At 67.0% G+C, this 55,745-nt stretch carries 57 protein-coding genes and 2 tRNA genes (1 of these 59 only partly in view); 16 read left to right on the top strand and 43 right to left on the bottom strand.

Going from position 1 to position 55,745, the window contains the following annotated elements:
- Window positions 1-104 precede the first annotated feature (104 nt).
- Window positions 105-1,400, bottom strand: a complete 1,296-nt coding sequence (gene purB / locus EJ913_RS04295; protein WP_126995113.1) for an adenylosuccinate lyase — start codon at window positions 1,398-1,400, stop codon at window positions 105-107.
- Window positions 1,401-1,819: 419 nt separating this feature from the next.
- On the opposite strand from purB, the gene EJ913_RS04290 reads away from it, so the two are divergent.
- Window positions 1,820-5,080: a bifunctional diguanylate cyclase/phosphodiesterase gene (locus EJ913_RS04290; protein ID WP_126995111.1), complete on the top strand. Its 3,261-nt coding sequence runs from the start codon at window positions 1,820-1,822 to the stop codon at window positions 5,078-5,080.
- 1,175 nt (window positions 5,081-6,255) lie between these two features.
- On the opposite strand, the gene radC is transcribed toward EJ913_RS04290, so the two are convergent.
- From radC to sfsA, 3 genes are all read right to left on the bottom strand, one after another.
- Complete coding sequence (radC, locus tag EJ913_RS04280) at window positions 6,256-7,140, bottom strand: RadC family protein (protein ID WP_244939250.1); 885 nt, start codon at window positions 7,138-7,140, stop codon at window positions 6,256-6,258.
- Between the two features lie 94 nt (window positions 7,141-7,234).
- On the bottom strand, window positions 7,235-8,050 hold the full coding sequence (gene map, locus EJ913_RS04275) for a type I methionyl aminopeptidase (protein ID WP_126995109.1): 816 nt from the start codon (window positions 8,048-8,050) through the stop codon (window positions 7,235-7,237).
- Window positions 8,051-8,100: 50 nt separating this feature from the next.
- Window positions 8,101-8,823: a DNA/RNA nuclease SfsA gene (sfsA, locus tag EJ913_RS04270; protein ID WP_126995462.1), complete on the bottom strand. Its 723-nt coding sequence runs from the start codon at window positions 8,821-8,823 to the stop codon at window positions 8,101-8,103.
- Between the two features lie 89 nt (window positions 8,824-8,912).
- On the opposite strand from sfsA, the gene EJ913_RS04265 reads away from it, so the two are divergent.
- Together EJ913_RS04265 and EJ913_RS04260 are read left to right on the top strand one after the other, a co-directional pair.
- Window positions 8,913-9,665 carry a competence/damage-inducible protein A gene (locus tag EJ913_RS04265; RefSeq protein WP_126995107.1) on the top strand — a complete coding sequence of 251 codons (753 nt, stop codon included), beginning with the start codon at window positions 8,913-8,915 and terminating at the stop codon, window positions 9,663-9,665.
- A gap of 80 nt (window positions 9,666-9,745) precedes the next feature.
- The gene (locus EJ913_RS04260) at window positions 9,746-9,991 is read left to right on the top strand and encodes a hypothetical protein (RefSeq protein ID WP_126995105.1); all 246 of its coding nucleotides are present in this window, start codon (window positions 9,746-9,748) and stop codon (window positions 9,989-9,991) included.
- A 19-nt stretch (window positions 9,992-10,010) separates the two neighbouring features.
- On the opposite strand, the gene EJ913_RS31525 is transcribed toward EJ913_RS04260, so the two are convergent.
- Window positions 10,011-10,178 (bottom strand): hypothetical protein, encoded by a 168-nt coding sequence (locus tag EJ913_RS31525; protein WP_185909681.1) that lies wholly within the window; start codon window positions 10,176-10,178, stop codon window positions 10,011-10,013.
- 185 nt (window positions 10,179-10,363) lie between these two features.
- On the opposite strand from EJ913_RS31525, the gene EJ913_RS04255 reads away from it, so the two are divergent.
- Window positions 10,364-10,448 (top strand) — tRNA-Leu (locus EJ913_RS04255).
- Between the two features lie 113 nt (window positions 10,449-10,561).
- Here the strand turns inward: EJ913_RS04255 and EJ913_RS04250 are convergent.
- The 14 genes from EJ913_RS04250 to EJ913_RS04185 form a co-directional block, all read right to left on the bottom strand.
- Window positions 10,562-12,154, bottom strand: a complete 1,593-nt coding sequence (locus EJ913_RS04250; RefSeq protein WP_126995103.1) for a terminase large subunit — start codon at window positions 12,152-12,154, stop codon at window positions 10,562-10,564.
- On the bottom strand, window positions 12,126-12,527 hold the full coding sequence (locus EJ913_RS04245; protein ID WP_126995101.1) for a phage terminase small subunit P27 family: 402 nt from the start codon (window positions 12,525-12,527) through the stop codon (window positions 12,126-12,128). The genes EJ913_RS04250 and EJ913_RS04245 overlap by 29 nt, the downstream gene beginning before the upstream one ends.
- Window positions 12,528-12,639: 112 nt before the next feature.
- Complete coding sequence (locus EJ913_RS04240; protein ID WP_126995099.1) at window positions 12,640-12,960, bottom strand: HNH endonuclease signature motif containing protein; 321 nt, start codon at window positions 12,958-12,960, stop codon at window positions 12,640-12,642.
- A 125-nt stretch (window positions 12,961-13,085) separates the two neighbouring features.
- Window positions 13,086-13,511 (bottom strand): hypothetical protein, encoded by a 426-nt coding sequence (locus tag EJ913_RS04235; protein WP_126995097.1) that lies wholly within the window; start codon window positions 13,509-13,511, stop codon window positions 13,086-13,088.
- A gap of 13 nt (window positions 13,512-13,524) precedes the next feature.
- Window positions 13,525-15,102, bottom strand: coding sequence for a phage major capsid protein (locus tag EJ913_RS04230; protein ID WP_185909680.1), 1,578 nt, complete (start codon window positions 15,100-15,102; stop codon window positions 13,525-13,527).
- The gene (locus tag EJ913_RS04225) at window positions 15,095-16,303 is read right to left on the bottom strand and encodes a phage portal protein (RefSeq protein ID WP_126995093.1); all 1,209 of its coding nucleotides are present in this window, start codon (window positions 16,301-16,303) and stop codon (window positions 15,095-15,097) included. Before EJ913_RS04225 ends, EJ913_RS04230 begins: the two co-directional genes overlap by 8 nt.
- A gap of 147 nt (window positions 16,304-16,450) precedes the next feature.
- Entirely contained in the window at window positions 16,451-17,056 is a 606-nt protein-coding gene (locus EJ913_RS04220; RefSeq protein WP_244939236.1) for a hypothetical protein, read from the bottom strand.
- Complete coding sequence (locus tag EJ913_RS04215; protein WP_126995091.1) at window positions 17,019-17,963, bottom strand: helix-turn-helix domain-containing protein; 945 nt, start codon at window positions 17,961-17,963, stop codon at window positions 17,019-17,021. The genes EJ913_RS04220 and EJ913_RS04215 overlap by 38 nt, the downstream gene beginning before the upstream one ends.
- Window positions 17,964-18,084: 121 nt before the next feature.
- Complete coding sequence (locus EJ913_RS04210) at window positions 18,085-18,294, bottom strand: hypothetical protein (RefSeq protein WP_126995089.1); 210 nt, start codon at window positions 18,292-18,294, stop codon at window positions 18,085-18,087.
- A gap of 2 nt (window positions 18,295-18,296) precedes the next feature.
- A complete protein-coding gene (locus EJ913_RS04205) occupies window positions 18,297-18,593 on the bottom strand; it encodes a hypothetical protein (protein WP_211098870.1) in 297 nt (98 codons plus the stop codon).
- A gap of 18 nt (window positions 18,594-18,611) precedes the next feature.
- Complete coding sequence (locus tag EJ913_RS04200; protein ID WP_126995087.1) at window positions 18,612-19,331, bottom strand: MerR family transcriptional regulator; 720 nt, start codon at window positions 19,329-19,331, stop codon at window positions 18,612-18,614.
- A 63-nt stretch (window positions 19,332-19,394) separates the two neighbouring features.
- Window positions 19,395-19,931, bottom strand: a complete 537-nt coding sequence (locus EJ913_RS04195; RefSeq protein ID WP_126995085.1) for a MerR family transcriptional regulator — start codon at window positions 19,929-19,931, stop codon at window positions 19,395-19,397.
- Window positions 19,932-20,131: 200 nt separating this feature from the next.
- Window positions 20,132-21,526, bottom strand: coding sequence for a hypothetical protein (locus tag EJ913_RS04190; RefSeq protein WP_126995083.1), 1,395 nt, complete (start codon window positions 21,524-21,526; stop codon window positions 20,132-20,134).
- A 136-nt stretch (window positions 21,527-21,662) separates the two neighbouring features.
- Complete coding sequence (locus EJ913_RS04185) at window positions 21,663-21,881, bottom strand: hypothetical protein (protein ID WP_126995081.1); 219 nt, start codon at window positions 21,879-21,881, stop codon at window positions 21,663-21,665.
- Window positions 21,882-21,923: 42 nt separating this feature from the next.
- Between EJ913_RS04185 and EJ913_RS04180 the strand changes: the two genes are divergently transcribed.
- Complete coding sequence (locus EJ913_RS04180) at window positions 21,924-22,247, top strand: helix-turn-helix domain-containing protein (protein WP_342353704.1); 324 nt, start codon at window positions 21,924-21,926, stop codon at window positions 22,245-22,247.
- A 303-nt stretch (window positions 22,248-22,550) separates the two neighbouring features.
- Here the strand turns inward: EJ913_RS04180 and EJ913_RS04175 are convergent, their stop codons facing one another.
- The 3 genes from EJ913_RS04175 to EJ913_RS04165 form a co-directional block, all read right to left on the bottom strand.
- Complete coding sequence (locus EJ913_RS04175) at window positions 22,551-23,102, bottom strand: hypothetical protein (RefSeq protein ID WP_126995079.1); 552 nt, start codon at window positions 23,100-23,102, stop codon at window positions 22,551-22,553.
- Between the two features lie 15 nt (window positions 23,103-23,117).
- Window positions 23,118-23,408 (bottom strand): DUF4258 domain-containing protein, encoded by a 291-nt coding sequence (locus EJ913_RS04170; protein ID WP_126995077.1) that lies wholly within the window; start codon window positions 23,406-23,408, stop codon window positions 23,118-23,120.
- 470 nt (window positions 23,409-23,878) lie between these two features.
- Window positions 23,879-25,075, bottom strand: coding sequence for a site-specific integrase (locus EJ913_RS04165; RefSeq protein ID WP_244939235.1), 1,197 nt, complete (start codon window positions 25,073-25,075; stop codon window positions 23,879-23,881).
- Window positions 25,076-25,560: 485 nt separating this feature from the next.
- Between EJ913_RS04165 and EJ913_RS04160 the strand changes: the two genes are divergently transcribed.
- Window positions 25,561-25,848: a ribbon-helix-helix domain-containing protein gene (locus tag EJ913_RS04160; RefSeq protein ID WP_126995073.1), complete on the top strand. Its 288-nt coding sequence runs from the start codon at window positions 25,561-25,563 to the stop codon at window positions 25,846-25,848.
- Window positions 25,849-25,878: 30 nt separating this feature from the next.
- Here the strand turns inward: EJ913_RS04160 and EJ913_RS04155 are convergent, their stop codons facing one another.
- From EJ913_RS04155 to EJ913_RS04080, 16 genes are all read right to left on the bottom strand, one after another.
- Window positions 25,879-26,121: a response regulator transcription factor gene (locus EJ913_RS04155; protein ID WP_244939234.1), complete on the bottom strand. Its 243-nt coding sequence runs from the start codon at window positions 26,119-26,121 to the stop codon at window positions 25,879-25,881.
- Window positions 26,122-26,233: 112 nt separating this feature from the next.
- Entirely contained in the window at window positions 26,234-26,689 is a 456-nt protein-coding gene (locus EJ913_RS04150) for a hypothetical protein (RefSeq protein WP_126995069.1), read from the bottom strand.
- A 78-nt stretch (window positions 26,690-26,767) separates the two neighbouring features.
- Entirely contained in the window at window positions 26,768-27,268 is a 501-nt protein-coding gene (locus EJ913_RS04145; protein ID WP_126995067.1) for a hypothetical protein, read from the bottom strand.
- A 151-nt stretch (window positions 27,269-27,419) separates the two neighbouring features.
- Complete coding sequence (locus tag EJ913_RS04140; RefSeq protein ID WP_126995065.1) at window positions 27,420-27,899, bottom strand: glycine-rich domain-containing protein; 480 nt, start codon at window positions 27,897-27,899, stop codon at window positions 27,420-27,422.
- Complete coding sequence (locus tag EJ913_RS04135) at window positions 27,896-29,068, bottom strand: helix-turn-helix transcriptional regulator (RefSeq protein ID WP_126995063.1); 1,173 nt, start codon at window positions 29,066-29,068, stop codon at window positions 27,896-27,898. The genes EJ913_RS04140 and EJ913_RS04135 overlap by 4 nt, the downstream gene beginning before the upstream one ends.
- A 42-nt stretch (window positions 29,069-29,110) precedes the next feature.
- Window positions 29,111-29,995, bottom strand: a complete 885-nt coding sequence (locus EJ913_RS04130) for a DMT family transporter (protein WP_126995061.1) — start codon at window positions 29,993-29,995, stop codon at window positions 29,111-29,113.
- Window positions 29,996-30,062: 67 nt separating this feature from the next.
- A complete protein-coding gene (locus EJ913_RS04125) occupies window positions 30,063-30,458 on the bottom strand; it encodes a response regulator (protein WP_126995059.1) in 396 nt (131 codons plus the stop codon).
- Complete coding sequence (locus EJ913_RS04120; RefSeq protein WP_126995057.1) at window positions 30,455-32,182, bottom strand: PAS domain-containing sensor histidine kinase; 1,728 nt, start codon at window positions 32,180-32,182, stop codon at window positions 30,455-30,457. Before EJ913_RS04120 ends, EJ913_RS04125 begins: the two co-directional genes overlap by 4 nt.
- Window positions 32,183-32,322: 140 nt before the next feature.
- Window positions 32,323-33,939, bottom strand: a complete 1,617-nt coding sequence (locus tag EJ913_RS04115) for a hybrid sensor histidine kinase/response regulator (protein WP_126995055.1) — start codon at window positions 33,937-33,939, stop codon at window positions 32,323-32,325.
- 230 nt (window positions 33,940-34,169) lie between these two features.
- Window positions 34,170-36,899: a sensor histidine kinase gene (locus EJ913_RS04110; RefSeq protein ID WP_244939233.1), complete on the bottom strand. Its 2,730-nt coding sequence runs from the start codon at window positions 36,897-36,899 to the stop codon at window positions 34,170-34,172.
- Between the two features lie 5 nt (window positions 36,900-36,904).
- The gene (locus tag EJ913_RS04105) at window positions 36,905-37,123 is read right to left on the bottom strand and encodes a hypothetical protein (RefSeq protein ID WP_126995053.1); all 219 of its coding nucleotides are present in this window, start codon (window positions 37,121-37,123) and stop codon (window positions 36,905-36,907) included.
- Window positions 37,120-39,336, bottom strand: coding sequence for a 3'-5' exonuclease (locus EJ913_RS04100; protein WP_126995051.1), 2,217 nt, complete (start codon window positions 39,334-39,336; stop codon window positions 37,120-37,122). The genes EJ913_RS04105 and EJ913_RS04100 overlap by 4 nt, the downstream gene beginning before the upstream one ends.
- Window positions 39,333-39,755 carry a response regulator transcription factor gene (locus EJ913_RS04095; RefSeq protein ID WP_126995049.1) on the bottom strand — a complete coding sequence of 141 codons (423 nt, stop codon included), beginning with the start codon at window positions 39,753-39,755 and terminating at the stop codon, window positions 39,333-39,335. The genes EJ913_RS04100 and EJ913_RS04095 overlap by 4 nt, the downstream gene beginning before the upstream one ends.
- A gap of 225 nt (window positions 39,756-39,980) precedes the next feature.
- Window positions 39,981-41,027 carry an SPOR domain-containing protein gene (locus EJ913_RS32935; RefSeq protein WP_126995047.1) on the bottom strand — a complete coding sequence of 349 codons (1,047 nt, stop codon included), beginning with the start codon at window positions 41,025-41,027 and terminating at the stop codon, window positions 39,981-39,983.
- Between the two features lie 177 nt (window positions 41,028-41,204).
- On the bottom strand, window positions 41,205-41,510 hold the full coding sequence (locus EJ913_RS04085; RefSeq protein WP_126995045.1) for a twin-arginine translocase TatA/TatE family subunit: 306 nt from the start codon (window positions 41,508-41,510) through the stop codon (window positions 41,205-41,207).
- Window positions 41,511-41,619: 109 nt separating this feature from the next.
- Entirely contained in the window at window positions 41,620-42,186 is a 567-nt protein-coding gene (locus EJ913_RS04080; protein WP_126995043.1) for a septation protein A, read from the bottom strand.
- A 150-nt stretch (window positions 42,187-42,336) separates the two neighbouring features.
- On the opposite strand from EJ913_RS04080, the gene EJ913_RS04075 reads away from it, so the two are divergent.
- Entirely contained in the window at window positions 42,337-42,966 is a 630-nt protein-coding gene (locus tag EJ913_RS04075; protein WP_126995041.1) for a DUF4337 domain-containing protein, read from the top strand.
- A gap of 45 nt (window positions 42,967-43,011) precedes the next feature.
- Here the strand turns inward: EJ913_RS04075 and EJ913_RS04070 are convergent, their stop codons facing one another.
- Complete coding sequence (locus EJ913_RS04070; protein WP_126995039.1) at window positions 43,012-44,529, bottom strand: AMP nucleosidase; 1,518 nt, start codon at window positions 44,527-44,529, stop codon at window positions 43,012-43,014.
- Window positions 44,530-44,752: 223 nt separating this feature from the next.
- Complete coding sequence (locus EJ913_RS04065; RefSeq protein ID WP_211098869.1) at window positions 44,753-45,442, bottom strand: TetR/AcrR family transcriptional regulator; 690 nt, start codon at window positions 45,440-45,442, stop codon at window positions 44,753-44,755.
- An 80-nt stretch (window positions 45,443-45,522) separates the two neighbouring features.
- On the opposite strand from EJ913_RS04065, the gene EJ913_RS04060 reads away from it, so the two are divergent.
- Together EJ913_RS04060 and pncA are read left to right on the top strand one after the other, a co-directional pair.
- A complete protein-coding gene (locus tag EJ913_RS04060) occupies window positions 45,523-46,263 on the top strand; it encodes a 3-oxoacyl-ACP reductase family protein (RefSeq protein ID WP_126995035.1) in 741 nt (246 codons plus the stop codon).
- A 246-nt stretch (window positions 46,264-46,509) separates the two neighbouring features.
- Window positions 46,510-47,139 (top strand): bifunctional nicotinamidase/pyrazinamidase, encoded by a 630-nt coding sequence (pncA, locus tag EJ913_RS04055; RefSeq protein WP_126995033.1) that lies wholly within the window; start codon window positions 46,510-46,512, stop codon window positions 47,137-47,139.
- A gap of 244 nt (window positions 47,140-47,383) precedes the next feature.
- Here pncA and EJ913_RS04050 read toward each other — a convergent pair.
- Window positions 47,384-47,468: transfer RNA gene (locus EJ913_RS04050), tRNA-Leu, on the bottom strand.
- 193 nt (window positions 47,469-47,661) lie between these two features.
- Between EJ913_RS04050 and EJ913_RS04045 the strand changes: the two genes are divergently transcribed.
- Entirely contained in the window at window positions 47,662-48,189 is a 528-nt protein-coding gene (locus EJ913_RS04045) for a disulfide bond formation protein B (RefSeq protein WP_126995452.1), read from the top strand.
- The gene (locus tag EJ913_RS04040) at window positions 48,186-48,767 is read left to right on the top strand and encodes a demethoxyubiquinone hydroxylase family protein (RefSeq protein WP_185909678.1); all 582 of its coding nucleotides are present in this window, start codon (window positions 48,186-48,188) and stop codon (window positions 48,765-48,767) included. Before EJ913_RS04045 ends, EJ913_RS04040 begins: the two co-directional genes overlap by 4 nt.
- Before the next feature lie 7 nt (window positions 48,768-48,774).
- On the opposite strand, the gene EJ913_RS04035 is transcribed toward EJ913_RS04040, so the two are convergent.
- Window positions 48,775-49,338 carry an HNH endonuclease gene (locus EJ913_RS04035; protein WP_126995031.1) on the bottom strand — a complete coding sequence of 188 codons (564 nt, stop codon included), beginning with the start codon at window positions 49,336-49,338 and terminating at the stop codon, window positions 48,775-48,777.
- Between the two features lie 302 nt (window positions 49,339-49,640).
- On the opposite strand from EJ913_RS04035, the gene EJ913_RS31520 reads away from it, so the two are divergent.
- Both EJ913_RS31520 and gluQRS read left to right on the top strand, forming a co-directional pair.
- Window positions 49,641-49,808, top strand: a complete 168-nt coding sequence (locus EJ913_RS31520) for a hypothetical protein (RefSeq protein ID WP_185909677.1) — start codon at window positions 49,641-49,643, stop codon at window positions 49,806-49,808.
- A 62-nt stretch (window positions 49,809-49,870) separates the two neighbouring features.
- Window positions 49,871-50,716, top strand: a complete 846-nt coding sequence (gene gluQRS, locus EJ913_RS04030; protein WP_126995029.1) for a tRNA glutamyl-Q(34) synthetase GluQRS — start codon at window positions 49,871-49,873, stop codon at window positions 50,714-50,716.
- 18 nt (window positions 50,717-50,734) lie between these two features.
- Here the strand turns inward: gluQRS and EJ913_RS04025 are convergent, their stop codons facing one another.
- On the bottom strand, window positions 50,735-51,586 hold the full coding sequence (locus tag EJ913_RS04025; protein WP_126995027.1) for a DUF4743 domain-containing protein: 852 nt from the start codon (window positions 51,584-51,586) through the stop codon (window positions 50,735-50,737).
- Between the two features lie 146 nt (window positions 51,587-51,732).
- Between EJ913_RS04025 and EJ913_RS04020 the strand changes: the two genes are divergently transcribed.
- The 3 genes from EJ913_RS04020 to EJ913_RS04010 form a co-directional block, all read left to right on the top strand.
- A complete protein-coding gene (locus tag EJ913_RS04020; protein WP_244939232.1) occupies window positions 51,733-52,143 on the top strand; it encodes a response regulator in 411 nt (136 codons plus the stop codon).
- An 840-nt stretch (window positions 52,144-52,983) separates the two neighbouring features.
- Window positions 52,984-54,930, top strand: coding sequence for a PrkA family serine protein kinase (locus tag EJ913_RS04015; RefSeq protein WP_126995023.1), 1,947 nt, complete (start codon window positions 52,984-52,986; stop codon window positions 54,928-54,930).
- 94 nt (window positions 54,931-55,024) lie between these two features.
- On the top strand, window positions 55,025-55,745 hold the 5' portion of the coding sequence (locus EJ913_RS04010) for a YeaH/YhbH family protein (RefSeq protein ID WP_126995021.1). The gene runs 572 nt beyond the window's last position; only the first 721 of its 1,293 coding nucleotides appear in the window; the start codon lies at window positions 55,025-55,027; its stop codon lies beyond the right edge, outside the window.

The following is a 55,745-nucleotide window of genomic DNA, read 5'->3' as shown; positions in this document are numbered from 1 at the left end:
GGCTGAAGCCGGCGCCCCCTCCCCCCAACCCCTCTCCCGCGAGGGGAGAGGGGCAAGTCTGCGGCTATGCGGTAAGGGGCGCGACCGGTCCCGGTCGGGGGCCTTTACCCTCCGAAGACGCGCTTGAACACCGTGTCGACGTGCTTGGTGTGGTAGGTCATGTCGAACATCGGGGCCAGCGTCGCGCGGTCGATGTGCTTGGCGACGTCGGCGTCGTTCGACAGCAGCTCCAGGAAGTCGCCGCCCTTCTCCCACACCTGCATGGCGTTGCGCTGCACCGCCTTGTAGCTGTCCTCGCGGCTCATCCCCGCCTGGGTCAGCGCCAGCAGCACCCGCTGCGAGAAGACCAGACCGCCCAGGTCGTCCAGGTTCTTCTGCATGCGCTCGGGGTAGACCACCAGCTTTTCCATCATGCCGGTCAGGCGGGCCAGCGCGAAGTCCAGCGTCACCGTGGCGTCGGGGCCGAACATGCGCTCGACCGAGCTGTGCGAGATGTCGCGCTCGTGCCACAGCGCCACGTTCTCCAGCGCCGGGACCACGGCGGCGCGCACGATGCGGGCCAGCCCCGTCAGGTTCTCCGACAGGACCGGGTTGCGCTTGTGCGGCATCGCCGACGAGCCCTTCTGGCCGGGGTGGAAATACTCCTCGGCCTCGCGCACCTCGGTGCGCTGGAGGTGGCGGATCTCGACCGCCAGATTCTCGATGCTCGACGCGATCACGCCCAGCACCGAGAAGTAGAAGGCGTGGCGGTCGCGCGGGATCACCTGGGTGGAGACGGGCTCCACCGCGAGGCCCAGCTTGGCGGCGACGTGCTCCTCGACGCGCGGGTCGATGTTGGCGAAGGTGCCGACCGCGCCCGAGATGGCGCAGGTGGCGATGTCCTTGCGGGCCTGGACCAGACGCTCGCGGCCGCGCGCGAAGGCGGCGTAATGGCCGGCCAGCTTCAGGCCGAAGGTCGTCGGCTCGGCGTGGATGCCGTGGCTGCGACCGATGGTGACGGTGTTCTTGTGCTCATGGGCGCGGCGCTTGAGGGCGTCCAGCAGCTTGTCCATGCCGTCGAGCAGCAGGTCGGCGGCCTGCGTCATCTGCACCGCCAGACAGGTGTCCAGCACGTCCGACGAGGTCATGCCCTGGTGGACGAAGCGCGCCTCCGGCCCGACGTATTCGGCGAGGTTGGTCAGGAAGGCGATGACGTCGTGCCGGGTCTCGCGCTCGATCTCGTCGATGCGGTCGATCTCCCACTTGCCGCGCTCCCAGACGGCGGCGGCCGCCTCCTTGGGGATGACGCCCAGCTCGGCCTGCGCGTCGCAGGCGTGCGCCTCGATCTCGAACCAGATGCGGAAGCGGTTCTCGGGCTCCCAGATGCGGGCCATTTCGGGGCGGGTGTAGCGGGGGATCATCGGCACTCTCCGGAAGATACGGACCTGGAACGGCAGGTTCGGGAACGACAAGGCGGCGGGCGGACGCGCGGAACCCCGCGCGCGCGGACCATAACCGTGGAGCGGCCCCGTTGCAAAGCCGTTGCAAGGCCCTTGGCCGCCGTCCTGCCCCTCGTCGGACCGCTTTGGTTAAACCCCGCACACGAACCCTTGGAAAACGAAGGGAATGGCCACCTATCAGCAATTTGACTCAAATAAACATCGATAGCCTGCAATCCCGCGCTTTCTCGCGGTATCCGGGAAAGCAATCGAGGATTTCAGTCAAAGGGTCGCGCCCCGCGCGATCCCTTTCGCTTCCGGTTGCAGTCTTACGATCCTTAAGCAAGAATTGCCTTTGCGCTCCGGGGTCGCCCCCGGTCCGCGTCCCAGGAGGTTCCGCGTTGTCCGATCCCGTCGCCGCGTTGGTGCGCGAGCCATCCGGCTCCTCCGACGAGGCCCGTCTCTACCGCCTGCAATTCCTGGCGTCGCTGACGCTGGTGGCGGCCCTCGTCCTCGGGCTGGGCTTCTACTTCGTCTGGCAGCACTGGACGGATTTCGAGACCGACCTGCACCAGTCGGAGGCGCGCGTCCTGCGCGAGCAGCGACAGGCGCTGGAGCAGGAGGTCGAGAACGCGCGCTCCTACCTCGCCTACATGCGCTCGCGCACCGAGCCGCTGCTGAAGGAGCAGATCCGCGCCCAGGTGGACGAGGCCCACGCCATCGCCCTGTCCGTCCACGAGCGGGAAAAGGACATCCTGCCGGCCGAATCGGTCAAGCAATCGATCAAGGAGACGCTGCGGCCCCTGCGCTTCGCCAGCGGGCGCGGCTATTACTTCATCCATGAGCTGGACGGCGGCACCCCGGTGCTGCTGCCGGCCGAGCCGGAGCGCGAGGGCCGGTCGCCGTTCACCGATCCCGATCCGGACATCGCCGCGATGACGCGCGAGCTGCTGCGCGCGGTGGAGGACCCGGCGCTGCGCGGCTTCGCCCGCTACCGGTGGCGGATGCCCGGCGATCCCGGCCGGATGGTGGACAAGATGGCCTTCGTCCGCCGCTTCGAGCCCTATGGCTGGCTGATCGGCGCCGGCGATTCCACCGAAGCGGTCGAGGCCAAGCTGCAACGGGAATCGCTGGACCGTTTGCGTTCCTTCCGCTTCGGCGAGACCGGTTACGTCGGCGTGCTGGGCGGGGACGGGCAAGTGCTGCTGTCGCCCACCACCCCGGCGTCGCAGGGAATGAACGCCGCCGAGCTGCCCTGGAGCACCGAGCGCGAGTTGATGACCCGCCTGCTGGAGATCGGTCGGCAGGGCGGCGGCGAGCTGCGCTACGACTGGATCCATCCGATCACCGGGCGGCCGACGCCGCGCATGGCCGTGGTCTCGCCTCCCACCGTCTGGGGCTGGATCCTGGTCGCCGGCTTCTACGTCGACGACGACGAGACGGCCATGGCGGAGCGCCGGGCGGAAATCCGGCGCGGAGTCGAGCAGCGCGTCCTGACCACGGTCGCGGTGCTGGGCCTCGCCCTGCTGGCCTCTGTTGGGGTGTCGTGGCTGGTGACGGGCTGGATTCGGCGGATCGTCGTCACCTACAAGATCAGCATGCGGCGCAGCGACCGCATGCTGCGCGAGGGCGCGCGCCAGCTCTACCTCGCCAACTTCTTCGTCGACCACGTCTCGGAAATCGTCGTTCTGGCCGACGCGCAGCTGCGCATCGCCTACGTCAACCCCTTCGGCTGCGCGGCGCTGGGCGCCCCGCTGGAAACCCTGACCTCGGCCCGCGCCGACCTGCTGGACCGCTTCGCCGCCGAGGGCGACGACGCCTCCAGCCGTTACGAGACGGTCTACCAAACTCCGGACGGGCGCAACCTGGAGCTGGAGGTCACCGCCAGCCGCATCGCCTACGAGGGTGAAACCTATTACTGCGCCATCGCCCGCGACATCGCCGCGCGCAAGCGCGCGGAATGGGAGCTGCGGCTGTCGGCCAAGGTGTTCGAGAACGCCGTCGAGGGCATGTTCGTCACCAACGAGCGCAACCGGATCGTCGCCGTCAACGATGCCTTCACCCGCATCACCGGCTATGATCGGGAGGAGGCGCTGGGCCGCGATCCACGTTTCCTGAAATCCGACCGCCAGGATCCGCAGGTCTTCGCCGATCTCTGGGCGCAGTTGCGCGAGACCGGCCATTGGGCCGGCGAGGTCTGGAACACCCGCAAATCCGGCGAGGCATTCCCGGAATGGCTCAGCATCACGGTGGTGCGCAACGAGGCGGGCGACGTGGTCAACCACATCGCCGCCTTCACCGACGTCACCGAAACCCGCGCGCAGGAGGAGCGCATCCGCCATCTGGCTCAGTACGACTTCCTGACCGACCTGCCGAACCGCTTCCTGCTGCGCGACCGGCTGGAGCGCGCGATGCTGGCCGCCGGGCGGCACGCCACGCGGATCGGGCTGCTGTTCGTCGACCTCGACCGCTTCAAGACGATCAACGACAGCCTGGGCCATCCGGTCGGCGACGCGCTGCTGCGCGAGGTCGCCACGCGGCTGCTCGCCACCGTCCGGGCCAGCGACACCGTCAGCCGCCAAGGCGGCGACGAGTTCATCATCCTGGTCAACGACATGGAGACCGCCGACGCGGCCGGCACGGTGGCGCGCAAGGTGCTGCGCGCCCTGTCGGAGCCTTTTCCCATCGAGGGGCACGAGTTGCGGGTGACGCCCTCCATCGGCGTGGCGATCTACCCGGACGACGCGACGGGCATCGACGCGCTGCTGAAGAACGCCGACATGGCGATGTACGCCGCCAAGGAGGCCGGGCGCGCCACCTACCGTTTCTTCACGCCGGAGCTGAACCGCCGCGCCTCGGACCGCATGTGGACGGAGAACAACCTGCGCCGGGCGCTGGCCAACGGCGAGCTGGAGCTGTTCTTCCAGCCGCAATTCGCGGTCGGCGGGCGCCGCTTGGTGGGGGCGGAGGCGCTGGTGCGCTGGCGCCAGCCCGACGGCTCGCTGGTGATGCCGGGCCAGTTCATTCCCATCGCCGAGGAGACCGGCCTGATCCTGCCGCTCGGCGACTGGGTGCTGGAGGAGGCCTGTCGGCGCGCGGCGGAGTTGGGGCTGCACAGGAATCTCAAGGACGGGGAATTGCCGATCGCCATCAACCTGTCGGCGGTGCAGATGCGCCGTCCGGGGCTGGCCGAGCGGGTCGCGGAATGCCTCGCCGCCCACGGCCTGCCGCCCGGCGCGCTGGAGCTTGAGGTGACGGAAAGCGTGCTGATGGACGACAGCGACACGGTGACCGACAGCTTCGCGCAACTGCGCGCGATGGGGGTGGCGCTGTCCATCGACGATTTCGGCACCGGCTATTCCAGCCTCAGCTACCTCAAGCGGTTCCGGGTGGACAAGCTGAAGATCGACCGATCCTTCGTCAGCGAGCTGCGCGGCGGCGATCCCGACAGCGGCGCCATCGCCGAGGCGGTCATCGGCATGGCGCGCTCCCTGCGCATGCAGACCGTGGCCGAGGGGGTGGAGACGGAGGAGCAGTTCCAGTGCCTCGCCGCGCTCGGCTGCGACCACATCCAGGGCTATCTCCTGGGCCGACCGATGCCCTTCGACGAGTTCGTCGCCTTCGTGCGGGCGCAGGCGCGGGTGGACGAAGCGGTGGGGTGAAGGGGGCCAGCGTGGTGTGCACGCCCCACCATTGCCTGTGGGTTCCTCGCCCGTCATCCCCTCGAAGGCCCTTGGTTCCCATAGGCGACGGCCCCGCACCCGTACGGGCCGCGCCGGGGGCGGCGGGCGGTTTGGAACGTTTGAAACACCGTGGAACGCTTTTCCGTCCCGTTCCGTGTTGCGTTCCGGCGCGCGGCGGCTCATCCGGCGGCCCCACCGCCGCGCCATCCGCAGGGCCCCCCGCCGCGCCGCTCCTCCGCCGAGCCGAGGCTGGGGTAGGCGTCGTCGGGGTTGAGGGTCCAGGGATAGACGCTTGGGGCCGTCCGCCTCCGGTCGGGCCAGGATGGCGGCGATGAGGGAGGGATCGGGCTGGGTCTGTTCGCGGAAGGCGCCGGGAACCGCGTCGTCGTCGTCGAAGGCCGTCAACCGGGAGGGGGCCGGTGGGGTGAGGATGGATTCAGCGGGAGCGGCGCGATCACCGGTGACGCCGAAGCCCTCTCCCGCCCCGGGAGAGGGAGGGGACCCGCGAAGCGGGGAGGGTGAGGGGCTATCGGGCGTGGTACGCAATCCATGTCCCTCTAGCCCCTCACCCTTCCCACCGCTGCGCGGCGGGCCCCTTCCCTCTCCCGGGGCGGGAGAGGGAGACAAATGGGCGCCGGGTTGGCAAGGGAGGCCGGCGTCCGCCGCCGCGAACAGGCCGAGCCGGTCGGCGGCCCAGCGCACCGTCGCCGGATCGCCCGCCGACACCAGCCGCTCCACCTGCTGCGCCACCAGATCGCGCAGCGACGACAGCCGCAGCTCCGCCTCGCGGTTCAGCGCCTGACGCTCCCACCAGACGCGCACGCGCAGGGGTTGCGAGCCGTAATAGGCCCGCCACAGCGTGGTGCGGCTGCACCCCAGGGCGCGCGCGACGTGCAGGAAGGAGGACCCGCGCGCCAGCATCCCGGCGGCCATCACCCATTGCTCCTCGGCGAAGCGCGATCCCGGAACCAGCGAGCCCTCCGGCGGCACCGGGGGCTCCTCCGCCCAGCGGGGAAAGCTGGTGGCGGCGGCAGAGGTGGCGGGCGCGTCGAGGGGCATGGCGGGGCTCCGGGCGGCGGGAACGGGAGCGCCAGCTTATAGGTAAATTTTCCTTTTCGGAGAATTTTGAGAAAAGGCGGCTTTCGCGGGTTGCCTCACAGCAACCGCTGCGCCTTGAAGCTGGTGTGTCTGCCGCCCTTGCCGATGATGAGGTGGTCGTGGATGGTCAGCCCGACCGCGTTGGCGGCTCGGACGATCTCCTTGGTCATCTCGATGTCGGCGCGGCTGGGGGTCGGGTCGCCCGAGGGGTGGTTGTGGACCAGGATGACCGAGCTGGCCGCCAACTCCAGGGCGCGTTTCACCACCTCGCGCGGGTAGACCGGCGTGTGGTCCACGGTGCCGCGCTGCTGCACCTCGTCGGCGATCAGGATGTTCTTGCGGTCGAGGAACAGCAGGCGGAACTGCTCGGTCGGCTCATGCGCCATGGCCGCCGCGCAGTAATCCAGCAACGCCTGCCAGGAGGCCAGCACCGGCCGGTCGATCACCCGCTTCTGCATCGCCCGCAGCGCCGCCGCGCCGACGATCCGCACGGTGGCGACGGCGTTGTCGGTTCCCAGCGACACGCCCTCCGCCTTCAGCCCGCGCAGCCGTTCCGGCGGCGCGTTGACCACGCCCCAGAGATCGCCGAAGGTCCTGATCAGCGCCTTGGCCAGCGGCTTGACGTCGCGCTGGGCGGAGACGGCGAACAGCACCATCTCCAGCAACTCGTAATCCTCCAGCGCGTCGCTGCCCCGGTTTAGGAAGCGTCGGCGCAGGCGGTCACGGTGCCCGATGTAATGCGGCTCGTCCTCGGTCTCCCCGACCGGCGGTTCTGCCGGCGGGTCCACCGGCAACTCGGCCGGCAACCCGGCCGCCGGCTCGGCGGCCGAGGTCAAGGGAGCCGCCACCGAAGCCAGCAGGTCGGGAAACCCGTTGGCATCGCTCAGGCCGGTTCCCGCCGCACGCCGGCCCGTTCCACTCTTTTCGGTCTTTCCTGCCACCATCGTCGCATCGCCATACAATCGTGTGACGACGACTATACCGCCTCCGTGCGAGTGCGCACAGAAGACTTGCGCGCGATGATGGCGTTCTCCGTCAGGCGGAGGGCGCGGGGTAGGGTGGGGCCGTGTGGCCGGCCGGGGAGAGGGTGAAGATCTCCGCCCCGTCGGCGGTGACGCCGATGGAGTGCTCAAACTGGGCCGACAGCGACTTGTCCTTGGTCACGGCGGTCCAGCCGTCTCCCAGGATCTTCACGTCGGGGCGGCCGGCGTTGATCATCGGCTCGATGGTGAAGATCATGCCCTCGCGCAGCACCAGCCCCTCGCCGGGCTTGCCGAAATGCAGGACCGACGGCGGCTCATGGAACACTTGGCCCAGCCCGTGGCCGCAGAAATCGCGCACCACCGAATAGCGCTGCCCCTCCGCGAAGGTCTGGATGGCGTGGCCGATGTCGCCCAGCGTGGCGCCCGGCTTGACGACGGCGATGCCGATCATCAGCGCCTCGTAGGTCACCTCGACCAGCTTGCGCGCCTTCACCCCGACGTTGCCGCACAGGTACATGCGGCTGGAATCGCCGTACCAGCCGTCGAGGATCGGCGTCACGTCGATGTTCAGGATGTCGCCGTCCATCAGCCGCTTGTCGCCGGGGATGCCGTGGCAGACGACGTGGTTGATCGAGATGCAGTTGGCGCGCGGGAAGCCCCGGTAGCCGAGCGGACCCGGCACCGCGCCGTGGTCGCGGATGAACTGTTCGAGCAGCCGGTCGAGTTCGCCGGTGGTGATGCCCGGCTGCACATAGGGGGCGATGAAGTCGAGCGTCAGCGCGGCCAGATAGCCGGCCTTGCGCATGCCCTCGAACCCTTCCGGCCCATGCAGCCGCACGCGGTTGGATTCGACGTGGTTGTGTTCCAAGACGGTAAGCCCCCAAGCAGAACAGGCGATGGCGAACGAAAAACCGCCCCTCAAAGCCGCAGGGGCAGCGGTCGGTCCAATTCAATCGCTTCCGGCGTGATCGCGCAAGACCAACACAGCGCCTCCACGCCGGAATCCAGCGCGCGGCGCAGCCCGGCGTGATAGGCGGGATCGAGATCCTCCGCCGTCCGGAAATGGGTGCAATCGGTGCGCTGGACAAGATACAGCATCACCGCGCGGTGCCCTTGCGCCACCATCGCGGCCATCTCCTCCAGATGTTTGGCGCCGCGCGCGGTGACGCAGTCGGGGAACTCGGCGGCCAGCCCGTCGCCCTGGCCGGGGCGGCGCAGATGAACGTTCTTGACCTCGACATAGGCGGGCGGGCGGGAGTCGTCCTCCAGCAGCACGTCGATGCGGGAGTTCCGGCCGTATTTCACCTCGCGCTTGAGCCGGGCGTAGCCGGCCAGTTCCGGGATGGTGCCGGCGGCGATGGCGGCGGCGGCCAGCGCGTTGGGGTGCCCGGTGTTGACGCCGACCAGCCCCTCGCCCCAAGGGGGCGCCGCCTCGACCAGTTCCAGCGTGTGGGCCAGCTTGCGCTTGGGGTTGTCCGAGCGCGACAGCCACACCGCCGAGCCTGGCGTGTCCACCCCGATCATGCTGCCGGAGTTGGGGACATGGACGGTCACCGCCTCCCCGCCGAGATCGACATCGGCGAGGAAACGCTTGTAGCGGCGGATCAGGCGGCCTTGAAGAAGGGGGGTGGGAAAGCGCATCTTGGGCGCGACGCTAACCCCGCCCCCGTTCGCGCGCAAGACCCAGCCCTCCGGCCGGGGCGCGCTCACCAGCCCGGAGCTTCCCCGCGATGAACCCCACCGCCGCCGTGCTCGTCATCGGCAACGAGATCCTGTCGGGCCGGACCAAGGACGCCAACCTCGGCCACATCGCGGAGGCGCTGTCCGGCATCGGGGTCCGCCTGCGCGAGGCCCGCGTCGTCCCGGACCTGGAGGAGGAGATCGTCGCGGCGGTGAACGCGCTGCGCGCCCGCTACACCTACGTCTTCACCACCGGCGGCATCGGCCCGACCCACGACGACATCACCTCGGCCTGCGTCGCCAAGGCCTTTGGCGTCGCGCTGGAGCGCAACCCGGAGGCCGTCGCCCGGCTGGAGCGGCATTACGCGTCCGGCCACCTGAACGAGGCCCGGCTGCGCATGGCCAACATCCCGGCCGGCGGCGTCCTGATCGACAACCCGATCAGCCAGGCCCCCGGCTTCCAGCTCGGCAACGTCTTCGTGATGGCGGGGGTGCCGAACATCATGCAGGCGATGCTGGACGGCATCCTGCCGCGTCTGGCCGGTGGACCGCAGTTGCACGCCCGCACCGTGGCTTGCGAGTTGGGAGAGGGCGTGATCGCCGCCGAGCTCAGCGCCTTGCAGGACCGCCACCCGGATCTGGAGATCGGCAGCTATCCTTATTTCCGCCACGGCTTCTTCGGCGTCAGCCTCGTCCTGCGCGGCACCAACGAGGAGGAGGTGATCGCGGCGGCCGAGGAACTGGGTGGCATCATCCGCCAACTCGGGGGAACTCCCAACGTGACAATCGGCACGAAAGGCTAGGCCATCCGACCGGTTGCCTGTCCCGCCGGCCGCTCCATATTCCTGTCCGTGCAAGGGCCTTCGATGTCAGGCGTCGTGCCATGAAATCTTTTGAAAAAGCGGCGTTGCTGTTTCTCCTGCGCCATCTGCTGGCCGGCATCGCCGGCGCGGTGGTGCTGGGCAGCGGTATTCTGTGGTTCGACGTCGCCCGGCTCGCAACCTTGATCGGCAACAGCGAGTATGGCGTGGTCGCGGTGGTCATGCTCTACGCCAGCCTGATGCTGACCTTCGGCAGCCTTGCCATGGGCATCGGCATCATGACGCTGAACGAGGACAACCGTCCCTGACGGGGGCGGGACAACGACTTTAGAAGGGACCGAACCGCTCGTAGCCCCAGACCAACGCCACGATCAGCCCCAGCCAGATCGCGGCGTTGCGCACCACCGTGCCCCGATTGCGCCGCAACGCGTTTGGCACCACCAGCACGGCGACCATCGCCAGCGCGATCAGCGACATCCAATCCGCCGTTTCCATACGCCCGTCCACTCCTCCGATTGCAGCCTTTCCAATATGGGAATGATCGGCGGAATGCGCAGGGGGCTTGACCCTTTCCCCTCCGATTGTCTAAGTCATTGCGACGGGACGATGGGTTGCATTCAAGCGTATGCAACCCAGGGGATAAGCCGCAACGCGGTGCTCCGGTGTTCCGTGGACGATGCGCGGGCGTGGCGAAACAGGTAGACGCTAGGGACTTAAAATCCCTCGCCGCAAGGCATGCGGGTTCGACCCCCGCCGCCCGCACCATCCTGAAAGTAAACGATATTTCCCGAGCGTGACAGCTTGAGATCGGCGGGCTGGAAAAGCCTTAGGACCCACCCAGGACCCACGGGAGGCAATCCACAGCCACGCCCGCCGGATCAGACGAAGAACTCTTCATCGGGCAAGTCCAGATCGTAGATGGAGCCTCCCGCCTCGCCGTGCTGCGCCAGCGACACGGCGATGGCGCAGGCCACGGCCCCGTCGATCCGCTCCCGTGCCTTGCCCTTGCTGAACAGCCGGTTGCCGGCCCGGTCGGTCTCGACTTGGATGTTGTCGAAGCACCAGCGCAACACCTCGTGCCCGCCGTGCTGGAACTGGCGCCCGACGATGGCGCGCTCCAGCTCCTTGATCGCCGGCGCCATCGTGATCCAGCCTTGCCGTACCTCCACCGCCGGATAGCCGTCCTCGGTCAGCGTGTTCAGCGTCGAGCGGGCCAAGTGCGGGTCGATCCCCACCGACACCACGTTGAAGCGGTCGCACAGGTCGCGGATGCAGTCCTCCACCGCGCGGAAGTCCACCACGTTGCCGGGCGTCGGCTCGATCAGCCCGTCAGCCGCCCAGCGCACATAGGGCACCCCGTCCCGGTCCTGTCGGCCACGCAGGTTGTCGCCGGGGCAGAAGAAGTGCGGCAGCACCGCATAACCCGTCCCGACCCGCCAGCACGCCACCACCACCGTGAGGTCGCTGTTGCTCGACAGGTCCACACCCAGCCAGCATGGGGCTCCCGCCAGCGCGTCGAGGTCCAACGGCGCCGCGCCTTGATCGTAGACCGGCATTTCCACGAACGGGTCGGTCGAGTGATCGAGCCACACGTTCAGATGCAGTTGCTTGAACGCCTCCCGATCCGCCGGCCGGTTCTCGGCCTCCCGCGCGAGCTGCCGCAGCCCGTCCAGATCGGGGAAGCCATGGACCAAGCCGGGGTTCGCCCGGAACCACACCCGCTCGTCGCGCCAGTCCGCATCCGGCGCCGTCTCGAACAGCACCGGCAGGGTGCCGGGATCGTCGATTTCACCGCGGGCCACGCGGCGGGCATAATCCACGATGTCGTGAGCGACGTTCTGCTGACCGCGCCCGGCCGTGCTGATGACGACAGACAGGGAGCCGGGCACCTTCACCAGCCCCGTGCGAATCACGTCCCACAGGTCGCGCTTGGGCCAAGCGTGCAGCTCGTCCACCAGGGCGAAGGTGGGGGTGGTGCCGTGCGAGCGTGCCGCATCGCAGGAGATCGCCCGGAGCTGGCACCCGCTCTTGGGATGCTCGATGCGGTGCCGGTAGTCGATGAACCGGAGCTTGTCCCCGATGCGGGCGTCCTCCCGGCAGATGCCGGCGGCCTCCTCGAAACCGATGCGGGCCTGTTCGCGATCCGACGCGGCGAACAGCGCCAGCCCGCCGGGCACCCGCTCCGGGCCGATGGTGTGCAGCAGCCCCAGCCCGGCGCCAAGCGAGGTCTTGCGCCCGCCGCGCGGCAGCAGCATGACGACGTTGCGGACGATGCGCCGGCCGTCCGGGTGGCGCGGGCCGTAGATGCGTCGGACCAGGCGCTCTTGGAAGTCGTGGAGCTGGAAGCCGCGCTTGGGCAGGGTCGATTTCGGGTGGCGCAGCACGCGCAGGAAATCGACGGCGCGTTGCCCGAAGCCCAGCGGGTCGGGGATGTCGGAGCCGTCAGAGATCCAGGTCGGATAGGTCGTCATCGCTGTTTTCCGTGGGAGCGGCCTTGTTGCGGCTGGCCGGGGTCAAGCCCAGCTCGGCCGCCAGCCGGCGGCTTTCGGTCAGGGCCTGGAACATGGTCTGGAACGCGGGGTGGCGCCGCACCTCGCCCTTGGCGCTGGTGACGGTGTCGCCCTCGCTGGCAAGCGTCGCCTGCATGCGGCGCACGGTGCCGGCGGCGAGGCAGTACGCCTCCAGCATGGGCAGGTCTTCACGGGTGATCGTCTTGCGGGCGCGCAAGCCCGGCACGACGCGGCGCCATTCGGCTTTCGCCTCGCCTGGAAGCCAGGACGGCACGGGCGGCAGCCGGGCAAGCCCGCCCTCGATGGCCTTCAGTTCCGGTTTCCGTCCACGCATCGCGCCATCCCCTTATCCGATTTGCTCAATTCGCCTCTCTCGGGAGCGAGACCCCCAACCGGTACCCGGCCCCGCTCCAGGAAATTGCAGACCCCCTATCCCCAACCCCTTGCTATCCCTGCCTTTTCCCGTGGGTTTTGCGGTTGTGGTGCAGCCGGCAAAGGGTCTGGAGGTTCGCGGGGTCAAGCCGCCCCTCCGGTCGCTCCCGGATGCTGGCCTTGTGGTCCACGTCCACGCCCTCGGTCGATCCGCAGACCACGCAGCCGGGCTGCATCGCCAGATGGGCGCGACGCAGCCGGTACCAGTCCGAGTCATAGCCGCGCTGGTGACGGTTGGGGCGGGCGGCCTCGGCAGCCCTGGAACAGCGTGGGCACGCCCGGCCGGCGGGGACCAGGGCGCCGCACTTGCAGACACGAGACGGAGCGTACGGCATGCGGGAGTGACCTGATTTCCGGGGTAACCGAGGTAACCGAGGTTACCGCGTTGATTTTGCATGTAGTTCTCCGGTTACCCCGGCCCGAAGCGTCGGGGTAACCGGGGTAACCGGCGGGGTAACCGTCAGGCCGGCGGGTTGGCGGTGGGGGCGTTGACCGGGTGCCCGAGGATCGCCACGGCCCCCAGGTTCGCGGCGCTGGCGTTGCCGGCCGGGGTGACGGTGAGGCGCTGGTACCGCTTGCCCCCGACATAGCCCAGCTTCCGGGCCTTGCCGTCGTCGGCGTGAGTGAAGCCGGCCAGGGCCTCGGTGCCCACCAGCAGCGCATCGGGCACGGCCTCCGCGTCGGACAGATCGGCCGCGTCGCCGTGATCCATCCGCACGGTGAAGGTGGCGTCCGCATCGGCCAGCGCCCCCGCCAGGATGACGAAGGTCACGGAGCCGAAGCCCAGCCGATCCACGATGGCGGACACCACGGGCGTGTTGTCGGTCGGCGCGGTGCCCGGCGGGATGACGGTGACGGGGTGGATGTTGTTCAGCAGGTCGCGCATGGGTGTTCCTCCTTCAACTCGCGGCCACGATCAGCTTGCGCAGCGCTTCCGACTTGCGGACACCACCGGCAACCCGCTTGCGGGCGTGGAAACGGCACTTGCCCTTGGTGCGCTGGGTCAGGTCGTCGCGCAGCAGGGAGAAGCCCACCCGGTCGAACACCCGGTAGCCTTGGGCGAAGTCACCGAACACCAGGGGCACGGCGCCGCCGGCCACGTCGGGCAGGTCGGGCAGCTCCACCACCGGCCGCCCCAGGATGGTGGTGACGGGCGAGCCGGCCAGCCCCGACATGGACAGCAGGTATTCGCCCCCGGTGGTCTTCAGTTTGCGGATCGCCCCCAGCGTGGTGGAGTTCATCCCCCACACGGCATTCGTCCGGTAGGGCGAGGGGAGCGCGTGGAACAGGTCGATCAGCGAGTCGGCGGTGATCTTCGCCGCGTCGCCGCTCGCCACGGTCGGGATGCTGGTGTCCGACATGAAGCCCATGGGGCGCTTCACGCCGTTGCCGGTGACGAAGGCTTCGCCCTCGGCCTGCCCGAACTCTTCCGCCAAGTCGGCGGCCAGCTCGCCGAAGATATCGACGGCGGCGTCCTCCAGCGTGGAGAAGGACACGTCGATGAAGGCGGTCAGCTCCTTCACCTCGTAGGCCGACTTGCCGTAGCGGCTGGCGGTCTCGGTGTCCTCCCGGTCCTCCAGCTCCTCCACCCACGTCGCGGTGGGGCGGCCGATGCGCTTGGGCAACTCCACCGAACCGCGCGCCGTGCTGCGCACCGTGGCGAGCTGGCGCACGGGCGACCACAGGACGATGTTCTTGTCCACCTCGGCGATGAACTCGGCGGGCGCCAGATAGCCGGCGCTGGGATCGTCGCCCGTGCGTAGGGACTTCACCTCGCCGAACTCCAGCCCGGCCACGCCGTGACGGAGATAGCCCTCGAACGCCTTGCGCTCGGGCGCCTCGTCCGCCTTCTTCTCGGGAACCAGGGCGCCCGGCCGGCGCAGCGCGGTTTCCACCTTGCCCAGCCGGTCGGTGAGCGGCGCCAGCGCGGTGGTGATGGCGGCGGTCATCTTGGTCTCGACCCCGGCCACCAGCTCGGCCGTCTTGGTCTCCAGCGCGGCCAGATCGGGCGCGGTGGTCTCGTCTTCCATGGTGCTCTCCTCGGTGTTGGCCGCACTCACGGCCGGGGCAGACTTCACGCTCAGCACCCGCGCCCGGCTCGATGCCGGACGGCGCACGATGCTGACTTCCTGAAGGGTGACTTCGGCCAGCACCCGCCGGCCGGTGGTGTCGCGGTGGGCCTTGGTGGCGACGAAGCCGATGGACAGCCCATCGAGCCGGCCGCCGCGCAGGTCCGCCAGCGTCGCCGGATCGGTCACGACGCCGCGAACCTTCAAGCCGATGTCGTCCTCGCTGGCTTCGATCCACCGGCCGATGGGCAAGCCCTTGTGCTCGCGCAGCATCAGCGGCAGCCCGGCGGTGAGGCTGGCGTGGTAGGCGCCCGCCTGCACCACGTCATTGACTGCATCGGCCGGGCCTCCGAACAGGCTGGCGTAGCCGATCACTTCGCCCTCGGGGGAGACCTTCACCTCAAGCATGGGTGCGCTCCGTGGTCGGGGCCGGCGCGGTGTTGACCGGGCGCATGAAGGTCTCGCCCCCGGCATAGGGCGGGCGGTTCTCCATGGCGCGGGCTTCGTTCGGGTTCAGGATGCCGGCGGAAATCGCGCTGCTCATCGCCGTGAAGCGGGCGGCGATGTCGGCGCGGGCCAGATCGTCCACCAGGAACTCGAAGTAGAGGGTTTCCCGTTCCTCGGGCGTCAGCAGCGTAATCGCCATGGCGTCGCACCACAGGCGCAGGATCGGCAGCATGCAGAAGGTCAGGAACTGCTGCCCCATGCTCTCCGCGTTGGCGTGGGTGGCGCGGTCCATCTCGTTGACCAGATGCAGCGGCACCCGCCAGAAGCGGCTCACCTCCTCCACCTGAAAGCGGCGCATCTCCAAGGTCTGCGCATCCACGCTGTTCAACTGGACCTGTTGGAAGTCCATGTCCTCGCTCAGGATCATGGTCCGCTTGCCGGTCACGCCCTGATAGAAGTTGGAGAACATGGAGCGGACGCGGCGGAACTGGTCTTCGGTCAGCCGGCCCTTGACCTTCAACATGCCCGAGGGCTTGGCGCCGTTGCCGAACAGGGAGCCGCAGTGGTGCTCCAGGGTGAGGGACAGGCCGATGGCCTCCCGGCCCAGCGTGACGGGCGAGGCGCCCTTGTGAACGTCCAGCCCCACGCCCCGGATGTGCAGGATCTCGGAGCGGTCATACTCGCGGGCGGGCAGCGCCGGGTTGCCGGTGGCGACCATGTAGACGGGCGCCATGGTGCGCGGGTCCTGACGGACGGAGACGGTGCGGGGATCGAGCGGGATCAGCTCCACCACCCGGCCGGCGGCGTCGCGGTTGACGAAGGCGTAGGCGTTGCCGTGGGTGGCGAAGTGGGTTCCCAGCACGAGGCGGAACTCGCTGGCCGGGGTCCAGTCGTTCGCGGCCTTGGTCACCAGCGCGGAGAGGGGATGGTCGGTGGCGCGCTCCCGGTCGTCGCCCTTGCGGCGGTACAGGTGCGGGGTCAGTTGCTCGATGGTCTCGGCAATCACCTTGATGCAGGCGAAGGAGACCGAACAGCGCATGGCGGCCTCGGGCGAGACGGACACCCCCGCAGCGGTGGGCAGCGCGCCGCCGGTCAGCACCTCGTAACCGTCATCGCTCTTGCGCTCGATCCCCTTGAAGAATGCTTTGATGCCCGTGAACATTCACGCCAATCCTTGCGATTTATCTGCAAGTTCAGCATCAGAACAAACATTGTAAAGATAGAAATGAAAAATGCGCGCGTTAGTTTTTCTCGTGCTTTCTTGAGTTTTCTCTGTCTTTCTTTCTTAATATTTTTTGCTGCGACCTATCTATCGACGGAGGGGATGCGACTCACTCTTCAGGGCAATCCCTGCGGCGGCCAGCAGATCCCGAACCGTCGCCTGCTGTGCCTCGGTCGGCGGGGGCAAGTCATCGTCGGGCCGGTCGTGGGGCGGCAAGGCGCGGGTGCCGCTGCTGCCCTTGGCGATCACGTCCAGGCGCCGCCACTGCTCCCGGAGGGCTGACCGTTCGGCATCCAGGGCCGCGTCCAACTCGGGCCAACTCGGCCACCACGTCGGTCGGCCGGTGACGGAAACGCGCTTCAGAACACGGTCAAGCGTGCTGGGGTCGTTGATGATCGCGGCCGGGTACTCGGCCCGCAGGATCGATGAGACGGCTCCCATCAGCTTGCTCGCGGGCGGCAGTTCCTTGCCGGCGCACAGGTTCGCCAGATGGGCGATGAACGCCTCGGCCTCCGCTTGGGTAGCCGGCAGGGAGCGTACCTTCAGTGCACCCAGCGCATGCACGGCATCGCGCCTCATCGTCTCGGTGATGACGGCCGGCGGCTGCCAGGGGAGCGGCTTGGCTTCGGTGCCATGCTCGGTGAACACGACGGTCTCAGGCACTTTCAGCGCAGCCTGCAAGGTCGCGGTCAAGTATTCGTTGGAAGGGGTTTGCCGGGGCCGAAGGCCGTACGGGTTGAACGGAACGACGTTGCTCATGGAGCTTTCCCTCGGGCATCGGGCGGTTTCGGGTGACGATGGCGTCGGCAATCGGCTGGTCGAAGAAGGCCAGCGCGGCAGGGGGCGATTGCGACCTTTCGGCCATGGTGTGGCAGATGGCGGTGAAGACTCCCTCGCACAGATCGACATCGGCACCAGCGGCAAGCCAGCGCTGGGCGAACACGAGGTCCTTGGCTTGGGGGTGGGGCCGGCGGTGTTCTTCGCCGTAGGCTACGGCTCGGGCATTGTCGAAAGCGCGGATGATCCCCTTGGCGGCAGACGTTGCGCCCGTACGCGTTTCAACAACACAGACTCTTGATGGATCTAATAACGGATCGGCGGAACCTCGTTCCCCCTGGTCTGGAGCCACGTTCCGGGCGGAAGCTCCTTCCGGGCGGAACGTGCTTCCCCCTGATGAGGGGAGCCCGGAATCTCCTTTCCCCTGGTCAGCGAGGGCACCCGGAACCTCATTCCGCCCGGAAGGAGCTTCCGCCCGGAACGTCGTTCCCTCTGCTTCTTGCTCTACCGCTTGGGCTTCGGCTCGATTGGTCCCCTCGTCGCGTGCCACCAGTTCATCGAGGTTGAAGCGGTACTCCCTCGGCCGGTGCTGACCCGGCCGCTCTTCGGCAACCAGGACCAGGACATTGATCGCCACCAAGGCGCGCATCGCCTCACGGACGGCCCGATCCGAAATCGAGCAGTCGCGGGCGATGCGGGCATTGCTGGGGAACACCCGCCCTCCATCATCGTCAGCGAAATCAGCCAAGCGGGCAGCCACCAGCTTCTGGGTTCCGCTGGGAAGCGTTGTGCGCCAGACCAGAGCGGAAACGCGAAGGCTCATGTGGGTCTCCCTCCAGCCATGGGCGCTGCATCAGGCTGGAACCGCCAGAAATGGCGGATGCGCTCATTGTCCGAGTTCATGCCGTGGCGATCCGTCCGCTGAAGCTCGGGCGCCGACATGGTCAGTGCTCCACCCCGAGCCACAGCGTCGGCACACCGTCCCCGCGCCAATCGCGGGCGGCGGCAAGCGCGTCGGTGAAGCTGTGGGTGTCGTGGACGATGCACCGGCCACCGTCCTCGTCGATGTAGGTGGCGAGGAACAGCGGTCGGCCGGTTCTCTTCTGGGAAAACCGCTCCATGACGAGAACCGGGAATTCGGGGATGGCGAACATAGTCACTCCCCGAACTCACTGGTGGAGTGGACCAGCTTGCCCAGCCGCTTCAGCGCCCAGCGGTCGAGTTCTTCGACCGGATAGAGGGGGGTGCGGTTCTCCCCTTTGTTGAAGGCGGGGCCTCCACCGACGCTCGCCTTCTTCGCCAGCGTAGTGCTTGCGATCGTGATGCCATGGACCAGGGCGAGATACTCGGATGCCTCCCAGCGCCGCAGGCGCGGCTTGCGCAGGGCCGGCGGAAGGCAAAGCTCGGGCGTCTGCGGCCGGAGATTATCCGGCCGCCCATTCAAGGTTGTCATTTCCAAAGTTCTCCTAGGTTAGGGTGCGCCCTTGTCGGCGGCACCTTTAATCAACTCGACATGGACCAGTGGACGTTCAGCTCGCTCAATCAACGTGGATCCTAGTGCATTCAAGTCGAGTACTATGATAGGGCCAGAAAATCTTGCATCGTTCGAAACACCGTCATTACATGCGGCATCAACGGAACTGTGCCAAATGTGAGATCCATCAGCCCACCAGATGAAGAATCGGGTGGGTATTACACGGCCTTTTCCAGCTTGGGTGATAGTTTGGCGCTGAAGATACCCAGCTTGGAAACCCCAACCATGCCCAGTATCCAATTCGCGCATCTTGGCGAGGAATTCAGCAGGATCAAGCTCACCCTTGACTTCTCTTTCCTTAATAAGTTCCTCGATTTCTTGGCGCTGAGTAACGATTTTCTCATAAAGCTGAGGAGCCCACTCGTACGCCCGAAGATGATCGCCCTCATAGGCTTCCTGCCACTGAAGGGCATGCCAGACGATGCCGATAGCGCACCAACTTGCCACCTCCTTCGCTTGCTGTGGGCCGATCCCACGGTCGGACAAGAGCTTGAGGGTCCACATTTCCGCTACGGCAAACGCATCGAAGCGGGCATGGCCCTCATTGCTCGGAAGGATCGCCCGCCGACGCCAATCGCGCTGTTGTGCGGTTGAGACGTTGGTGATCCGCTCGGCTTCACCGGGGGTGAAGGTAGAAAGTATGGTCGCGATGTTCATGCGTGAGAGATATCACGCTTTGCAAAACGTGGCAAGCACCACGCTTCCCATATCTTCCTGTCGTTAAGCCTGCAACGCCCCCGCTACGCGGTCGCAAAGCTTTGTCATGTTAACGACAATAGCCGAACTTCCTTCCTGCTGGTTGCTGCCAAACAAATCCCACATGGGGACCTGATAACTTTCGGCGCAAACGACAGAGACGTTATCCGCTTCCACTTCTCCATCCTTAGGAGGTCGAACAATAAGGAGGGTTGTTCCATTGGAAAAATTCTGTCCAGGCGCTCGGAAGTTTTTCAAGTCTTCTGTTGTGGGGGAGTTTCCATAATAAGCAATTGCATTTCCTACATCGGTAAAGCCAATAGCAATAAATGAAGCCCTAGAGACTGCAACGCCATGGCGAACCAATTCAGCGACTAATGAGATATGAATTGCTCTTCGCATGCTAAAGAGACGCATTCTCCCCGTGCCCGGCGAATCATCATCATCGTTGATGACAAGCATCTTGCGTGCGAGCCAATTTTGAAGGGTTGCTAGCGGCAGCTCAGCCGCAGCAGCCACCTGCGCTGTCGTGAAACGTGGAACCGCAATGTTTGAGTGCATGGCGCATCCTAACCTAATCGATTGTGCAGAGATGCTACGCCGTTAATTTATAGATGTCAATTGACACTTGCAAACTGAGCGCATTCAAACCCCCTAACCATCCGAGAGGGTCATAAAGCCAACCCTCTTGGATGGTTAGGGGGAGCTACAACGCCAGCGCCACTACCCATGAACTGGGGAGGGTAGTGGGCGAGAGGGCTTTAATATGACGCTAACCTCGCCCCAGCAGCTCCTCGTATCGAAGCGCCGGTACCTTCCAACCCCTCCCACAATGACGTTGGGAGAATCACGTAGGGACGCGCCTTGGCGTGGATGTCTTCTTCAACCGCCTCACGGTGCAACGAGCCGAAATACCGGCCTTGCCCAAAGAGCTTGAGGTTGGCCTCCAATGGAATGATACCGAGACGAGAAATATCGGCGGTGATACTTTGCCAAAGCCGGATATCGACTGCTGCTATATTGTCCACTGTCATATGTGTAAAGAAGGCAAACTTGGCAAGGATACCGGCGGGGGTTGTCGCTTGTGTCGGCTCCCACATTTGGTTCGAGGCGTAATCCAGCGCATCAGTTGCGGCTTGGCTTCGATCCCAGGCGGCTCGGAATTCAGGGTGGTTCCTCCCTAGTTTGCGAAGTGATTCTAGAGGGGCAGCCAGACGGTCATCCTCGCTGCTAGCCGCGAGCCATGCGAGATAGGCGGCAACTACTGGATCATCAGCAGTTTCAACTGCGCATTTCGCAGGCTCATCAGCGCAAAGGGCGTCGGTAGCAGCGACACCCTTTGCAGCGCCGCCAGCGCCAGGGGTGTCCAGATTGTGGACGCCCTTGGTCGGGTCGGTGCTGAGGGCCTCCGGAATGTAGAGGCCCTTGCCCCCTTGCTCGAGATACACCCCCGTCAGGAAGGTCAGCACCTGCTCGACGGATTCCGTGTGGTTGTCGCTTTCGCCGGCCGCCATACCAAGATGGCCGGTCACCATCCGCAGCTTGACCAGCGCGTCGGCAATGCTGCCCGGCGGGGTGGTGTGGATGAGTAGGACCATGTCCAGCGCGTCCAGGACGAGATCCTCGTGGTCTTTGCCATCGCTTGCTTCCGCAGCCGCTCGCGCCGCTTCGGCCGCTGCGATTTCCACCTCGGCTTCGGCGAAGGTAAACCCGAAGCGGGGGAGGAGGGTCGACGGTGCCCCAACATGGGGCATCGCCCGTACCGGAGTGCCGTCACCGTTTCGGTGGTCGCCGAAACGATCAACCCTCCCCACGGTGGGGAGAGTGGTTTCCTTCACGGTGGCAGAAACCCCCATGTCGGTCAGCAGCCGGCGGGCTTCCTGTTCCGCCGCCGCCTTCGCGGCCTCGAAGCTGTTGGCCGGAGCACCCGCGATGCCGGTCGTGAACTGCGGGCCGATGTGCAGTTCCCACGCGATGATGCGCGGGTGCGGCCCGGCCGGCGGGATGTCGAAGGCGATCAGCTCATAGGGGCCGATGAAGGCGCGTTCGGCGCTGGTCGCGCTCCACATCTCGGAGAGGCGGCGCCAAGTGATGGACGGGACGATAGGCAAAGCGGAGGCGTTCGCGCCCATGGGCGCGTCGATCATCGCGAGCATATTCAACTCCGTGGCTTGTGGTCGTCCGATTTCACCGAACGGCCGGTTGGTCTGGAAGGGGCGGAATAGAGTTCCGGTGCTTGGGGGATTAGCAGCTGGCGTCGGTAATCCCGACGTCAGCCGGGCGATTGCTGGATTACTGTTCCGGGTATCGGGAGTTGTCCGGTTTCGCTGGACAGTCGGGCAGATGGTCGAGTTCGCCCCGGTCCTCTTCCGGCTCAAGGTCCGGGTTGCCGTCGCGGGCGTCCAGTTCGGCCAGAAGGGCGTCGATGGCGGCTTCGATCATCGGGCGGGGCCAGCGCGCCAGCAGGGCCGGCGGCGGGCAAGGCTTGGGCGTGGCGAGAAACGCTCGCATGGGGTGCCTCAGGCGTTGAACGGCAGCAGATTATCGGTCATAATGACCGACATGAGGTATATTATCCCGAGCGAGATTCAAATCAAGATGAAAAGTCCGATATCGGATGAAACATCCGTTTCTCCGGCTCAGTGCCGGGCGGCACGGGCTTTGATCGAGTGGACCCGCGATGATCTTGCGGCGGCTGCCCAGACGGCCCGCTCCACGCTTGCGGACTTCGAGGCGAACAAGCGCCAACCCCACCCCCGCACCATCGCCGCGATCCGCACAGCATTGGAGGCGGCCGGCGTGGAGTTCATCCCCGAGAACGGGGGCGGGGCCGGGGTACGATTGAGGAAAGACGTCACCGCGAGCGCAGTCCTATGACGCGCTCACCCTCTCGAATCATTCGCGATGTCGTTTGGCATGAGCACATCTTCAGCCCTCTCGCCGACCTGGAAGGGGATGGGGTAGAGGGGCGCTTTGACGCGATCGAGGAGAGGAACGGAAAGATCTCGGTCTTGGACGTAGAGAGCGACACTATCCTCTGCGAGTGCGACACCCACGAGGAAGCCATGAATGCAGCTCAGGAAGCAGCCAACCTTTGGCGCCCTGCTACCAATGCTTTTTGAAATAAAGAAGCCCGCCACAGACGAGCCGGGCGGGCTAACATAGATAGATAGGTTGCTTTCAAGCCGCCAAATCAAGGAGATCCCATTCATCTGACTTCGTATTATGTAGAGCATCTTTCAAGCGAACACGCTCCACCACAATCCTGGGCAACGAATATCCATTGGGCGCTCTTCTAATATTCATCCCGGTGAAGTGACCTGGGGGAATCACTATCGCAGGCGTCTTTCGGCAAAGAAGGCCCCAAACCACATCCCGAATGGTGCGGTCCGTCACCTCCCCCTGACCTGCATGCTTCTCCCATCGACTCAGCACCGCATTGTCAACATGCATGGCTTCGGAGAACTGCTTCCCATTCATGCCACAGGCTTTCCGCAAAAACTTAATTTCCGGCCCGCTAAGCTGAACAGGAATCATAATCCGGCCTACAGCAACGGCAGCCTCCAAACCCTCACTATCAGGGATCTCAATCCCGTCAAACCCGCAACTCGGGCAGACGTGACGCTGCACGGCATTTTTGATCGTGATGGGAATGCCGAACGCATCATCGTCATAAGACGGCAAAATCTCGATCTCACTGATCGGGGCTTCGCAAACGACGCAGGTTTCCATGGCTTCCATCCTAATTCACTTCAATTCGATCGTCGTCACTACGATGACGATGTTGCGACGGGCTTTAACAGCCACGCAGATGCGAAGCCGCCGTCCATCCAAGTCATGCCCCTCTACGCTCCAAACCGGACCTTGATCATTTTCGCGGATCTGTGTGATTTCTAGACACGTCTCAAGAACGGTTCGCACATCACGATCAGTGATCTCGCGTTCCGGCATCCGCTCACGATCAGCATGCTTGGAGTAGATGATTCGCGCTCTGGCGCGCATCATCGTTCGGATTGTTTCGGCCTCATCCTCGTACACGCTTATCCGCGCCTCCCCAGCGCTTAAGAAACAAGATATGCGGATGTTTGATCCGCGATCAATCGACAAAAATCACCACGGGGTGATATTTTTCCGATATGACCCCACGAGTGTTGCGCACACACCACCATATTTCACGTGCATAAGCACTAAATTTTTCAACAATCCAGGAGTATCAATGATTTAGTTCAGCCTGAGCTGGGCGGCATGTCACGCTTAAGCGCAACCTATGAACTACCCTTCGCCGATAGAGTTAGCAGAAATGCGTGTGAGGTCGATCATAGAGTTCTCCTGATGGCAGGAAGAATGCTGCCTATAAGGATCGGGCGGAACGAGCCCCCTTCGCATGTGACGGTTCAGGACGCTGTTGACAGTGGACGCGCTGTCCAACGACACCTTAACCGTTCCCTAGCGCTCCGATGGAATGGCAACCATTGTCGGGCTGACGGTTACCCCAGTTAGCCCGGAAATCAGGTAACTCCGGCACGTTTCCGCTTCTTCGTCTCCGGCAGTGACGCCACCTCGGCCCCGGCCACTTCGCCCTTGGCCGTCGCGGCGCCAGCGTTCAGCGCGCCCATGATCCGGCCCTCAATCTTGTCGGACAGTTCGCGCAGCGGGTTGGCGTCCCGGTTCACATACCGGCCTGTCATCGCCAGCGTTTTGTGACCCAGCTTGTCGCGCACGAGGAAGGCGTTCGCTCCAGTCTGGCCGGCGTAGGTCCCGACCGTGTGGCGAAGATCGTGAAGGTGGACGTCCTCCAGTCCGGCCTTGGTGCGCACCGTGCCCCAGGCGTGGGAGATCGTACTGTTCGGCAACGGTTTCTTGAGATCGAGCGGTGCCGGCAGCACCCACACCGACGTGCGGGGCAGATCGGCCAGGAAGGCTTGGGCCAGGGCGCCGATGGTGTGAATGCGGGCACCCGCCTTGCCGTCGCGGATCAGGACGGCACCCTCCACCACATCGTCCCAGCGCAGCGCCAGCACTTCCCCCAGGCGGCAGCCGGTCAGCAGCAGCAGACGGAGACCAGCCAGGACGGTTTCATGCACCTCGGTGGTCTGGTCGAGTTCGGCCAGCACCTTCCCCAGCCGCTCCACCTCGGGGGTGGACAGGAAGCGCTCCCGCTTGTTCTCGCGGTATCGCTCGATCTTCTTGCACGGGTTGGTCTCGTCCGGGCGCATGCCCCAGACTTCGGCAAGGCCGAACATCTTGGAGAGGACGGCCAGCGTCTGATTCGCCTGTCGCGGGGTGTCCCGCATGTCGTGGTGGAGCTTGGCGACATCGGCACGGGTCACCTTGTCCACTTGGAGCTTCCCCAGCGCGGGCTTGATTTCCTTCTCCACCAGTCGGCGGAAGCCGGTCGCCGTGCTGGCCTTGTTCTTCACCTCCACATGCTCGGTGAGGTAGCTGTCCGCCAGATCGGAGACGGTGGCGCCCCGTTTCGTCCGGGCCTTCTTCTCGGCCGCCGGGTCGGTGCCCTGCTTCACCGACGCCAACAGCTTCTCGGCCTCGGTGCGGGCTTGGTCCGGCGTCCAGGGGGAGCCGTGCCGGCCGATGGTCACCTTCTGCTTTGGGGTGTCTCGGCCGCCCATACGGTAGATCACCAGATAGACCTTGGCGCCCTTCGGCGTGACTTTCAGCACGAAGCCCTTAAGCAGCGTGTCGAACACCAACAGGTCCCTGTCCCCCGCCTGGACCTGATCCACCAACTTTTTCGTGATCTTGGCTTCCATCCCCATCCCCCGTAGGACCCACGCCCCAGGACCCACCCAGGACCCACCGTGACGAAAGTGCGATCATATTCGGGAAAAAGACGGAAAGGGAAGGGTGGCGGAAAACCGTTGGTTTTCATGGGGTTTGGCGATCATCCGCCATTTCTGGAAAATACCGGAAAACCCGGTAGCGAGAGACTTAAAATCCCTCGCCGCAAGGCATGCGGGTTCGACCCCCGCCGCCCGCACCATCCTTCCCCATCAAGATTCGTTGCGGGTGACTCGAGTCGGCCCGCCTCGGTTCGCCGAGCGGGCTTCCCGAAGGTTGATGGTGAGCGGGGTGTTCGACGTGGCCACGCTCCGCGATGTGAAAAACTTCACTGCTTACCCCGGCCGATTGCCTGCATAGAACATTACGCAAGCAGCCATGGGGGGAATGCGGAATGATCTGCCGGAACATCAGAGTCAACGGTCGCCGCACCAGCCTGCGCATGGAGCAGGACATCTGGGATGCCGTCGACGACGTGGCGCGGCGGCGCTGCCTGTCGGTGACCGAACTGGTCTCGGAAATCGACAACCAGCGCGGCAACGCCGGGCTGACCGCCGAACTGCGAGTCTACGTGCTCGGCTATTACCGGAAGGTCATCGACCGGCTGGACAGCTACGGCATGACGCGGGCCGCGATGATCCGTTCGTCGGAACATGCGGCGGAGCACACCACGCTGCAATAACCCATCTTCGCCTCGCTGCCGCGTTGCCGGTCAGTCGAGGCGATCGTTCTCGAGGGTCGTCGCGTCCAGTGACGTGGGCAGGGCTGCGACGGCGGCTTCCCACAACCGGCCCAGTTCGACCAAGCTGCCGCAGCCCATCTTGGCCATGATGCGCGCCCGGTGGATTTCCACCGTCTTGGCGCTGATGCTCAATTCGTAGGCTATGACCTTGGAGGTCTTGCCAAGCGCCAGCAGCCCCAGCACGTCGATTTCCCGTGTCGACAGCCGAGACAACCGGGCAAGCGCATCCCGCCCACGTTTCGGCGCCGCGGTTGCGTCGGAGCGCAGCAGCGAACCGACCTGTGGGGGCAGGGCTGGAGGCGGGAGCGGGGCCGTCATGCCGGCGTCAGACTTTCGCCAACGCGTGCCGGTTTCGAAGCGCGATCGCGATGGAGGCGGCCAGCGTCGATGACAGCCCGGCCGGCGCGTTGGCTTCGCTGCCTTCTGGGCCGGGAGCGATGCCGTTCACGCAACGCGCGATCAAGGACCGAAGGTCGGTCACCGTGACCTCAGTCATCGTGAGCTGGGTCCGGATCGTTTCATCCAATCCGCCGATAAACGTTTCCAACGCGTCGGCACGGGCTTCGCACCGTTCGGCATCGGCCAGCAGCATGGCGAGGCAACCGGTGTTGGCCAACCGGTTCATTCCCAGGGCATCCTCCCGGTCCTCGGCGGCGCGCCGACGGAGCTGGGTGATGGACAGATGATCGATCTGGGGCAGATGACACGCCTCTTCCCGGACGAAAATGTCAGGCAGGGCAAACACGTCCGGGTCGGTGGACGCTTCTTTCCGGCATGGCATGCAACCCTCCTTTCGGGAAAAGGGATCGTTGGAAGGCGTGGCAACCCTCGGAGCAACGGCCATAGGGTGGGGGCCGTTTCAATGAAGGGTTTGAATGTCGACGGCGGACAGGACCCTCCGGCGCCCTTTGTCCTCCCAGCCGTAGAAGGCGTGCGTGTGGACGAAGGGGCAGCCGATGCCCGACACCAGAATTCGGTTGAGCACCGCCTCGCCGGCACTGACGTTCTCCGCGCATTGGACGCCGATGGTTTGGGCGAGGAGATGAGGATCCGTAGCGCCGGGATGATGTATGGCCCCCGGTTCCCTCTCTCCGTTCAGTGCGGGGATGAGGGCTTGTCCAGGAATGCGCAACGGTTCTCCCGGTCCGTCGCTCGACAGGACGGTGCAGCGGAGCAGCAGGCCGCGCGTTTCCAGCCAATCGGCCAGGGATGAGGTCGGGACCCTGCGCCGCCGGCATTCGGCCATCACGTTCGCCTGCCAATCGGCCGCCTCGTCGAGAGACAAGTGGCTGACCTCGATCACCGGGAAGGTGGGATGCCGAACTCCCCGATTCGTGAGGGGGAAGGGGATGACGCCCATGCCGCGCGTTCCTTTCATGACGTCCAACGGCGACAGGGCCGCCTTGAAACAGGGAGAGCCCGCTATCTGGAAGGGGAGGCCCCCGCCTTGCTGGCGCCTCCCTCCCGATCCCGGATCATCCCCATGGGCCAAGCGCCCACGGGAGACGGCGTCAGGCGACCGACTGGATGTTCGACTCGACGTTCAAGGGCCACTCTTCCCCTTCGCCGGGCTCGCGCGAGCAGAAGGCGGCCATGTTCCACTGCTTGCCCCGGCCGGACTCGCGGGCTTCCGGGTTGCGATCCAGGAAGATGCCGAAATGCTTGGCGGCCAGTTCCACCGTCTTGGACCAGCCGGCGCGGAACTCGGCGGTGCCGTAGGCGTCCGGCCAATGGTGCAGCATGCCGCCGAACGCGTTCTGGCAGAAACGGGCGTAGGCGCGCGTGTCCAGGATGAAGGCGTGCCACGCCGGCTCCATCCCTTCCCAGGCCACGAGGCAGACCGGCGATTCCAGGCGCATGGCGTTCAGCGCCATGAAGGCGCGGAGCTGTTCCGCCGACTGCGTGGCCTCGTCCCGGGACAGGCCGTCGCGCTGCATATGGGCGATCACGCGGGAAAAATCATAACCCTTCACATAATCCAGACCGCTCATTGCTTTCCCTTTCTTGAGGACGGCGGCGAAATGCCGCCGAACAGCGCCGCCGCCCGCGTGATGATGTGGGCGAGGTTGTGTTGACGGTCGGCGGCGATCTTGGCCTTCGCCGTCGCGATCTGCCGCCGCACCGTGTCGAGCTTCCGGTCGAGCGCCGTGGCGATCTCGTCGGCGGTCTCGCCGCCGCCCAGGCGCACCACCACGTCGGCTTCGCGGTTCGTCAGGCCATAGGCGGCCATCAGGATGCCGCCCAGCGACTCCGCCTGGGCGGTCTCGTTGATCACGACGATGGCGGTTCCGTCGGCCTGCGGAGCGGACATGACCGCGATGGGATGGAGCGTTCCGTCGGCGAGGACGGGAACCAGGGCCGCCGTCTCCCGGCCGCGCGCCACAGCGCCGATGGCGCGGCGCAGCCGGACCGTGCACGCATCGTCCTGGCAGCGGAGAAACCCGAGACCGTCGCGGCTAAGCGGCGCGCCGTCGTCGAACCGATTCGCCATCAGGGGCGAGCAATCCAGCGTCCGGCCATCGGCGTCCACCACGGCCATCGCAACGCCCATCTGTTCCAAAAGGGCGGTCATCCTTGCCATGGCGCGGTTCTGTTCCAACTGTTCCAACAGACCGGGGGCTGACGAGCCCGGAATGTCGATGTCGGCGTTGACCGGCCGTGCCTTGACCCAGATCTGGGCGTTCCATTCGCTGTCCAGGCCGGTGTGATGCCGGTCGTAGGCTTCGCCGTCGTAGAGGCGCCGAAACCGGAAGTCGATCCCCCGCGCCCTCGTCATCTTCGCGTAGGCCAGATGCCCGGCGGGGTCGTCGAGAATGGTGCGGTCGTCGATGCGGCCAAGCTCGATCGCCTTGTTGAAGCATTGATCGAACGAAACTGGGTTGGTCCAATCCTGGCACGCGTAGATCCGCTTTGCCTCCTGGTTGGCGAAAACCACCACATCGTCCCGATAGATCAGGATCGCGCCGCGCATTTCCGCGGCGACGTCGATCAATGCGGTCAGACCGGTCGGGATGTCGATCATGTTCACGGCGAGCGATAAAAGTTGTATAACACCGGAAGCGTGCCATTTTTTTCGCGACCGATCACGCGGCAAATCCCAAAATTGGGACCGCCATGCGCTTTTCCTTATCGAAGCCATGATGTTGTTGTAGTTGTGCAACAACCGAAAGATCTCTCCGGCAGTCGGGAGTATTCCGGTATGTTACATCCTATGAGGGATATTCCCCTTCAAATCGAATCGCCGCCCGCCGGGCCGATTCACGAAGAAGGCGGCGATCACGATGAGACCGCCGCCGATCCAGTCGTAAGCGGTCGGGACCTCTCCGAAAAGCACAAGGCCGAGCATGGCGCCGACCGGCACCGCCAGCACGTCGAGCGGAGCGAGGAATCCGACCGGGGCCCAGGAAAACGCCTTGGCGGCGGCGAACTGCGCCAGAACCGCGAATCCTCCCAACGCGGCGAGGATCGGCCAGTCGGACGGGAGGGGAGCCACCCAACCGGTCACGGCGAAGGGCAAGGTCGCCGCCACCGACGCGGCGGTGTAGATCAACACGATCAGCCCGGCGGGATTCGTCGCCGTCAGCCGCCGCACCGCCACCTGCGATCCCGCCGAGGAAATGGACGCCACAAGGGCCGCGGCGATGCCGAGCCGCAGTTCGGGAAGGGTCAGGGCGGGCCAGAGCGACACCACGGCCCCGACGAAGCCGGTGGTCACCGCGATCCACACCGCCGGCCCCGACCGCTCGCCCAGCATGAGACGGGCGGCCACCGGCAGCAACAGCACGCGGGTCACGAACAGAAGGCTCGCCAGCGCCAGCGGCAGCGTTGCCAAGGCATGCATGAAGCCATAAAGCGCGACCACGCCCAGGCCGCAACGGATGACATGCCCCCAGGGATCGCGCGCCTTCCGTGCGCCGACGAGGAAACGCCACGCTCCCACCAGCAGCAGCACGCCGAACGCCGCCCGAAAGAAGGACAGTTCGGCGGTCGGGAGTTTCTGCCCGAGAAACTTCGCGGCGGCGGAGCTGGTGGAAAAGGCGATGGCGGAGACGACGGCCCACGCGGTCGCGGCGACCAGAGGCCTCATGCTCCCTCACCGCGAAGGAGGCCCTGGTCGGCCATGGACACGGTCACGGCATGGCGGTCCTTGGTGCTTATGCGGCTGTTTTCCGGGCGATGACCGAATTGACCAGCTTCTTCAGCGCCGCGAAATCCACCGGTTTGGTGACCAGGTCGGTGGCGCCGATCTCCAGCGCGCGCTGGCGGTTCTCGGTGTCGCCATAGGCGGTCACCATCACCACCGGCACGGTCGGCAACTCCGACCGCAACCGCTCCAACAGGTCGAGGCCGCTCATCCCCGGCATGTTGATGTCGCTCAGCACAAGCACCGCTTCAGGTTGAAGGCCGGAGGCAAGACATTCGAGGGCCTGCTCGGCCGAGGACGCGAAATGGAGAGCCAACTGTCCGGTGCGCAGTTCGGCGCGAAAGCGCTGGCGAAACAGATCTTCGATGTCCGGTTCGTCGTCGACGACAAGGATACCCAGAGTCATGTCTTGCGGCGCTCCCCTAGCGACACCGCCGGTATGGCGCGTGGCAGCGTGATCGTGAATTCGGCGTGGTCGTTCTCGACGCTGCTCACGTCGAAGCGACCCCTATGTTGATGTACCACAATGTCGTAGCTGAGCGAAAGTCCCAAGCCGGTTCCCTCTCCCGTTGGTTTTGTCGTGAAAAAGGGTGTGAATAGTTTGGCGATGACTGCCGGAGTCATGCCGGTTCCATTGTCACGTATCCGGATTTCCACCGTTCCGCCACAATCCACGGTAGAGACCGTGAGCCTCGGGCGATAGTCCGGCTCGGTGTCCGTCTTCTGGCGCTTGCGCAGCGCGTAGAAGGCGTTGGTGAACACGTTGACCAGAACGCGGGAGACATCCTGGGGTACCAGGTTCAGCGCCCCCACCGCCGGGTCGAAGCGGCGTTCCAGCTCCGTGTTGAAGCCACGGTCCTGGGCACGGACGGCGTGGTAGGACAGGGCCAGCGCCTCGTCGACCAGGGCGTTCATATCGGCGGTCTGCCATTCGCCGCCGCCGCCGCGCGAATGCTCCAGCATGCTCTTGACGATGTTGTCGGCGCGCCGGCCGTGGTCGGCGATCTTGCGCAGGTTGCTTTGCAGGCTGGCCGTGAGGTCTTCGGCGTCGGCGCGGTCGGCCGCGTTCATCCGGTCGTCGAGCGGGCCGAGCAGGGCCAGCAGCTCGTCCAGCAATTCCCCCGACAGCTCCGCGAAGTTGTTGACGAAGTTGAGGGGGTTCTTCAGCTCATGCGCGATCCCGGCGGTGAGCTGGCCGAGCGACGCCATCTTCTCCTGCACGATCAACTGCTGCTGGGTCTCGCGCAGCTCCTTCAGGATGGTCTCGGCGCGCTCCTTGGCCTCGCGCAGTTCGTTCTCGATGCGCTTGCGGTCGGTGATGTCGACATGGGTGACGACGTAGCCGCCATCGGCGCGCGGCGCGGTCCGGATGTCGAGGATCCGGCCGTTCGGCACGTGACGCTCGGCGTTGATGACGCAACGGACCAGGAAGCGGCTGGCCAGCTCGGCGACGATCGGCCCGCAGGGGACGTCGCCGTAATCGCCGCGCTGGTGGTTGTAGGTCAGCATGACGTCCATCGGCGTGCCCGGCGGGAACAGGCCGGGCGGGTAGTCCCACAGCCGCAGGAACTCGCTGTTCGCCCCCTCCATCTTGATGTCGCGGTCGAGCATCAGCACGCCGTTCGGCATGGCGTCGATGGCGGCCTGGAGCAGCTGCCACTGGTGCGGCATCTGGGTGTAGCCGGTCTGCGGGCGGACCTGGGCCAGCGTTTCCAGGACGGCCGGCGCGCCGCCCCAGTCCACCGGCTCCAGAAGCTGGTCGAACCATTGCACCCCACCGTCGGCGCGCTGGCGCTTGATCCGGCGAACGTCCTCGCGGGTGACGCCGGCCAGGCATTGCTCGTAGGCTTGGCGCTCCGCGAAGGCGGCGTCTTCGGAGACCAGGGCCAGCACGCCGGGCAGTGCCAGCACCTCCTCGGGCGTCGCATAGCCCAGAAGCTGGGCGGCCGGACGGTTGCAATGCAGGACGCGCCCACCCCGGTGGACCAGCAGCCCCGGTATCGAGGAAAGGACCTGCTCGCGGTAATGCCGTGCGCGGTCGATGGTGCCCTGCACCGTGCCGGGAGCGGCGAAGTCGCCGTTCGGGTCCTCGACGATCCCGTCGATGCCGCTGTCGTCGGGACCGGTCATGACGGTCGCGCGTCCACTTGCCGTTGGTGTTACGGCATTGTCATACAGCGCCCTCACCGATGCAATCACGGCGAGGCGGCGGGCGTGATGGGAGAGCCCCCAGCTTGTGCTTCGAACCCTTGCCGTCCCAACGCCTGGCGTCAGGGCGCGTCGAGCGGCAACCGCAGCACCATGGAGGTCCCGCGCCCGGTCATGCTGTGCACGTTGATCTCGCCAGCCAGTTTGCCGGTGACCATGTTGAACACCGCGTACAGCCCGAGCCCCATGCTGCCGGCGCCACGCCGGGTGGTGGCGAAGGGCTGGAACAGGCGGGGCAGGATTTCCGGCGGAATGCCGCGCCCGTCGTCGGTCACGCACAGCTCCACCCGGTCGTCGGGGTGCAGGCAGGCCGTGACCGTCACCCGCCCGCCGCGCCCCGGATCGAAGGCGTGGGCGAAGGCGTTGGTCAGCAGCGCGATCAGCACCTCGGTCAGGGCACCGGGATAGGTGTCGAGCACCAGCCCCTCCGGGCAGTCCAGCAGAAGCTCGTGACCGGCGGCGCTTGGCTGGACCCGCACCGCCAGGATGATGTCGGCCAGATACTCGCGCAGGTCGAATCGGCTGCGCGGCGACGACGCCTTGCCTTCCGTCACCAGCTTCAGGCTCTGGATCAGGGCGGCGGCGCGTTCGATGTTGGAGACCAGCAGGGTGGACACCTCGCAGGCGGTGCCGACATACTCCTGGAAGTCGCTCTTGCGCAGCAGCCCGTCGTTGAAGGTCAGGACAATGGCCTCGGACGCGGTCTGGAGATGGGTCGCGGCGGTCAGCGCGATGCCGACCGGCGTGTTGACCTCATGCGCGACGGCCGCGATGAGCTGGCCGATCACCGCCATCTTCTCGGCGCGTATCAACTCGCCCTGCATGCGCTCCAGGTCGCTCAGCGCCTTCTCCGCCGCGTCCTTGGCGCTGCTCAGCGCCTCCGCCTGGGCCTTGCGCTCGGTGATGTCGTAAAGCCAGACGATGTAGACGGCGCGGTCCTCGTAGGTCGTGTGGTCGAAGGAGACGGTCATCCACACCGCGCGGCCGTCGTCGCGGACGACGTGGATCTCGTCGCTGTGGATCTTATCGTCGAGGGTTGGCCCGCCTTCGCGCTTCCGGCGTTCGCGGCCCTCGACATGGCGGTACAGCTCCGCCACGCCGCGCTGGCGCATGGCGTCGGGGGGGACGCCGAACAAATCGGCGCAGCGCTGGTTGCAATAGAGAAGCTCGCCCTCGTCGGTGACGATCGACACGCCGATCGGGCTGGTGTCGAGCACCCGGCGCAGCCGCGCGGCCTGGGCACGGGACGCGGCCTCCGCCGTGCGGGTTTCCTGCAACGCCTCGCGCAGCTTGCGCACCGCCCGGCAGGCGTCCAGCGTCTTGTGGATGGTGGCTTCCAGATCGGCGAAATCGATCGGCTTGACGATGAAGTCGAAGGCGCCCCGGTTCATCGCCGCGCGGATGTTGCCGAGATCGCCATAGGCCGACACCATCACCGCGCGGATGTCGGCGTTCACCGTGGGCAGATGGTCCAGCAGGGTCAGCCCGTCCATGCCGGGCATGTTGATGTCGCTCAGCACCATGTCGATGTCGGGGTCGGAACGCAGGGTCGCCAGAGCCTCCTGCCCGTCATGGGCGAACAGGAACTCCAACTCGCCCGCGCGGACGGCGCGGCGGAAACGCTGCATGATCAGCGTTTCGACGTCCAACTCGTCGTCGACCACCAGAATCTTGCCCATCCCGCCTTTCCTAATCCCAAACCGACGGATCGGTGGCCCCACCATAGGCATAGGCCGCCCGAACGGGAAGAGTCCTATCACATCGCCACGCCGAGGTTGCGCTCGATGATCGTAGGGGAAAACCCAGGAACCGCAAGCTCCGCCCTTTCCGACTGCGTTTCGTGGCATGAACCCGATCATGATAGCACGGTATCGGGCCGTGGCGAGGGGGGCTTGCCACCGGCGCGCGTTCAGGGCGCCGTCCGCGAACGCGGCGCGGAGTCGGCCAACGGAATCGTGAACCAGAAGGTGGCGCCAGCACCGGAAGCGCTGACGACGCCGATGCGTCCGCCAAGATGCTCCACGATGCGCTTGCAGATGGCAAGCCCCAGACCGGTCCCGGCCGGCTTGTCGGTCATTGGGTCGCCCACCTGCCGGAAGCGGTCGAAGACGGCGGCGTGGTGTTCGGGCGCGATGCCGGGACCGCCGTCGCTCACCGCCACCCGCAGCGAGTCCCCCGCGATCCGCGCGGACAGCGTCACCCGGCTGCCCGGGGGCGCGAACTTCGCGGCGTTCGACAGCAGGTTGACGGCGACCTGGACCAGCCGGTCGTGGTCGCCCAGCACCGGCGGCAGCGGCCCGTCCAGCGCCCCATCCAGCGCCGTTTCGAGGGTGATGCCGCGCTCTTGGAACAGCCCGGCGGTGGAGGCGGCCGCCTGCTCCAGCGCCGCCGCCGGGTCGATGGCCGCGATCGACCACTCGACCGCGCCGGCCTCGATCTTCGCCATGTCGAGAAGCTGGTTGATGAGGCGGGTCAGCCGCTCGCTCTCGGCGATGACGACGCCCAGGAACTCGTGGCGCTGGGCGGGGTCGAGGCCGGGGTCGTCGTGCAGGATCTCGGTCAGGGCGCGGATCGCGGTCAGCGGGGTGCGCAGCTCGTGCGTCACGGTGGACAGGAACTCGTCCTTCAGCCGGTCCAGCTCGGTCAGCCGTTCGTTGGCGGCGCGCAACGCGTCGGTGGCCCGTTCCAGCGCGGCGGTCTTCTCCTCCAACTGGCGGCTGTGGGCGATGACGTGGCTGGTCTCGTCCAGCATGCGCAGCAGCTCCGCCGTGCCCACCGCGCCGCCCGGCACCGCCGAAGCCAGCGCCACGCGGGCCGACGCGCCGCCGATCGCCCCGGCCAGCAGCCGCTCGGCAACCCGCAGCCGCTCCGGTCCGGCGGGTGCGGCGGGGTCGGCCCCGGCGAAGGCCGCCTCGGCCCGCTGCGGCCCCAGGAAGCGCGCGACCACGCGGGCGAGGTCGCCGACGCTGGCCACCCCCTGCCAGTCGGCCGGCGGCTCCAAAGGTTCCGACTGTTCGAACACCGCGACGAAGGCGACGGCCTGGGCCTGCTGCGCCGAATCGGGGCGGTCGGTCAACGACAGGGCGATGTAGAGGCCGATGTTGACCAGCGCGCTCCAGAACAGCGCGTGGGTCAGCGGGTCGAACCCCTCCAGCCCGAACAGGGCGTAGGGGCGCAGGCTCGCGATTCCCCAGGGGCCGGACTCGATGAAGGAGGCGGGCAGCCAGCCTGAACGGGCGAAGCTCGGCAGCAGCAGCGTGTGCGTCCACACCAGCGCGCCGCCCACCAGCCCGGCCAGGGCGCCCCGCCGGGTGGCGCCTTGCCAGTACAGCCCGCCGATCAGCGCCGGGGCGAACTGCGCCACCGCCGCGAAGGAGATCAGGCCGATCGACACCAGCGCGTAGGCCGACCCCGCCACCCGGAAATAGACGTAGCCGAGCAGCAGGATCACGACGATGGCGGCGCGGCGGATCGCCAGCAGCAGCCGCGACAGGTCGGCGGAGCGCTCCAGCGCCGGGGGCCGCAGCCGCAGCAGGGCCGGCATCACCAAGTCGTTGCAGACCATGGTGGACAACGCCACCGACTCGACGACGATCATCCCGGCGGCGGCCGACAGCCCGCCGAGAAAAGCCAACAGCGCCAGCGCGTCCATCCCGCTGGAGAGTGGCAGCGCGATGACGAACAGGTCGGGGTCGGTGTCGCCGCCGAAGCGCAGCAGGCCCGACACCGCGACCGGCAGCACGAACAGGTTGATCAGCAGCATGTAGAGCGGGAACAGCCACAGCGCCCGGTTCAGGTGCCGTTCCTCGACGTTCTCGATCACCATGACCTGGAACTGGCGCGGCAGGCACAGGATCGCCGCCGCCGCCAGCAGCATCGAGGTCGCCCACGCCCCGTCGCCCAGCGCCGGCTCGGCGGCGAACAGGGCCTGGATGTCCGGACGCGCGGCGGTGTCGGCGAACAGGCCCTCCAGCCCGCCGTGCAGGCCCCAGACGACGAAGCCCCCGACGGCCAGGAAGGCGACCAGCTTGACCAGCGATTCGAAGGCGACGGCGGCGACCATGCCGGGGTGGTGCTCCGCCGCGTCGATTTGCCGGGTGCCGAAGACCATGGCGAACAGCGCCATCGCCGCCGCGACCGCGAAGCCGGTGTCGAGGAAGGGGCTGTCGTCCCCGCTGAAGCTTCCGGTCAGCGCGTCGAAGCTGACGGCGACGGCCTTCAACTGCAAGGCGATGTAGGGGGTGACGCCGGCCACGGCGGTCAGCGCCACCAGCCAGCCCAGCAGCGGGCTGCGCCCGTAGCGGCTGGCGATGAAATCGGCGATGGAGGTGATGCGCTGGGTCTTGGCGATCCGCAGGATCTTGCGCATCAGCAGCGGAGCCAGCAGCATCGTCAGCGTCGGGCCGAGGTAGATCGGCAGGAAGCCGATGCCCTGCGACGCCGCCCGCCCGACCGATCCGTAAAAGGTCCAGGTCGTGCAGTAGACCCCCAGCGACAGCGCGTAGACGGTGGGCGAGGCGATGACGCTGTGCCCCGCCGCCGCCCGCCGGTCGGCCCAATGGGCGATGGCGAACAGCGCCGAGAGATACGCGAGCGAGACCAGCAAGACCGTCAACCAGGGCATGGGCGTCCAGGCCATGGCCGTCACCGCCGCTCCGCCGCCAGCGCCGCCAGCGCGATCATGGCGGCCCAGACGCCCAGGATGTAGGCGTACAGCACCGGCACGCCGAAGATTTCGCCCTCCACCCCGAACAGCCGCAGCAGCGGCGGATTGAAGAGCAGCAGGCCGAGCAGAAACAGCGCGACCATGCGGTCGCGGCGCGGCGGCTTCCCGTCCTCGCGGGAACCGCGCCGGGCGGTCAAAAGGCGCGCTCCCGCGCCGCCAGCTCGACCAGGATGTTGGCGCCGCGGATGGCGTCGTCCAGGGTCCGCACGCCCCGTTCGCGCAGCATCTCCACCATGCGCAGGAACACCGCCGCCGTGACGAGGCTGTCGCCCAGCGCGGTGTGGCGGTCCACCACCGCGATGCCCAGCCGTTCGGCGATGCCGTCCAGCGTGTGGTCGCCGTCGTTGCCCAGCAGCATGCGGGACAGCAGCATGGTGTCCAGCACCGGCCCGTCGAACGCCACCCCCGCCGCCCGTTCCTTCATCTTGAGGAATTTCAGGTCGAAGGCGGCGTTGTGCGCCACCATCACGGCGCCCGACACGAAGGCGCGGAACTGCGGGAGCAACGCCTCCACCGCCGGCTGGCCGGCGACCATGGCGTCGGTGATGCCGTGGAAGGGGATCGATTCGGCCGGGATCGGCCGTTTCGGATCGACCAGCGCGTTGAAGGTCTCGCCAGTCAGGATGCGCCCGCCGACGACGCGGACGGCGGCGATCTGGATGATCTCGTCGCCGGTGCTGGGCGACAGCCCGGTGGTCTCGGTGTCGAACACCACGTAATGCAGCCGGTCGAGCGGCGTCTGCCCCAGGGCGCTGGTCGCCAGCGGTTGGTGCAGCAGGCCGAAGTCGAAGAACTCCGGCCGGGCGCCGGCCCTGGCGTGGGAATGGGCGTGGGTGTGGGCCGAGGGCGGCGACAGGGCCGGCGGCACCGGAACGCGCAGACGGGCGAAGCCCTCGCGGTCGGGCACCGGCTCGCTCCAGGCGGTGCTGCGGTGGTGTTGCAGCACGTCGCCGACGCTCAAGCCCCCCGGCGCGCCGGGCAGCGGTCGGTCGAGCCAGCCGTCCAGCGTCGCGCTGGGCACCGGGACGCCGCGCCAGACGAGGTCGAGATACACCCAGCGGTCGCCGGCTTCCGCCCCCAGGTCGAAGGCGGTGGCCCCGGTCAGCTCCCGAACCGAATCGACCAGATGGCCGAACAGGACGACCAGCCCATGGCTGTCGCCGTGGACCCATTGCGGCAGGCCGGTCGGCGTCACCTCGGCGCCGCCGGATGCCGCGATGCGGTGGCGAACCAGGGTGATCAGGTTGTTGGAGTGGATGTCGCTCATCGGCCAACTGCCGGTGACGACGCCGCGGTAGGCCGTGGTCACGCGCTCCAGCCGCTGCGACAGGGCGTCGGTCGACTCCAGCATGGCGCTTTCGAACGCCGCGCGGTCCTTCGGGCCGAGGTCGGGGTTGTCGTAGAGCGTCTCCACCGCCGCGCGCAAATTGGCGATGGGCGCGCGGAAGCCCTCCGTCGCCTCGCGCAGCAGGGCATCGCGCTGGCCGAGCGCCGCCAGCTCGCTGGTCGCGTCGGACAGGGTGACGACGTAGCCGGTGATCACCGGCGGCTCCTCCGATCCCTCCTCGGCGTCCTGAAGAATGGCGCTCATGCGGCCTTCCAGCAGGATGCGGCCGTCGGTGGTGGAGCCGACGAACTGGGCGGTGGTGCCGTGCTCGTGGTTGCGGTGGCGGCCCTCGCGGATGCGCAGGGTCAGCCGTTCCAGCGTGTGGGTCACCGGCTCCGCCACGACGACGTGCAGCAGCGAGCGGCCGAGCCCGAGGTCGCCGGTCAGGTGCAGGATGTCGAGCGCCGTCTGGTTGTACAGCAGGATCTGGTGCCGGCTGTTGCAGACCAGCACGCCTTCGTGCAGGTCGCGCAGGACGGCGGCCAGCCGGGTCTTCTGCTCCTCCGCCCCGGCGGTCGATTCGGCGACGGCGCGGGCGATGTCGCGGCGGACCACGGCCAGCTTGTCGGAGAGGTCGTTGACCGCGCGGGCGATCGGCACGAGGTCGCCGTAGCGCGCCAGCGGCACCCGGCCGCCGACCGCGCCCTCGGCGTTGCCGTGGGCGATCAGCCCGGCCTCGCGGCTCAGCGTCTCGGCGGCGCGCAGCAGCCAGCGGTCCACCGCCAGCCACAGCAGCCAGATTCCGGCGGCCAGCGCGCCGGTCATCACCACCGCGTAGGTCAGCAGGGGATCGCCCTCGGCGTTGCGCAAGGCCCAGGCCAGCCCGACCGACAGGGCGGCCAGCCCGCCGCCGACGAGGCGGAAGGCCAGCGGAATCATGCGGCGGGGCAGGGGCGGCGTGGCGGTCTTGGGTGGGACAGCCTCGCCCGCTGGAAGGCCCGTGTCGATGGCGGGCAGGGTCATTCCCTGTTCCCCGCTGCGCTCTCCGCCGGGCTGCCCGTCGCGGCTTCCGCCGTGATGCCGAGGTGGCGGCGGACGCTGGCGACCAGATCGCGAGTCGAGAAGGGCTTGGTGATGTAGTCGGTGGCGCCGAGCGCCATGCCCTTCTGGCGCTCCACGTCGCGGCTCTTGGCCGTCAGCATGATGATCGGCAGATCCCGCCACGCCGGGTTGGCGCGGAGCGTCTGGCAGACGTCGAAGCCGTCGCGCTTGGGCATCATCGCGTCGAGCAGGATCAGGTCTGGCGTGAAGGCCTCCACCGAGCGGAGGGCATCCTCCCCGTCACGGGCGATGCGCACCTCGAATCCGGCGCGCTGCATGAGGACCTGGAGCGACAGGACGATGCTGGGCTCGTCGTCGACGACCAGGATGGTCGGCTTCATGGGGCTTCCTCCGGCTCGCCGGTCTGCTGCCGGCGTGTTCATTGCTTCGTGCCCTGGAATGTCCATGGTACGAGCAAGGGTAAGCCCGGATCAAGCCGCACTCCCCCACCCCCGACCAAAGAGAGGGGGCGGAACGGCCAAGACAAAGCGCGCGTTCAGCGCGAAACGGCGAGGGGGAGGACAGTATGCCGCAGCGCCGGGACAGGACGGTCCCGGCGTTTGGCGTCAGTGGGTGGCGACGACGACGGAGTCGATGCCGAACTTTGCCTTCAACTCGCCGGCCGCGCGTTTCGCCGCGGCGGAATCGGCGTAACCGCCGACGCGCACCGCGTGCCAGGACTGGCTGGACTTGTCGGTCCATGCCAGCGTGTAGGCCGAGAACCCGTTGCCTTGAAGGCGGCGGGTCAGGCTTTCGGCGTTCTCCGCGACCTTGAAGGTGCCGGTCTGCACGGCGTAGGGGCCGCCGGGGATCGTGACGGGGGGCTTCCCGGCCGCCGACTTGGGAACGACAGGCGCGGCGGGTTTCGTTTCGGCCGGCTTGGCTTCGACCGCCTTCGAATCGGTGGGCTTGGCCGGAACGCGCTTGGTGTCGCGCGGCTCCTTGGGCGGGGCCAGCATGGCTTGCAGTTCGCCGGTCTCCGCCGCCTTCGGAACGACAGGCGCGGCGGGCGGCGGGGAGGACGGCGGCGTTTCGGGCTCGGCCCTCGGCGCTTCGGTGCGCGGAGCGGGGGTGACCGGGGGAAGCAAAGCTTCGGCCTGCCGGACGGCCGGGGCGGGCTTGGTCACCGTCGCGGTGGGCGGCAGGGCCGGCGGTTCCGGAACCCTCAACGCGGGCGTCGGGGTGAGGGGAGCCGCGACCGCCGGCGGCGGGGCGGGGGCCGTGGAGACCGGTGGCGCAACCGGCGCGGCGCTGGGCGCCGGCGCGCGGGCGATCATCGATTCCGGGGCGGCGGCCGAGGGTTGGGGGGCGGGAGCGCGGGTGATGGCGGGCGCCGGGGCGACCAGGGCGGTGGCTTCGGTCGGCTGTGTCGGCGCGCCGCCCGGATCCAGCATGACCACGGCGACGCCGATGCCGGCGGCGGCGAGCAGCGCGGCGGCGATCTTGCCGAGCGGCAGGCCGCGCGCGGTGTGACGCTCCTCGTCGTCCTCGTCGAGGTCGATGGCGGCGTCGATGGGATCGGCCTTCAGATCCTCGTTCAGCGCGCGGAGGAGCTTGGCGATGTCCTCGCTCTCCGGCGTGTGGGCATCCCCGGATTTGCCGGTGGCCTTCATTTGATCCTTGAACGTCACGGCGATCAGCGCATCCCGAAAAGAACAGGGGCAACCCCGGCGCCCGCGCAAACGCTAAGGTGAGGGATTACCCCTTCTTTCTATCGTATTTTCCAGCCCGATCAAACCGTCCTGCAGGTGCGAACGGTGAGAAAGAAAGGACCTTCCGGTCCCGTCCTCTCAGCCCTGGTGCGGCTTGGCCGGATCGGCGGCGACCGTCGCGCCGGGTTGGGCCGGCTTCACATGGGCCGGGTCCAAGGCCGGCGCCGGCTGGTGCGGGGCGGCCGGCGGCGGCTGGGTGGCGACCGGCGGCGGGGCGGGCTGGGCCTGCGCGGCGGCTTCGGCCTCCTCGTCCTTCAGGCCGGCCTTGAAGGCCTTCACGCCCTTGGCGATGTCGCCCATCACCGACGGAAGCTTGCCGGCGCCGAACAGGAGCAGGACGATCAGCAGAACGATGATCCAATGCCAGATGCTGAAACTGCCCATGAGCGTGAAAACCTCTGTGGTCGCGGGTCGGAAAGGGCGAAAGCCCCTGGTGGTCGGACGGGGCGTCGCCCCTATGTGAGCGCGGTGGTTGGGACGGACAAGAGGCCGGTCAGGCGGCGGGGCCGCTTTCCGCCGGCTCGTCGGGGACCTGATGGCGCAGGATCAGCGGGGCCTGCAGGGCGCTGAACACCAGCGTCAGCGGCATGATGCCGAAGACCTTGAAGTTCACCCAGGCGTCGGTCGCCATGTTGCGCCAGACGACCTCGTTCACCACCGCCAGCAGCAGGAAGAACCACGCCCAGCGGATTCCCAGAATCCGCCACCCCTCGTCCGTCAGGTTCAGGACGGTGCCGAGCAGCCGCTTCAACACGTTGCGGTGCGTCAGATGCGCGACGAACAGCACGGTCGCGAACAGCAGGTTGACCAGAGTCGGCTTGATCTTGATGAACAGATCGTCCTGGAGCCACAGCGTCAGCCCGCCGAACAGCAGCACGAAGCCGGCGCCGACGATCGGCATGATCGGCACCTTGCGTTCCATGTGCCACGACACCGCCACGGCGATGATGATGGCGACCATGAAGACGGCCGTGCCGGTCATGATGCCGGCCTGGGAATTGGCGATGAAGAAGGCCGCGAGCGGCCCGGCTTCGATGGCGAGGCGAGCGAACTGGTTCATACCCTTGACATAACCCGAACCGCGCCGCCGTGAAAGGGGCGAAAGCGGGCGTCCCGTGGACTTCGCGTGACGGCGCGCGGCGGGCCTTCCCTTCCCTGGCCGGCCGGGCTACCTCTTTTGGCAAACCCGAACGGACAGGCACAGGCGGCAATGGAAGCGACCGAGGTCAAGGATCTGATCGACGAATCCCATGAACACGAGCGCAAGCGGCACGGCGGCGGCGACCACGAGAGCGGGCATGGCGGGGAGGTGAAGACCTCGACCGCCATCTACATCTCGATCCTGGCGGCCGTGCTGGCGGTCGTCGCCGTCGCCGGATCCAACGCCGGCAAGGAGTTGGCCTCCAGCGCCATCGAGGCGTCGGACAACTTCGCCTATTACCAGGCCAAGACCCAGCGCCAGATCAGCCTGCGGTTGGCCGCCGACCAGCTGGATCTGCTCGGCGCCGGGCTGCCGGCCGACGCGCGCGCGGCGCAGATGGCCCGCACCGCCGAATACCGCCAGGCGGCCGACCGGCTGGAAACCGAGGAGGGCCGCAACAGCCGCAAGGATCTGCTGGCCAGGGCGAAGGCGGCGGAGGAGCGGCGCGACCACGCCGCCGCCCAGGACCCGTATTTCGACTTCGCCGAGGGGCTGTTGCAGCTGGCCATCGTCCTGGCCTCGGTCTTCGCCATCACCAACAAGGGGATGATCCTGTGGAGCAGCCGGGGGCTGGCCCTGGTCGGTCTGGCGATGGCGGTGGACGGCTTCACCCTGGCGGTGCCGCTGCCCTTCCTGTGATCCCGCCTTTTCCTGATTCCGCTGGACGGAAGCGGCGGTTCCAGCTCATTGGAACGCCGCCTCCGCGAGGCTGCGCAGCTTGCGGGAGTGCAGCGTTTCCATGCCGTGCTCGCGCAGAAGCTCCATCGCCAGCACCCCGATCTTGAGATGCTGGTCCACCCGCTCGCGGTAGAAGCGGTCGGCCATGCCGGGAAGCTTCAGCTGGCCGTGCATCGGCTTGTCCGACACGCAGAGCAAGGTTCCGTAGGGCACCCGGAAGCGGAAGCCGTTGGCCGCGATGGTGGCGCTTTCCATGTCCAGCGCGATGGCCCGGCTCTGGCTGAAGCGCATCAGCGGCTCGCGGTGGTCGCGCAGCTCCCAGTTTCGGTTGTCGATGGTGGCGACGGTGCCGGTGCGCATGATGCTCTTCAGGTCGAAGCCGGACAGGCCGGTCACCCGCTCCACCGCCGTCTCCAGGGCGCGCTGCACCTCGGCCAGCGCCGGCACCGGCACCCACAGCGGCAGGTCGGCGTCCAGCACGTGGTCCTCGCGGACATAGCCGTGGGCCAGCACGTAGTCGCCCAGCCGCTGGGTGTGGCGCAGGCCGGCGCAATGGCCCAGCATCAGCCAAGCGTGCGGGCGCAGCACGGCGATGTGGTCGGTGATCGTCTTGGCGTTGGACGGGCCGACGCCGATGTTCACCAGCGTGATCCCGTTGCCGTCCGGCCGGGTCAGGTGGTAGGCCGGCATCTGCGGCATGCGGGCCAGCCTGACCGCCGCCTCGCCGTCGTCGGTGACGGCGTAGTCCAGGTTGCGGTTCCAGGTGACGCAGTCCCCCGGCTCGACGAAGCGGTCGTACTGGCGGCGGTAGGCGGCGAGGTCGGCGTCGTCGGTCGGCTCCATGATCTCGCGCGACAGCCGGACGAACTCGTCGACGTAGAACTGGTAGTTGGTGAACAGGACGAAGTTCTGGAAATTCTCCGGCGCCGTCGCCGTGTAGTGGCGCAGCCGGTGCAGCGAGAAATCGACGCGCGGCGCCGTGAACAGGGCCAGCGGCTTCACCGCGTCCGGCCCGCCGTCGCCGGTGCCGTTGACGATGGTGTCGTCCATCCGCGCGAGGTCGGGCAGGTCGAACAGGTCCGGCAGCCGGGTCAGCCGGTCGGGCGGCAGGTCGCCCTCCACGTACATGCCCTGGGAGAAGGCGAAGTGGATGGGGATCGCCTCGTCGCTGACGCCGACCTCCAGGGGCACGCCGTGGCTGCGCAGCAGCAGCGAGAACTGCTCCAGCAGATAGCGCTCGAACAGATCCGGCCGGGTCACCGTGGTGGAATGGGTGCCGATGCCCTCGACGAAGCCGTAGGCCAGCCGGGTGTCCACCACCGCGCCGGAATGGGTCGTCAGCCGGACATAGGGGTAGTAGGCCCGGTTGCGCCCGCCGCCCTCCTCGCCCTGGGTGTAGGCGGTGAAGCGGTCCCGCAGATAGGCGGTGTTGCGCTCGTAGATGTCGCGCACACAGGCCAGGGCGGCTTTGGCATCGGTGAATCGCCCGGCCGAACCGGGCTGGAGCGGGGCTTTGTCGGTCATGAAACCTATCATGGTCACTCGACCCCAGCGATGGAAGGGGCCTTGAGCGACGCCGCGCCAGTTTGCAAAACGCAAGGGGCGGGGAGGGACGCGCTGAGCTTTCCCCGGAACGGTGGATCCCGGGTTCATGCTTTGCAAGAGCCCTATCCCCATAACGTCTTGTTCGCCGCGCTCAGGCATATGGCACGCGCCAATCGTGCGCGCTCCGGGTCATGAGTGGCTCCTATCCACCAGGACATCCGGCATCCGTTTTGCGCAAAGCAGAAACCTGCGCCTCCCATCCCGCCATCGTCGTGCGGGCGACAGCTTCCAGGTCGGCCCGGCTCGCGCCGTCGCGCGCCTGAAGCGACAGGCCGCCCTGCACGGCCAGCACGAAGCGGGCAAGCCCATGGACATCGGCCGAGGCGGCAAGCTCGCCGGCCATCACCGCGCGGTCGAGGCGTTCCTCCACGCGTTTGAGCGCAAGGGCGCGACTCGCCCGCACGCGTTCGCCAAGCTCCGCAAAGCCTTCGCTGCCGACGGCCGAGAGCGTCACCATGCAGCCGAGCGGATCGCCGGATCCGCAAGAGCCGGTCAGCGCCGCGGCCGAATCCATCAGAAGCGCCTCGACCGCCGCGCGGGCGGTCCCGGCCGCGGCGAAATTGCTCCAGACGAGCGCTTCGTACCGGCGGCCGTAATGGTCGAGGGCCTCGGCGTAGAGCGCCTCCTTCGAGCCGAAGGCCGCGTAGAGGCTGGGCGAGCCGATGCCCATGGCCTCCGTCAACTCGGCGATCGACGTCGCCGCGTAGCCCTTGCGCCAGAACAGGCGGGTCGCCTGCGCCAGGGCGGCCTCGCGGTCGAAGGCGCGCGGTCGGCCACGGGCGGGGGCGGGCGTCACTTTGGACGGAGAAGGGGGGCGGTCCGGTTTCTGCATCGCTCGATACATAAATCGCTTGACCGCGCTTCGCAACGCGCCTACGAATTTTGTATCGATCAATACAGAAAGAACGAACGATGAGTGATCTGGCCGGCAAGCGCGCCCTGGTGACCGGAGCCTCGCGCGGCATCGGCGCCGCCATCGCCCTGGCCCTCGCGGAGAAGGGGGCGGATGTGGCCATCACCTACCAGAACTCGGCCGAACAGGCCGCCGGGCTTGTCCGCGCCATCGAAGCGAAGGGCCGGCGCGGTTTCGCCATCCAGGCCGACAGCGCCGACGCGGCGGCGGTGAAACGCTCGGTCGACGAGGCCGCTGGGAATCTGGGCGGCCTCGACATCCTGGTGAACAACGCCGGCGTCGCGCGTGGCGGTCCGCTGGCGGAGATGAGCCTGGACGACATCGACGCGGTGCTCGACGTGAACGTGCGCGGGGTCGTGCTGGCCTCGCAGGCCGCGATCCCGCACCTGGCGGACGGCGGTCGCATCGTCTCCATCGGCTCGTGCCTTGCCGAGCGCGTCGCCTTTCCCGGCCTGACGGTCTATTCGATGTCGAAGTCCGCGCTGCTGGCCTTCACGCGGGGACTGGCGCGCGAACTCGGCCCGCGCGGCATCACCGTCAACCTCGTCCATCCGGGGCCGACCGACACCGACATGAACCCGGCCCAGAGCGAGCGTGCGGACGCGCAGCGGGGCCTGACCGCGCTCGGCCGCTACGGCACGCCCGAAGACGTTGCCGCCGCGGTCGCCTTCCTGGCCAGCCCCGCCGCGCGGCAGATCACCGGAACCGGCATCGCGGTCGATGGCGGCACGAACGCCTGAACGATCGCTCGTGGTCAGCCCCGCAGGCTGATGCCCGCAAAGGCAAGAGGGCGGATGGCCCCGCCCGCTGCCTGGGGGCGCGCGCCACATCCTGATGCGTCAGGACTGGCGCCCGATGATATTATCGGCGCCCTTGTCTTTGTTGTCGAACGTGCGCGGCTTGGTTGATGTGTCTGGATGGGGACGCTGCGGGCGTGTAGAATCCCGCCCGTCCCAACACCAAAACGGAAGGCCGCGCACCCGCCCATGACCGACCATTCCTTCCAGCCGACCGATGCGCTGGTTCTCATCGACATCCAGAACGATTTCTGTCCCGGCGGTGCGCTGGCGGTGCCGGGCGGCGACGAGATCATCCCCGGCGTCAACCGGCTGATCGACGCCTTCCAGAGCGTCATCCTCAGCCAGGACTGGCACCCGGCCGACCACCGCTCCTTCGCCGCCCAGCACCCCGGCAAGGCCCCCTACGACACGGCGGAGATGCCCTACGGCACGCAGGTGCTGTGGCCGACCCATTGTGTGCAGGGCACCTGGGGGGCCGAGTTCCATCCCCGCCTCAACGCCACGAAGGCCGAGATGGTGATCCGCAAGGGCTACCGGACGGGCATCGATTCCTATTCCGCCTTCTACGAGAACGACAAGACGACCTCGACCGGTCTGGCCGGCTACCTGCGCGACCGCGGTTTCCGCCGGCTGTTCTTCGCCGGGCTCGCGACCGACTTTTGCGTCGCCGCCTCGGCCATCGACGCCGTGCGCTGTGGCTTCGAGTCGGTGGTGGTGCACGAGGCCTGCCGCGGCATCGACACCAACGGCTCGATGGCCGACGCCCACCAGCGTCTCACCGCCGCCGGGGTGATGGGGATCTACGGGCCGGTGTGATGGGGACTCCCGCCCGGCGGGCACCTCCGTCCGGGGTGCCCGTTGCGGCCCCGTGTTCCGGTCCGATCTACCCTTCCGTCCAGGTTCACGCCCCTCGGCAAGACGTATCCCTCGAAGGAACAGTCGCGGGAAGGGATGGGGTGAGCGGGGGCGAGGCGTTTGAAGGCTTGAGAGTGATCTGGCCGCTCCGATGCGCTCAGCTTGATGGCGCAAGGGTGACAAGCAGCGTGCCGAAAAAAAAAGGTGGTGCGGGCGGTCGGAATCGAACCGACACTCCTTTCGGAACCGGATTTTGAGTCCGGCGCGTCTACCAGTTCCACCACGCCCGCAACGCGCTCCTTCTAGCGCACTCGCCGCGAAGGCGGCAAGGCCAAATTCACCGACGCTTTCCGCGAGCGCGCGACGACGCCGGTGCCCCTTCTATTCCATCGCGCCGGGCCGGGGGCGGGCATGCCGTTCGGGAGTGGGCGCAATGCACTGGACGGCTGGCCGAACCGCCTTGCGCGCGCTACTCTGGGCGGCATGACGACGCTCTCCCAATCGCTCGAAGATCCGCGGTTTCCCGCCATCCTGCTCGCCCTGGCCAGCGCCGGCGTGCTGGGGGCGGCGCTGTTCTTCCAATTCGTGCTGGGCTACCAGCCCTGCATCCTCTGCCTCATGCAGCGCTGGCCCTATGTGGCGGTTCTGGTCTTTTCCATCGTGACCTTGTTGTTCCGGCAATGGAAAGGGGTCGGCGACGCGTTGCTGGTGGCGAGCGGGCTGGCCCTGGTGGCCTGCGCCGGCATCGCCGCTTACCATGTCGGGGTGGAGCAGCATTGGTGGGCGGGGACCTCGTCCTGCGGCGGGTCGGGCCCGGCGAATTCGCTGGAGGCGCTGCGCGCCCAGGTGATGGCGGCGCCGGTGACCCGTTGCGACGAGGTGGCTTGGTCGCTGTTCGGGGTTTCCATGGCGGGCTACAACGTGCTGATCTCGCTGGGGCTGGCGGCCTTCGCCTTCGTCTCGGCCCGCATCGCCTACACCCGCACCCCGGTGTCGAGGACCGCATTGTGACCGAATCCGCCGCTTCCCAATCGAACTCCTCGCGGCCCAAGCGCGGCTTCCTGCCCGGCGACCCGACGCCGCGCGAGCGTCTGGCCCGCATCGTCCGCGTCGATCACGCCGGGGAATACGGCGCCAAGCGCATTTACGAGGGTCAGATCGCTGTCATCGGCAAGGGCCGTCACGGCAAAACCCTGCGCCACATGGCCGAGCAGGAACTCGAACACCTGCAGTATTTCGAAAGGCAGCTGAACAGGCGCCGCGTGCGCCCGACCCTGCTGCAGCCGCTGTGGCATCTCACCGGCTTCCTGCTGGGCGCCGGCACCGCGCTGCTGGGCGAACGCGCCGCGATGGCCTGCACCGTCGCGGTCGAGGAGGTGATCGATCGCCATTACGAGGAGCAATTGGCGCATCTCGGCCCCGACGAGGCGGAGTTGAAGGACAGCATCCTGCGGTTCCAGGCCGAGGAGGTCCAGCACCGCGACATCGGCATCGCCAACGAGGCGGAACAGGCCCCGGCCTACCCGGTGCTGTCCGCCGCCATCAAGGCCGGCACCAGGGCGGTGATCTGGGTGGCCGAGCGGGTGTGACGAGCCCTTACATCGGATCCAGTTCGGTGTCCCAATAAAGAAAATCCCGCCAACTTTCGTGAAGGAAGTTTGGCGGGAAGGCTCGACCGTTTTCTTGCAGTTCGTAGGCGCTCGGCTGGAAGGGCGGACTGAGGGGGATCATGCCGCACACATGCGGCATCCGGTTTCCCTTCGCCAGATTGCAGGCCGAGCAGGAGGTGATGACGTTCTCCCACGTCGTCCGGCCGCCGCGCGAGCGCGGGATCACATGGTCGAAGGTCAGTTCGTGGGTGGGGAAGGGGCGACCGCAATACTGGCAGGTGAAGCTGTCGCGCAGGAAGACGTTGAAGCGTGTGAAGGCCGGGCGGCGCGTCGCCGGGATGAACTCTTTGAGGGAAATGACGCTGGGCAACTGGACTTCGAAACTGGGGGACCGGACGATCCGGTCATAGTGCGATACGATGTTGACCCGCTCCAGAAAGACCGCCTTGACCGCTTCCTGCCAGGACCACAGGGACAAGGGGAAGTAGCTGAGCGGGCGAAAATCCGCGTTCAGCACCAGAGCCGGACAGTGGTCGGGTGGTGGAGCCAAAGGCCACTCCCTCGTCTGTGGACCCCGCGTGCGGGGTCGTGTCTGCTCCGCCCCGGCCGGCCGGATCGCCGATCCGAGACAATCCGATACATAGTGGATCCGGGCTTCCAACTCAACATCCCGGCTCCCGACGGACCAAAAACTTCACCAAGGTGTAACCTTTTTATCCCTATGGGCATTGCCCTTATGGCTGGGGCGGCTGTGATATTAAGAGGTACTTTCCTCTGGGTTACACCCTGTTAACCAAGAGCGGCGATTGTGGGGTCGTGTTCGATCCAGCTCGCGACCAGGGGAGACAGTCCATGAGCGCCATCGTCATCAGCCTTGCCGAGAAACGCCGCGAACGCGAGGAGCGGGAGCGCCAAATCCGCATCGACGCCTTCGACCGCGAACTCCGCCGCCGGCTGGCGCTCTATCTGGACGGCGACGACATTCCGGTTGAGCCGATCCGCGACAACCCCTATTTCTGAGCCCCCGCCTCCCGTGGGGCCGGGATAGGCCCGCCGCCCCGGATTGGGGTATAAGGCGGGGCATGACCGACCTCGTCACACGCTTCGCGCCCAGCCCGACCGGGCATCTGCACCTCGGCCACGCCCACTCCGCCCTGTTCGGCTGGACGGCGGCCCGACGCGGTAACGGGCGCTTCCTGCTGCGGATCGAGGACATCGACCCGAACCGCTGCCGCCCGGAGTTCGAGCGCGATCTGATCGAGGATCTGGCGTGGCTCGGCCTGTCCTGGGACGGTCCGGTGCGCCGCCAGTCCGACCATCTCGACGAGTACCGCGCCGCGCTGGCCCGTCTGCGGGAGGTCGGCGTCGTCTATCCGTGTTTCTGCACCCGCAAGGACATCGCCGCCGAGATCGCGCGGGCGGGGGCGGCTCCCCATGGGCCGGATGGCCCGCTCTACCCCGGCACCTGCCGCCATTTGCCCGAGGCGATCCGTGCCGCCCGCATCGCGGCGGGGGAGGGCTGGGCGATGCGGCTCGACGTGGCCGAGGCGATGCGGCGGACCGGTCCGCTGCGCTGGCACGACCGTGCCAAGGGCTGGCAGGCGGCGACCCCCGAGCAACTCGGCGACGTGGTGCTGGCGCGCAAGGACACGCCGACCAGCTACCACCTCAGCGTCACGCTGGACGACCATCTCCAGGGGGTGACGCTGGTGACGCGCGGCGAGGATCTGTTCTTCGCCACCCACACCCACCGGCTGCTCCAGGAACTGCTCGGCTTCGAGCCGCCCGATTACCACCACCACGGCCTGCTGCGGAACGCGGCCGGCGAGCGGCTGGCCAAGCGCGACCGCGCGCAGTCCCTGCGCTCCCTGCGTGCCGAGGGGGTGGAACCGCAGGCGGTGCGGGCGCTGGCCGGCTTTCCCGACTGATCCGGCCGGGTAGGGCGCCTATTGGCGCAGGCTGCGGACGATCTCCAGATAGTCGGGCTCGTTGTCCGGTGTCAGGTGGCCGTGGCGGATCAGGAAGTCGATGACCACAAGGTTCACGTTGAACTTCCAATCCGTGGTCGTCCGCACCGATTCGGCGACGCTCTCCAGCGTCCACAGGCCGAACTCCTCGACCTCGCCGTCGGTGTTGACCGGGGTGGCGCCGGGAGAAAGTTCGAGGTCGTAGACGAACATGCGGTCGCGCTTCAGCCCCTCCGGCACCTCCATCGTGTAGCTGATGGCCCCGACCGGGACGGCGCGCCGCGCGGTGGCGGCGTCGAGGCCGGCCTCCTCCTGCGCCTCCTTGACGAGGTTCTCGTCCAGGGTGAGCCCGATGGGCTGCCCGCCGGCCACCATGTTGTCGAACTGGCCGGGGGCGATCTCGCGGTCGCGGGCGCGCCGGCCGATCCACAGCGACGGTACGCCCTCCGCCCCGCGCACGAAGCCGTTGACGTGCAGTCCGAAGGACTCGATGCCGAAGGCCGCCACCGCCGCGCGGTCCAGCCGCATCAGCGGCTCGGCGCCCCAGCGCGGCAGGATCGGGTAATGCTCCCCGCGCAGCCCCTTGATCGTCCCCCGTTCGACCAGGAACTGGGCGGCGTGGTCGAGCAGGGTGGAGCGCGCCTCGAAATCCCGGATGTCCGGGGCGATGGTCACCCGCTCCGCCGTCGTGACGAAGCCGGGATCGACGCCCGGCAGCTCGTCGGCCAGCGCGTGGCGGATCCAGCCGAGGCGGTGGCCGTCCAGTTCGAAGGGCCGGAAGCCGGAGAGGTCGTGCGCGTTGCAGGCGCGGATGCGGTCGAGGAAGCTCATGGCGCCCATTCCAGCAGCGTCCGTTCCTTCCCGCAACCGTTCATCCGTATCCTCCCTTGCGAAGCCCTTGCACCCGGTCGAGTGCCTGCCTACACAGCCAACCATGGGCGATGGCGGTTGTTCCGCCATGGACAAGGACGAAGGCCATGACGACGGACGAGGGATTCCACGGCGTTTCGGTGCTGGTGGTCGAGGACGAGGCCTTCACCCGCATGGTTCTGGTCCGGATGCTGTCCGGCCTCGGGGTGACCACGGTCCATCAGGCCGGCGACGGCGGGGAGGGGCTGGCTGCGGTGGCCGCGCACGCCCCCGACCTGATCCTCTGCGACGTCGAGATGCAGCCGATGGACGGCTTCGCCTTCCTCCGCGCGCTGCGCGGCGGCGAGAACCGGCGTCACGCCGGCCTGCCGGTGGTCTTCATGACCAGCCGCGCCGATGAGGATCGTCTGGCCGAGGCGCGGGCCTGCGGCGCCGACGCGATCCTGGCGAAGCCGGCGACCCCCGACACGTTGCGCCGCGCGTTGCGGGAGCGGCTGGCCGCGCGCGTGGTGGGCTGAGCCGCGCTGAACCTGGGACGCTGTCGCGTTCTGTCACATTTTTTCACAGCCCTGTGGCAAGACTGCCAAAGCATTGATTCGGCGTGATATTTGCCCTCAACCGGGATTTTTCGCCACCCCGCTCTCTGACGAAAGCCCAATTTCCGCCTTGTTGACCCGGTCCAATGCACAGCACCATTCGTATCGGGAATGGACGGCCGGGCGTGCTGCGATCGCAGAGCACCATGTCGGACCGTCCCGCCGGAGCTTGCGACGCAAGGCATCGGTCGGGACGCGCCGCAACGGCTGTACGGGACTTTGTTAAGGTTTGAGCACACAGACTCCAACGTCACCACAGCGCCAGGGTTGGTCTTGGCGCCCATCGGTCTCTGGAGGGCTATGGCGTGATCAAGGGCGCCCAGTCGATCAGCACCGGGCACATTCCCCCGACCGAGCGGGCACCCCTTCGTGCCGCCGGTCCGATCTCGTCCATGCATCCTCCCATTGCGCTTTCAAGTCGTGCGCGTCCGGACGATGAAAAGACACGCGCTGCGGCAAGAGTTTCCCCTTTCTTTCAGCCAAGCGACCTAGGCTTCCTGGCCGATGCCATGCCCGATACGGGCTTTTCGGCTATCAACCCTGAGCGTCTGGAAAGCTTTAGGTCGAGCATTACATTCAGAGGTGACACCTTCGATCCAAGGATCACTGTGCTGGCTTGTTTCGGTGAGCGGGGCCACGGTGGGACCATGAGTTCCGCGCTGCCCCATGGACTGCCCCACGATCGCGGTATGCGCCGCCTTCGCCGTCCGGGTTCCCGGTCGGTCTTCCCGGCGCATCGGACCAGATAAGACGGAGCGACGAATGTTCCCGGCCGACGAACTGTTCACGCGCTACACGCAATCCTACGAAGGTCGCCGCGAGACCGAGATGTCCTTGACGGATTATCTCCAACTCTGCCGCGACGATCCCCTGGCCTACTCCTCGGCGGCCGAGCGGCTTCTGTCCGCCATCGGCGAGCCCGAGGTGGTCGACACCGCCCGCGACCCGCGGCTCGGCAAGATCTTCATGAACCGGACCATGAAGATTTATCCCGCCTTCTCCGAATTCTACGGCATGGAAGAGACGATCGAACGGATCGTCGGCTTCTTCCGCCACGCCGCCCAAGGGCTGGAGGAGCGCAAGCAGATCCTCTACCTGCTGGGCCCGGTCGGCGGCGGCAAATCCTCGCTGGCCGAGCGGCTGAAGTCGCTGATGGAGAAGTGCCCGATCTACGTGCTGAAGGCCGGCAAGGAGATCAGCCCGGCCTTCGAGAGCCCGCTCGGCCTGTTCAACCCGGACGACATGGGCGAGGTGCTGGAGGAGCGCTACGGCATCCCCCGCCGCCGCCTGACCGGGCTGATGAGCCCGTGGGCGGTCAAGCGCCTGGACGAGTTCGGCGGCGACATCTCGCGCTTCAAGGTCGTCAAGCTGCACCCCAGCAAGCTGCGCCAGATCGGCGTGACCAAGACCGAGCCGGGCGACGAGAACAACCAGGACATCTCCTCGCTGGTCGGCAAGGTCGACATCCGCAAGCTGGAGATCTACAGCCAGAACGATCCCGACGCCTACAGCTTCTCCGGCGGCCTGAACCGGGCGACGCAGGGCCTTCTCGAATTCGTCGAGATGTTCAAGGCCCCGATCAAGATGCTGCACCCGCTGCTGACCGCGACGCAGGAAGGCAACTACGTCGGCTCGGAGAACATCGGCGCCATCCCCTACCAGGGCATCATCCTCGCCCACTCCAACGAGGCGGAGTGGCAGACCTTCAAGAACAACAAGAACAACGAAGCCTTCATCGACCGCATCTGCGTGATCAAGGTGCCCTACTGCCTGCGCGTGCAGGAAGAGCAGAAGATCTACGACAAGCTGGTCAAGGGCTCCGACCTGTCGACCGCGCCCTGCGCGCCCTCGACCCTGGAGATGCTGGCCCGTTTCTCGGTGCTGTCGCGGCTGCGCGAGCACCCGAATTCCAGCTACTACTCCAAGATGCGGGTCTATGACGGCGAGAGCGTCAAGGAGACCGACCCCAAAGCCAAGTCGATGCAGGAGTACAAGGACCAGGCCGGCGTCGACGAGGGCATGGGCGGCATCTCCACCCGCTTCGCCTTCAAGGTGCTCGCCTCGACCTTCAACTACGACTCGACCGAGATCTCGGCCGATCCGGTGCATCTGATGTATGTGCTGGAACAGTCGATCAAGCGCGAGCAGTTCCCGGAAGAGACCGAGAAGCGCTACATCGAGTTCATCAAGGCCGAGCTTGCGCCGCGCTACGCCGAGTTCATCGGCAACGAGATCCAGAAGGCCTATCTGGAATCCTACTCGGATTACGGACAGAACCTGTTCGACCGCTACGTCGATTACGCCGACGCGTGGATCGAGGACCAGGACTTCAAGGATCCCGACACCGGCCAGCTGATGAACCGCGAGCTTCTGAACCAGGAGCTGACCAAGATCGAGAAGCCGGCCGGCATCGCGAACCCGAAGGACTTCCGCAACGAGGTCGTCAAGTTCGCCCTTCGGGCTCGGGCCGCCAACGCCGGACGCAACCCGTCCTGGACCAGCTACGAGAAGATCCGCGAAGTCATCGAGAAGCGGATGTTCTCCCAGGTCGAGGATCTGCTGCCGGTCATCAGCTTCGGCTCCAAGAAGGACGGCGAGACCGAGAAGAAGCACACCGAGTTCGTCTCGCGCATGATGACGCGCGGCTACACCGAGCGGCAGGTCCGCCGGCTGGTCGAGTGGTACATGCGCGTCAAGCAGGCGGGCTAAGACGGGTAGGCGGCGGGGTGGGCTGTTGCAATGCCCCGCCGCTCCCCACTTCAATAAGATGCGTGAAGCAACGGGTGGGAGGGCCAGCCCCTTGATGAACATCATCGACCGTCGCCTGAACCCGCAGGGCAAGAGCCTGGCCAACCGCCAGCGCTTCCTGCGGCGCGCCAAGGAACAGGTGGTCAAGGCGGTGCGCGACGCCTCGGGCAAGCGGGGCATCCAGGACATCGAGAACGGCGAGAAGGTCACGATCTCGGCCGGTGGCGTGCGGGAACCCTCCTTCCACCGCGCCAGTTCCGGCGGCGTGCGCGACTACGTCGTGCCCGGCAACAAGGAGTATGTCGAGGGCGACACCATCCAGCGCCCCGACGGCGGCGGCGGCGGGCGCGGCAACGAGGGCAGCGCCGACGGCGACGGCGAGGACGATTTCCGCTTCGTCCTGTCGCGCGAGGAGTTCCTCGACATCTTCCTGGAGGATCTGGAGCTTCCCGATCTGGTGAAGCAGAAGGTCAAGCAGTCCGAATCGCATTCGCTGGTGCGGGCGGGCTATTCGTCGTCGGGGTCGCCGGCGAACCTCAATCTGGTCCGCACCATGCGGAACAGCCTGTCGCGCCGGATGGCGCTGAAACGGCCGCGCCGCGCCGAGATCCAGGAGATGGAGGATCTGCTGCGCGAGGCCGAGGAGTCCGGCGAGGACGCCGAGCAGATCCAGATGCTGCGCGAGCAGTTGGAGAAGTTCGTCCTGCGCTCGCGCCGCATCCCCTTCATCGACCCGATCGACGTGCGTTACAACCGCTTCGAATCGGTGCCCAAGC

Origin of the sequence: Azospirillum doebereinerae (assembly GCF_003989665.1) — a bacterium.
Classification (GTDB): domain Bacteria; phylum Pseudomonadota; class Alphaproteobacteria; order Azospirillales; family Azospirillaceae; genus Azospirillum; species Azospirillum doebereinerae.
This window is presented reverse-complemented; position numbering and strand designations above follow the sequence as displayed.

Coding starts and splice junctions, on each gene's coding strand:
- purB (WP_126995113.1), bottom strand. CDS start 1,400: ATGATCCCCCGCTACACCCGCCCCGAAATGGCCCGCATCTGGGAGCCC.
- sfsA (WP_126995462.1), bottom strand. CDS start 8,823: ATGCGCTTTCCCACCCCCCTTCTTCAAGGCCGCCTGATCCGCCGCTAC.
- EJ913_RS04265 (WP_126995107.1), top strand. CDS start 8,913: ATGAACCCCACCGCCGCCGTGCTCGTCATCGGCAACGAGATCCTGTCG.
- EJ913_RS04260 (WP_126995105.1), top strand. CDS start 9,746: ATGAAATCTTTTGAAAAAGCGGCGTTGCTGTTTCTCCTGCGCCATCTG.
- EJ913_RS31525 (WP_185909681.1), bottom strand. CDS start 10,178: ATGGAAACGGCGGATTGGATGTCGCTGATCGCGCTGGCGATGGTCGCC.
- EJ913_RS04250 (WP_126995103.1), bottom strand. CDS start 12,154: ATGACGACCTATCCGACCTGGATCTCTGACGGCTCCGACATCCCCGAC.
- EJ913_RS04245 (WP_126995101.1), bottom strand. CDS start 12,527: ATGCGTGGACGGAAACCGGAACTGAAGGCCATCGAGGGCGGGCTTGCC.
- EJ913_RS04240 (WP_126995099.1), bottom strand. CDS start 12,960: ATGCCGTACGCTCCGTCTCGTGTCTGCAAGTGCGGCGCCCTGGTCCCC.
- EJ913_RS04235 (WP_126995097.1), bottom strand. CDS start 13,511: ATGCGCGACCTGCTGAACAACATCCACCCCGTCACCGTCATCCCGCCG.
- EJ913_RS04230 (WP_185909680.1), bottom strand. CDS start 15,102: ATGCTTGAGGTGAAGGTCTCCCCCGAGGGCGAAGTGATCGGCTACGCC.
- EJ913_RS04225 (WP_126995093.1), bottom strand. CDS start 16,303: ATGTTCACGGGCATCAAAGCATTCTTCAAGGGGATCGAGCGCAAGAGC.
- EJ913_RS04215 (WP_126995091.1), bottom strand. CDS start 17,963: ATGAGCCTTCGCGTTTCCGCTCTGGTCTGGCGCACAACGCTTCCCAGC.
- EJ913_RS04210 (WP_126995089.1), bottom strand. CDS start 18,294: ATGTTCGCCATCCCCGAATTCCCGGTTCTCGTCATGGAGCGGTTTTCC.
- EJ913_RS04205 (WP_211098870.1), bottom strand. CDS start 18,593: ATGACAACCTTGAATGGGCGGCCGGATAATCTCCGGCCGCAGACGCCC.
- EJ913_RS04200 (WP_126995087.1), bottom strand. CDS start 19,331: ATGAACATCGCGACCATACTTTCTACCTTCACCCCCGGTGAAGCCGAG.
- EJ913_RS04195 (WP_126995085.1), bottom strand. CDS start 19,931: ATGCACTCAAACATTGCGGTTCCACGTTTCACGACAGCGCAGGTGGCT.
- EJ913_RS04190 (WP_126995083.1), bottom strand. CDS start 21,526: ATGCTCGCGATGATCGACGCGCCCATGGGCGCGAACGCCTCCGCTTTG.
- EJ913_RS04185 (WP_126995081.1), bottom strand. CDS start 21,881: ATGCGAGCGTTTCTCGCCACGCCCAAGCCTTGCCCGCCGCCGGCCCTG.
- EJ913_RS04180 (WP_342353704.1), top strand. CDS start 21,924: ATGACCGACATGAGGTATATTATCCCGAGCGAGATTCAAATCAAGATG.
- EJ913_RS04175 (WP_126995079.1), bottom strand. CDS start 23,102: ATGGAAACCTGCGTCGTTTGCGAAGCCCCGATCAGTGAGATCGAGATT.
- EJ913_RS04160 (WP_126995073.1), top strand. CDS start 25,561: ATGATCTGCCGGAACATCAGAGTCAACGGTCGCCGCACCAGCCTGCGC.
- EJ913_RS04150 (WP_126995069.1), bottom strand. CDS start 26,689: ATGCCATGCCGGAAAGAAGCGTCCACCGACCCGGACGTGTTTGCCCTG.
- EJ913_RS04145 (WP_126995067.1), bottom strand. CDS start 27,268: ATGGGCGTCATCCCCTTCCCCCTCACGAATCGGGGAGTTCGGCATCCC.
- EJ913_RS04140 (WP_126995065.1), bottom strand. CDS start 27,899: ATGAGCGGTCTGGATTATGTGAAGGGTTATGATTTTTCCCGCGTGATC.
- EJ913_RS04130 (WP_126995061.1), bottom strand. CDS start 29,995: ATGAGGCCTCTGGTCGCCGCGACCGCGTGGGCCGTCGTCTCCGCCATC.
- EJ913_RS04125 (WP_126995059.1), bottom strand. CDS start 30,458: ATGACTCTGGGTATCCTTGTCGTCGACGACGAACCGGACATCGAAGAT.
- EJ913_RS04120 (WP_126995057.1), bottom strand. CDS start 32,182: ATGACCGGTCCCGACGACAGCGGCATCGACGGGATCGTCGAGGACCCG.
- EJ913_RS04115 (WP_126995055.1), bottom strand. CDS start 33,939: ATGGGCAAGATTCTGGTGGTCGACGACGAGTTGGACGTCGAAACGCTG.
- EJ913_RS04110 (WP_244939233.1), bottom strand. CDS start 36,899: ATGGCCTGGACGCCCATGCCCTGGTTGACGGTCTTGCTGGTCTCGCTC.
- EJ913_RS04100 (WP_126995051.1), bottom strand. CDS start 39,336: ATGACCCTGCCCGCCATCGACACGGGCCTTCCAGCGGGCGAGGCTGTC.
- EJ913_RS04095 (WP_126995049.1), bottom strand. CDS start 39,755: ATGAAGCCGACCATCCTGGTCGTCGACGACGAGCCCAGCATCGTCCTG.
- EJ913_RS32935 (WP_126995047.1), bottom strand. CDS start 41,027: ATGAAGGCCACCGGCAAATCCGGGGATGCCCACACGCCGGAGAGCGAG.
- EJ913_RS04085 (WP_126995045.1), bottom strand. CDS start 41,510: ATGGGCAGTTTCAGCATCTGGCATTGGATCATCGTTCTGCTGATCGTC.
- EJ913_RS04080 (WP_126995043.1), bottom strand. CDS start 42,186: ATGAACCAGTTCGCTCGCCTCGCCATCGAAGCCGGGCCGCTCGCGGCC.
- EJ913_RS04075 (WP_126995041.1), top strand. CDS start 42,337: ATGGAAGCGACCGAGGTCAAGGATCTGATCGACGAATCCCATGAACAC.
- EJ913_RS04070 (WP_126995039.1), bottom strand. CDS start 44,529: ATGACCGACAAAGCCCCGCTCCAGCCCGGTTCGGCCGGGCGATTCACC.
- EJ913_RS04065 (WP_211098869.1), bottom strand. CDS start 45,442: ATGCAGAAACCGGACCGCCCCCCTTCTCCGTCCAAAGTGACGCCCGCC.
- EJ913_RS04060 (WP_126995035.1), top strand. CDS start 45,523: ATGAGTGATCTGGCCGGCAAGCGCGCCCTGGTGACCGGAGCCTCGCGC.
- pncA (WP_126995033.1), top strand. CDS start 46,510: ATGACCGACCATTCCTTCCAGCCGACCGATGCGCTGGTTCTCATCGAC.
- EJ913_RS04045 (WP_126995452.1), top strand. CDS start 47,662: ATGACGACGCTCTCCCAATCGCTCGAAGATCCGCGGTTTCCCGCCATC.
- EJ913_RS31520 (WP_185909677.1), top strand. CDS start 49,641: ATGAGCGCCATCGTCATCAGCCTTGCCGAGAAACGCCGCGAACGCGAG.
- gluQRS (WP_126995029.1), top strand. CDS start 49,871: ATGACCGACCTCGTCACACGCTTCGCGCCCAGCCCGACCGGGCATCTG.
- EJ913_RS04025 (WP_126995027.1), bottom strand. CDS start 51,586: ATGAGCTTCCTCGACCGCATCCGCGCCTGCAACGCGCACGACCTCTCC.
- EJ913_RS04020 (WP_244939232.1), top strand. CDS start 51,733: ATGACGACGGACGAGGGATTCCACGGCGTTTCGGTGCTGGTGGTCGAG.
- EJ913_RS04015 (WP_126995023.1), top strand. CDS start 52,984: ATGTTCCCGGCCGACGAACTGTTCACGCGCTACACGCAATCCTACGAA.